Annotated in this window: 52 protein-coding genes and 2 tRNA genes (2 of these 54 cut by a window edge); 32 read left to right on the top strand and 22 right to left on the bottom strand. The window is 71.3% G+C overall.

Annotated features, from left to right (window positions below):
• Nucleotides 1-581: the 5' end (the start) of a GH1 family beta-glucosidase gene (locus tag HHX33_RS16810; RefSeq protein ID WP_182875412.1), read on the bottom strand. It extends 700 nt beyond the left edge of the window; 581 of the gene's 1,281 nt are visible here — the first part of the coding sequence; it begins with the start codon at nucleotides 579-581; its stop codon lies off the left edge, out of view.
• A gap of 70 nt (nucleotides 582-651) precedes the next feature.
• On the opposite strand from HHX33_RS16810, the gene HHX33_RS16815 reads away from it, so the two are divergent.
• Nucleotides 652-1,296, top strand: a complete 645-nt coding sequence (locus HHX33_RS16815) for a TetR family transcriptional regulator (protein ID WP_182875413.1) — start codon at nucleotides 652-654, stop codon at nucleotides 1,294-1,296.
• 1,223 nt (nucleotides 1,297-2,519) lie between these two features.
• Nucleotides 2,520-5,210, top strand: coding sequence for a ricin-type beta-trefoil lectin domain protein (locus HHX33_RS37235; protein ID WP_182875414.1), 2,691 nt, complete (start codon nucleotides 2,520-2,522; stop codon nucleotides 5,208-5,210).
• Nucleotides 5,211-5,297: 87 nt separating this feature from the next.
• Here HHX33_RS37235 and HHX33_RS16825 read toward each other — a convergent pair whose 3' ends face one another.
• From HHX33_RS16825 to HHX33_RS16840, 4 genes are all read right to left on the bottom strand, one after another.
• Complete coding sequence (locus tag HHX33_RS16825) at nucleotides 5,298-6,539, bottom strand: MFS transporter (protein WP_182875415.1); 1,242 nt, start codon at nucleotides 6,537-6,539, stop codon at nucleotides 5,298-5,300.
• Between the two features lie 98 nt (nucleotides 6,540-6,637).
• On the bottom strand, nucleotides 6,638-7,579 hold the full coding sequence (locus HHX33_RS16830) for an RNA polymerase subunit sigma-70 (protein WP_182875416.1): 942 nt from the start codon (nucleotides 7,577-7,579) through the stop codon (nucleotides 6,638-6,640).
• 106 nt (nucleotides 7,580-7,685) lie between these two features.
• Nucleotides 7,686-8,597, bottom strand: coding sequence for an aldo/keto reductase (locus HHX33_RS16835; protein WP_117408494.1), 912 nt, complete (start codon nucleotides 8,595-8,597; stop codon nucleotides 7,686-7,688).
• 45 nt (nucleotides 8,598-8,642) lie between these two features.
• Nucleotides 8,643-10,328, bottom strand: a complete 1,686-nt coding sequence (locus HHX33_RS16840; RefSeq protein ID WP_259402548.1) for a pentapeptide repeat-containing protein — start codon at nucleotides 10,326-10,328, stop codon at nucleotides 8,643-8,645.
• 166 nt (nucleotides 10,329-10,494) lie between these two features.
• On the opposite strand from HHX33_RS16840, the gene HHX33_RS16845 reads away from it, so the two are divergent.
• Nucleotides 10,495-10,893 (top strand): MerR family transcriptional regulator, encoded by a 399-nt coding sequence (locus HHX33_RS16845; RefSeq protein WP_117408441.1) that lies wholly within the window; start codon nucleotides 10,495-10,497, stop codon nucleotides 10,891-10,893.
• A gap of 105 nt (nucleotides 10,894-10,998) precedes the next feature.
• On the opposite strand, the gene HHX33_RS16850 is transcribed toward HHX33_RS16845, so the two are convergent.
• Nucleotides 10,999-12,900: an ABC transporter ATP-binding protein gene (locus HHX33_RS16850; protein WP_182875419.1), complete on the bottom strand. Its 1,902-nt coding sequence runs from the start codon at nucleotides 12,898-12,900 to the stop codon at nucleotides 10,999-11,001.
• 230 nt (nucleotides 12,901-13,130) lie between these two features.
• Between HHX33_RS16850 and HHX33_RS16855 the strand changes: the two genes are divergently transcribed.
• From HHX33_RS16855 to HHX33_RS16865, 3 genes are all read left to right on the top strand, one after another.
• On the top strand, nucleotides 13,131-14,417 hold the full coding sequence (locus HHX33_RS16855) for an ABC transporter substrate-binding protein (RefSeq protein ID WP_182875420.1): 1,287 nt from the start codon (nucleotides 13,131-13,133) through the stop codon (nucleotides 14,415-14,417).
• A gap of 139 nt (nucleotides 14,418-14,556) precedes the next feature.
• Entirely contained in the window at nucleotides 14,557-15,441 is an 885-nt protein-coding gene (locus tag HHX33_RS16860; protein WP_244302427.1) for a carbohydrate ABC transporter permease, read from the top strand.
• Nucleotides 15,438-16,331 carry a carbohydrate ABC transporter permease gene (locus HHX33_RS16865; RefSeq protein ID WP_182875421.1) on the top strand — a complete coding sequence of 298 codons (894 nt, stop codon included), beginning with the start codon at nucleotides 15,438-15,440 and terminating at the stop codon, nucleotides 16,329-16,331. The genes HHX33_RS16860 and HHX33_RS16865 overlap by 4 nt, the downstream gene beginning before the upstream one ends.
• A gap of 17 nt (nucleotides 16,332-16,348) precedes the next feature.
• Here the strand turns inward: HHX33_RS16865 and HHX33_RS16870 are convergent, their stop codons facing one another.
• Entirely contained in the window at nucleotides 16,349-17,353 is a 1,005-nt protein-coding gene (locus HHX33_RS16870) for an ArsR/SmtB family transcription factor (RefSeq protein ID WP_182875422.1), read from the bottom strand.
• A gap of 70 nt (nucleotides 17,354-17,423) precedes the next feature.
• On the opposite strand from HHX33_RS16870, the gene HHX33_RS16875 reads away from it, so the two are divergent.
• Nucleotides 17,424-18,701, top strand: coding sequence for an MFS transporter (locus HHX33_RS16875; RefSeq protein ID WP_182875423.1), 1,278 nt, complete (start codon nucleotides 17,424-17,426; stop codon nucleotides 18,699-18,701).
• Here the strand turns inward: HHX33_RS16875 and HHX33_RS16880 are convergent.
• The gene (locus tag HHX33_RS16880; RefSeq protein ID WP_310741413.1) at nucleotides 18,637-19,725 is read right to left on the bottom strand and encodes a LacI family DNA-binding transcriptional regulator; all 1,089 of its coding nucleotides are present in this window, start codon (nucleotides 19,723-19,725) and stop codon (nucleotides 18,637-18,639) included. The two genes, HHX33_RS16875 and HHX33_RS16880, sit on opposite strands and share 65 nt — an antisense overlap.
• Before the next feature lie 202 nt (nucleotides 19,726-19,927).
• Here HHX33_RS16880 and HHX33_RS16885 point away from each other — a divergent pair, with 202 nt between their 5' ends.
• The 3 genes from HHX33_RS16885 to HHX33_RS16895 all read left to right on the top strand — a co-directional run bounded on the left by HHX33_RS16885 (nucleotide 19,928) and on the right by HHX33_RS16895 (nucleotide 23,136).
• Nucleotides 19,928-21,223 (top strand): MFS transporter, encoded by a 1,296-nt coding sequence (locus tag HHX33_RS16885; RefSeq protein WP_259402549.1) that lies wholly within the window; start codon nucleotides 19,928-19,930, stop codon nucleotides 21,221-21,223.
• A 412-nt stretch (nucleotides 21,224-21,635) separates the two neighbouring features.
• Nucleotides 21,636-22,235 carry a hypothetical protein gene (locus HHX33_RS16890; protein ID WP_182875424.1) on the top strand — a complete coding sequence of 200 codons (600 nt, stop codon included), beginning with the start codon at nucleotides 21,636-21,638 and terminating at the stop codon, nucleotides 22,233-22,235.
• Between the two features lie 418 nt (nucleotides 22,236-22,653).
• Nucleotides 22,654-23,136, top strand: coding sequence for a hypothetical protein (locus tag HHX33_RS16895; protein WP_182875425.1), 483 nt, complete (start codon nucleotides 22,654-22,656; stop codon nucleotides 23,134-23,136).
• A gap of 237 nt (nucleotides 23,137-23,373) precedes the next feature.
• On the opposite strand, the gene HHX33_RS16900 is transcribed toward HHX33_RS16895, so the two are convergent.
• The gene (locus HHX33_RS16900) at nucleotides 23,374-23,745 is read right to left on the bottom strand and encodes a phage holin family protein (protein WP_117408496.1); all 372 of its coding nucleotides are present in this window, start codon (nucleotides 23,743-23,745) and stop codon (nucleotides 23,374-23,376) included.
• A gap of 196 nt (nucleotides 23,746-23,941) precedes the next feature.
• On the opposite strand from HHX33_RS16900, the gene HHX33_RS16905 reads away from it, so the two are divergent.
• The 7 genes from HHX33_RS16905 to nhaA all read left to right on the top strand — a co-directional run bounded on the left by HHX33_RS16905 (nucleotide 23,942) and on the right by nhaA (nucleotide 29,604).
• On the top strand, nucleotides 23,942-24,217 hold the full coding sequence (locus HHX33_RS16905; protein ID WP_117408449.1) for a hypothetical protein: 276 nt from the start codon (nucleotides 23,942-23,944) through the stop codon (nucleotides 24,215-24,217).
• 54 nt (nucleotides 24,218-24,271) lie between these two features.
• A complete protein-coding gene (locus HHX33_RS16910; protein WP_117408450.1) occupies nucleotides 24,272-24,985 on the top strand; it encodes a response regulator transcription factor in 714 nt (237 codons plus the stop codon).
• Nucleotides 24,982-26,046 carry a HAMP domain-containing sensor histidine kinase gene (locus tag HHX33_RS16915; protein ID WP_117408451.1) on the top strand — a complete coding sequence of 355 codons (1,065 nt, stop codon included), beginning with the start codon at nucleotides 24,982-24,984 and terminating at the stop codon, nucleotides 26,044-26,046. The genes HHX33_RS16910 and HHX33_RS16915 overlap by 4 nt, the downstream gene beginning before the upstream one ends.
• A 4-nt stretch (nucleotides 26,047-26,050) precedes the next feature.
• Nucleotides 26,051-26,437, top strand: coding sequence for an OsmC family protein (locus HHX33_RS16920; RefSeq protein ID WP_182875426.1), 387 nt, complete (start codon nucleotides 26,051-26,053; stop codon nucleotides 26,435-26,437).
• 933 nt (nucleotides 26,438-27,370) lie between these two features.
• On the top strand, nucleotides 27,371-27,943 hold the full coding sequence (locus HHX33_RS16925; protein ID WP_182875427.1) for a hypothetical protein: 573 nt from the start codon (nucleotides 27,371-27,373) through the stop codon (nucleotides 27,941-27,943).
• Nucleotides 27,944-28,016: 73 nt separating this feature from the next.
• A tRNA-Lys gene (locus tag HHX33_RS16930) sits at nucleotides 28,017-28,090 on the top strand.
• 161 nt (nucleotides 28,091-28,251) lie between these two features.
• The gene (gene nhaA, locus HHX33_RS16935) at nucleotides 28,252-29,604 is read left to right on the top strand and encodes a Na+/H+ antiporter NhaA (RefSeq protein ID WP_182875428.1); all 1,353 of its coding nucleotides are present in this window, start codon (nucleotides 28,252-28,254) and stop codon (nucleotides 29,602-29,604) included.
• Between the two features lie 49 nt (nucleotides 29,605-29,653).
• Here nhaA and HHX33_RS16940 read toward each other — a convergent pair whose 3' ends face one another.
• Complete coding sequence (locus HHX33_RS16940; protein ID WP_182875429.1) at nucleotides 29,654-30,829, bottom strand: cytochrome P450; 1,176 nt, start codon at nucleotides 30,827-30,829, stop codon at nucleotides 29,654-29,656.
• A 359-nt stretch (nucleotides 30,830-31,188) separates the two neighbouring features.
• Here HHX33_RS16940 and HHX33_RS16945 point away from each other — a divergent pair, with 359 nt between their 5' ends.
• The 3 genes from HHX33_RS16945 to HHX33_RS16955 all read left to right on the top strand — a co-directional run bounded on the left by HHX33_RS16945 (nucleotide 31,189) and on the right by HHX33_RS16955 (nucleotide 33,363).
• Nucleotides 31,189-31,428, top strand: coding sequence for a hypothetical protein (locus HHX33_RS16945; RefSeq protein WP_117408459.1), 240 nt, complete (start codon nucleotides 31,189-31,191; stop codon nucleotides 31,426-31,428).
• Nucleotides 31,429-31,541: 113 nt separating this feature from the next.
• Complete coding sequence (locus HHX33_RS16950) at nucleotides 31,542-32,561, top strand: aldose 1-epimerase family protein (protein WP_182875430.1); 1,020 nt, start codon at nucleotides 31,542-31,544, stop codon at nucleotides 32,559-32,561.
• Between the two features lie 334 nt (nucleotides 32,562-32,895).
• Nucleotides 32,896-33,363, top strand: coding sequence for an ATP-binding protein (locus HHX33_RS16955; RefSeq protein ID WP_182875431.1), 468 nt, complete (start codon nucleotides 32,896-32,898; stop codon nucleotides 33,361-33,363).
• 35 nt (nucleotides 33,364-33,398) lie between these two features.
• On the opposite strand, the gene HHX33_RS16960 is transcribed toward HHX33_RS16955, so the two are convergent.
• The gene (locus tag HHX33_RS16960) at nucleotides 33,399-33,938 is read right to left on the bottom strand and encodes a shikimate kinase (RefSeq protein ID WP_220501875.1); all 540 of its coding nucleotides are present in this window, start codon (nucleotides 33,936-33,938) and stop codon (nucleotides 33,399-33,401) included.
• On the opposite strand from HHX33_RS16960, the gene HHX33_RS16965 reads away from it, so the two are divergent.
• Together HHX33_RS16965 and HHX33_RS16970 are read left to right on the top strand one after the other, a co-directional pair.
• Nucleotides 33,937-34,281, top strand: a complete 345-nt coding sequence (locus HHX33_RS16965) for a DUF6458 family protein (RefSeq protein ID WP_259402550.1) — start codon at nucleotides 33,937-33,939, stop codon at nucleotides 34,279-34,281. The two genes, HHX33_RS16960 and HHX33_RS16965, sit on opposite strands and share 2 nt — an antisense overlap.
• Nucleotides 34,282-34,322: 41 nt before the next feature.
• Nucleotides 34,323-34,715 (top strand): ChaB family protein, encoded by a 393-nt coding sequence (locus HHX33_RS16970; RefSeq protein ID WP_117408498.1) that lies wholly within the window; start codon nucleotides 34,323-34,325, stop codon nucleotides 34,713-34,715.
• A gap of 101 nt (nucleotides 34,716-34,816) precedes the next feature.
• Here the strand turns inward: HHX33_RS16970 and HHX33_RS16975 are convergent, their stop codons facing one another.
• The 4 genes from HHX33_RS16975 to rfaE2 form a co-directional block, all read right to left on the bottom strand.
• Complete coding sequence (locus tag HHX33_RS16975) at nucleotides 34,817-36,643, bottom strand: transketolase (protein ID WP_182875432.1); 1,827 nt, start codon at nucleotides 36,641-36,643, stop codon at nucleotides 34,817-34,819.
• Nucleotides 36,644-36,735: 92 nt separating this feature from the next.
• Nucleotides 36,736-37,740, bottom strand: a complete 1,005-nt coding sequence (locus HHX33_RS16980) for an SDR family oxidoreductase (protein ID WP_182875483.1) — start codon at nucleotides 37,738-37,740, stop codon at nucleotides 36,736-36,738.
• 10 nt (nucleotides 37,741-37,750) lie between these two features.
• The gene (locus HHX33_RS16985) at nucleotides 37,751-37,999 is read right to left on the bottom strand and encodes a hypothetical protein (RefSeq protein WP_133306076.1); all 249 of its coding nucleotides are present in this window, start codon (nucleotides 37,997-37,999) and stop codon (nucleotides 37,751-37,753) included.
• Nucleotides 38,000-38,009: 10 nt separating this feature from the next.
• A complete protein-coding gene (gene rfaE2, locus HHX33_RS16990) occupies nucleotides 38,010-39,455 on the bottom strand; it encodes a D-glycero-beta-D-manno-heptose 1-phosphate adenylyltransferase (protein ID WP_182875433.1) in 1,446 nt (481 codons plus the stop codon).
• A 154-nt stretch (nucleotides 39,456-39,609) separates the two neighbouring features.
• Between rfaE2 and HHX33_RS16995 the strand changes: the two genes are divergently transcribed.
• The gene (locus HHX33_RS16995) at nucleotides 39,610-40,704 is read left to right on the top strand and encodes a glycosyltransferase family 9 protein (protein WP_310741414.1); all 1,095 of its coding nucleotides are present in this window, start codon (nucleotides 39,610-39,612) and stop codon (nucleotides 40,702-40,704) included.
• The gene (locus HHX33_RS17000) at nucleotides 40,701-41,876 is read left to right on the top strand and encodes a DNA topoisomerase IB (RefSeq protein ID WP_182875434.1); all 1,176 of its coding nucleotides are present in this window, start codon (nucleotides 40,701-40,703) and stop codon (nucleotides 41,874-41,876) included. The genes HHX33_RS16995 and HHX33_RS17000 overlap by 4 nt, the downstream gene beginning before the upstream one ends.
• Nucleotides 41,877-41,975: 99 nt before the next feature.
• On the opposite strand, the gene HHX33_RS17005 is transcribed toward HHX33_RS17000, so the two are convergent.
• Nucleotides 41,976-42,890: a glycosyltransferase family 9 protein gene (locus HHX33_RS17005; RefSeq protein WP_182875435.1), complete on the bottom strand. Its 915-nt coding sequence runs from the start codon at nucleotides 42,888-42,890 to the stop codon at nucleotides 41,976-41,978.
• A gap of 27 nt (nucleotides 42,891-42,917) precedes the next feature.
• On the bottom strand, nucleotides 42,918-44,141 hold the full coding sequence (locus tag HHX33_RS17010) for a glycosyltransferase (RefSeq protein ID WP_259402551.1): 1,224 nt from the start codon (nucleotides 44,139-44,141) through the stop codon (nucleotides 42,918-42,920).
• Between the two features lie 485 nt (nucleotides 44,142-44,626).
• On the opposite strand from HHX33_RS17010, the gene HHX33_RS17015 reads away from it, so the two are divergent.
• Nucleotides 44,627-44,872, top strand: coding sequence for a BON domain-containing protein (locus tag HHX33_RS17015; RefSeq protein WP_182875436.1), 246 nt, complete (start codon nucleotides 44,627-44,629; stop codon nucleotides 44,870-44,872).
• The gene (locus HHX33_RS17020) at nucleotides 44,869-45,597 is read left to right on the top strand and encodes a metallophosphoesterase family protein (RefSeq protein ID WP_208759273.1); all 729 of its coding nucleotides are present in this window, start codon (nucleotides 44,869-44,871) and stop codon (nucleotides 45,595-45,597) included. The genes HHX33_RS17015 and HHX33_RS17020 overlap by 4 nt, the downstream gene beginning before the upstream one ends.
• A 141-nt stretch (nucleotides 45,598-45,738) precedes the next feature.
• Here the strand turns inward: HHX33_RS17020 and HHX33_RS17025 are convergent, their stop codons facing one another.
• Entirely contained in the window at nucleotides 45,739-45,888 is a 150-nt protein-coding gene (locus HHX33_RS17025) for a GPGG-motif small membrane protein (protein ID WP_165900798.1), read from the bottom strand.
• A gap of 120 nt (nucleotides 45,889-46,008) precedes the next feature.
• Here HHX33_RS17025 and HHX33_RS17030 point away from each other — a divergent pair, with 120 nt between their 5' ends.
• Entirely contained in the window at nucleotides 46,009-46,971 is a 963-nt protein-coding gene (locus tag HHX33_RS17030; protein ID WP_182875437.1) for a TIGR03557 family F420-dependent LLM class oxidoreductase, read from the top strand.
• Nucleotides 46,972-47,026: 55 nt separating this feature from the next.
• Here the strand turns inward: HHX33_RS17030 and HHX33_RS17035 are convergent, their stop codons facing one another.
• Entirely contained in the window at nucleotides 47,027-47,518 is a 492-nt protein-coding gene (locus tag HHX33_RS17035) for a DUF6328 family protein (protein ID WP_182875438.1), read from the bottom strand.
• The gene (locus HHX33_RS17040) at nucleotides 47,515-48,015 is read right to left on the bottom strand and encodes a DUF1360 domain-containing protein (RefSeq protein ID WP_182875439.1); all 501 of its coding nucleotides are present in this window, start codon (nucleotides 48,013-48,015) and stop codon (nucleotides 47,515-47,517) included. Before HHX33_RS17040 ends, HHX33_RS17035 begins: the two co-directional genes overlap by 4 nt.
• Before the next feature lie 55 nt (nucleotides 48,016-48,070).
• Here HHX33_RS17040 and HHX33_RS17045 point away from each other — a divergent pair, with 55 nt between their 5' ends.
• Nucleotides 48,071-48,667: a nucleotidyltransferase gene (locus tag HHX33_RS17045; RefSeq protein WP_117408474.1), complete on the top strand. Its 597-nt coding sequence runs from the start codon at nucleotides 48,071-48,073 to the stop codon at nucleotides 48,665-48,667.
• 119 nt (nucleotides 48,668-48,786) lie between these two features.
• Here HHX33_RS17045 and HHX33_RS17050 read toward each other — a convergent pair whose 3' ends face one another.
• Complete coding sequence (locus HHX33_RS17050) at nucleotides 48,787-49,149, bottom strand: PRC-barrel domain-containing protein (protein ID WP_182875440.1); 363 nt, start codon at nucleotides 49,147-49,149, stop codon at nucleotides 48,787-48,789.
• 136 nt (nucleotides 49,150-49,285) lie between these two features.
• Here HHX33_RS17050 and HHX33_RS17055 point away from each other — a divergent pair.
• Nucleotides 49,286-49,362: transfer RNA gene (locus tag HHX33_RS17055), tRNA-Lys, on the top strand.
• A 119-nt stretch (nucleotides 49,363-49,481) separates the two neighbouring features.
• Here HHX33_RS17055 and HHX33_RS37240 read toward each other — a convergent pair.
• The gene (locus HHX33_RS37240) at nucleotides 49,482-51,803 is read right to left on the bottom strand and encodes a M48 family metalloprotease (protein ID WP_182875441.1); all 2,322 of its coding nucleotides are present in this window, start codon (nucleotides 51,801-51,803) and stop codon (nucleotides 49,482-49,484) included.
• A 217-nt stretch (nucleotides 51,804-52,020) separates the two neighbouring features.
• Between HHX33_RS37240 and HHX33_RS17065 the strand changes: the two genes are divergently transcribed.
• The 3 genes in view from HHX33_RS17065 to HHX33_RS17075 are tightly spaced (at most 28 nt apart) and all read left to right on the top strand, a layout consistent with a single transcriptional unit that may run on beyond the window.
• Nucleotides 52,021-52,713, top strand: a complete 693-nt coding sequence (locus HHX33_RS17065; RefSeq protein ID WP_182875442.1) for a Crp/Fnr family transcriptional regulator — start codon at nucleotides 52,021-52,023, stop codon at nucleotides 52,711-52,713.
• A 28-nt stretch (nucleotides 52,714-52,741) separates the two neighbouring features.
• Nucleotides 52,742-53,299: a hypothetical protein gene (locus HHX33_RS17070; RefSeq protein WP_182875443.1), complete on the top strand. Its 558-nt coding sequence runs from the start codon at nucleotides 52,742-52,744 to the stop codon at nucleotides 53,297-53,299.
• Nucleotides 53,296-56,111: the 5' portion of a CHAT domain-containing protein gene (locus tag HHX33_RS17075; RefSeq protein ID WP_182875444.1), read on the top strand. Its footprint extends 40 nt past the window's final position; only the first 2,816 of its 2,856 coding nucleotides appear in the window; it begins with the start codon at nucleotides 53,296-53,298; the stop codon falls past the right edge of the window. Before HHX33_RS17070 ends, HHX33_RS17075 begins: the two co-directional genes overlap by 4 nt.

Consider the following 56,111-nt stretch of genomic DNA (forward strand, 5'->3'; position numbering starts at 1 on the left):
CCGTGGCCGAGCAGCTGGTGGTGGGCCGCCGGCAGCGCGCCGAGCATGAGCGCCCTGCCGGGGGCGTGCATGCCGAGGGCGTATCCGTACACCATGTGGACGAACGGCTCGTTCAGTGTGATCCACATGGAGACCCGGTCGGCGAGCCGGTCGGCCACGACGGCGGCGTAGTCGGCGAAATACCGCGACGTGTCGCGGTCGAGCCAGCCGCCCTCGTCCTCCAGGGCCTGCGGCAGGTCCCAGTGGAAGAGCGTCGGGACCGGGGTGATCCCCTTCTCGTGGAGCGCGTCCACGAGGCGGTCGTAGAAGTCGAGCCCGGCCTGGTTGACCCGGCCCCGGCCGGTCGGCAGCACCCGCGGCCAGGCGATCGAGAACCGGTAGGCGTCCACCCCCAGACCGGCCATCAGGGCGACGTCCTCGGCGTACCGGTGATAGTGGTCGCAGGCGACGTCGCCGGTATGCCCGTCGCGGACCTTGTGGGGGGTGTGGGAGAAGGTGTCCCAGACGGAGGGCCCCCGGCCGTCCTCCGCGACGGCTCCTTCGATCTGGTAGGACGCGGTGGCCGTACCCCACAGGAACATGCCGTCTCCCGTTATCATGAGCGTTACTCGCGTTAACGTATCCGCCTGATGGGCGGGAGACAATGGCGGCATGACCACAGGGGGAACGTTGCGCCGGCGGCCCGCCCAGCGCCGCAGCCAGGAGCGCGTGGAGCGCATGCTCGACGAGTGCGCCGGGCTGCTCGACGAGGTGGGGTACGAGGCGCTGACGACCAAGGAGGTCGCCCGCCGGGCCGAGGTGCCGATCGGCACCTTCTACCAGTTCTTCACGGACAAGCAGAGCCTGGTCCGCGCGCTCGCGCTGCGGAACCTGGAGGCCTACCTGGACCGGATGGCGACCCTGCTGTCCGACGCGCGGCTGTCCGACTGGGCCGGCGCGGTCGACCTCGGCATCGACGAGTTCGTCCGGATGAAGCGCACCATGCCCGGCTTCGGGGTGGTGGACTTCGGCGAGGTGCTGGCCGCCCCCGGCGGCCCGGCCCTGCCCGGCACCCAGCGGATGCTCGACGAGGCCCTGGAGAACAACGTGGTCGTGGCCGACCGGCTGCGCTCGATGATGGTGGAGGTGCTCGGCGTCGTGCCGGGCGACGGCCTGTCCCGCGCCTTCGTGGTCGCCGTCGAGGCCGCCGACGCCGTGCTCAAACTGGCCTTCCGCGCCCACCCGGACGGCGACCCCGACCTCATCGCCGAATGCAAACGCCTCGTCCGCCGCTACCTCTCCGACCACCTTCACTAGGCGCCTGTCCAGCGTCGATCGGCCAAAGCGCAAAGAGGCGGCACGTGCCAGAGCCCTCACCTGGCTGGTGCAAGAACTGTCGCCTCAGGTTCGCTCCATCGTGCTTGCGGAGCGTGAGGCGAATCAGGACAGACACGACCGCCGGGTCCTGGGCGGTCTGGCAGGCCGGCCGCCACGTTTCGTATACGGGCATGCCGCGGTCGCGAAGGAGCCGCTCCTGTGGGTGGCGGACGTGGTGGTGAGCAGTACGGCGAGGGCGCTGGCGCGAGGCGAGGACCCCGGAACTTTCGGCTTGGGGGATGCGCTTTCGTACGTGGGCTGTGAGCCTGCATGACCTCTGAACACGCGAAAGCCGGGCCACCACCTGCGGAGGTTAACCCGGCTTCACTTCGTAACCCCGAGTGGGCTACGCATCACTAATAGTATTCAACTTTGACTCCCTGTCAAGTCCTTCGGGCCAGGGGCCGCCCGCCGTACAGGGCGCACGGCAGGTGAGGCGGGGTGGCGGTACCTCGGCGGTGTGGGTCGGCCGGCGCCTCCGCTCTGTGATCGGGGGAGGCTGAGCGGGCCGGCGAATGTGATCACATCGCCGCTGAAAGTTTCACCAGTGCACGTGATCCACCACTGGTGATGTGGGTGGTTCGCTGCCTCGGCCTGTCCCGGAATGCGGGCTGATCCGGCAGGGATCCGGGGTGCCGTTGGCACCGTATGGCGGAACGCGCCGGGCCGTCGGCAACCGGCGCGTCACCGGATACGCCTGCCCCTGACCTGGTAGATCGTGCCCACGAGCTGCCAGGACGCGCCGCTCGCATGACCGGCGGCGCCCAGCCGCGACGCGCGGGAAGTCCACCATGTCGCGAAAGGTCACTCGGCCTCGTGGCGCCGGGGTGGGCGAAGGCGCGCCTTCCCACGCTCCGTCGACTCTTGCGAGACACCCCTCAAAATGCCACATTACCCATCGACATCAGACGGCATACGTCATACGTTACGGCGTCACAGTCGGTAACGCTATGTCTGCCACGGATTCTTAGGGCGTGTTATGGCCGCGCATGTCGTGAGGACGGCCGGCTCCTCGGCCAGGAAAGACGCACGGCCCTCCGATCGAAGTCCTCGACCACAAGACAGGCGCCACACCCGCGCAGTGGCACACCCCCGATGAGTTCTCCTGTGGCGGGTCGATCGCGCGGCGAAAATATGCTCGGAACCAGCGAAGGGAACAGAGCGTGAAGTCAGCCCTGTCCACCACTGGGAAGGCGTTAGCAGCGCTTGCGGTGTTCGTCGCCGCCGTGTTGCTGCCGACCTTCGCAGGCCCGGCCTCGGCAGCGACCCAGGCAACCTACTACGTCGCTCCCGACGGAAACGACGCGAACCCCGGAACGATAGCGTCGCCGTTCAAAACCCTGCAGCGCGCGAGGGACGTCGTCCGCACGGTGAACGCCAGCATGTCAGGCGACATCTACGTGTATCTCCGCGGGGGCAACTATCCGGTCGGCAGCACAATCGACTTCACGCCGGCCGACTCCGGCACGAATGGTTACCGGGTCATCTACGCCGCGTACCAGAACGAGACGCCGATCCTCAGCGGAGGCGTTCAGGTAACCGGATGGACGCAGCACAGCGGCAACATCTGGAAAGCCCCGCTGAATCGCAGCAACAAGCTCCGTGCGCTCTATGTCAACGACAAGCGGGCGTACATGGCCTCGAAGACGATGAATTCGGCCGGATGCTACGGGACCTACAACATCACGGCGGGGCAGGCGTCCTGGGCGTGGGAATCGGGTTCGCAGTGCGCGGGGGCGAAGTACAGCCTCAGTGACTTCCCCGCTGTCGCCGCCAACCAGGACGACATCGAGATAGAGACGTCGACGACCTGGACCACTGCCATCGTGGGCGTCCGGCAGGTCACCACCGAGGGCTCGAACCGCATAGCTCTGTTCCAGCAGCCGGGAGCGGCCATCGCCCAGGGTGCCTTCAACGGCAACGCCCAGGTCGGCGGCAGCCACAAGGTGATGAACGCCTACGAGTTCCTGGACGCGCCGGGCGAGTTCTTCTTCGACAAGACGAGCCGGACCTTGTACTACTACAAGGCGAGCTCGGAGGACATGACGACCGCCGCGGTCTGGGCGCCGAACAACGTGTCCACCCTTATCAAGGTCGCCGGCACCTCCACGAGCAACCGCGCCAAGAACATCACGTTCTCCGGCCTCACGGTCCAGCACTCCGACTGGAACCTGTTCAACGTGGCCGGCTCGGTGTTCAAGCAGGCCCAGCAGGGCAATCTCGGCGCACAGGTGTACGCCAAGCAGAACTTCCACGCCTATTACTACCGCAACGTCGACCTGGCGCCCGGCATGATCCAGATCGAGAACGCCGACGGGCTCGTCCTGCAGAACAACCGGATTCAGCACACCGGCGTCGACGGAATCACCCTGGCCAACGACGTGGTGAACACCCAGTTGATCGGCAACTACACCAACGACATCGCCGGATCCGCCATCGACGTGGGCCACCCCCAGCATGTCTACATCGGGGACTACACCTCGTCGAACCGCGAGAAGTATCCCGTTCAGGTCGAGGGCGCCCCCAAGAACATCGAGATCAAGAACAACTACATCTACGACAGCGCCGTGTTGTTCAACGGGCACAGCCCCATCTCGGCGTACTTCGCCGACACCCTGTCCATCCAGCACAACCGCATCGAGAAGACCCCGTGGTCCGGTATCACGCTCGGCTGGGGGTGGTGGAACTTCGACGGATCGTCAGGCTCGATCGCGCCCAACCGGCCGACCACCACGGCGAGGAACAACACCATCAGCTACAACCACTTCATCGACACGGTGCAGCGGCTGAGCGACACGGCGCCCATCTACACGCTGGGCAACCAGCCGGGCACCACGATCACCAACAACTATCTGCAGGGCGTCCCCTCCGGTCACAAGTACGGACTCCACCCGGATGAGGGATCGGGAAACATCACCTTCCGCGACAACGTCCTGAGCGTGGACAAGAACGTCACGTGGCTCATCAACTCCGACGACTTCGGGCGTAAGCACGACCTGAGCATCACGCAGACCTACGGCCCCATCAACAAGGTCTCCAACAAGAACCTGCCGAACAGCACGGTCCAGGACATCCTCGTGTACTCCGACTATGTCTGGCCGTCGCAGGCCTACGGCATCGCCGTGAACTCCGGACTCGAGGACGCGTACCGGAACATCGTCCCGCAGAGCAATCTCTCCCTGCCGGACTACGTCCTGCCCGCCAGCACGTTCGTCGCCGCCGGTGTGACGTCGATTCCGATCCGGAGCGCCGGCGACGCGAGCAAGACGGTCTGGCTGGCTCCCTCGGGGACGACCAACTTCACCGCCGGAAACACGATGACCACGGCGAGCGGAACCGCGACCTCCATCGCCGTTCCGGCGTCGAACGGTGAGTATCGGCTCTACGTCGTCGACGCCCAGGGCAATCGATCGGCCGAGTCGAAGTCGCTCGTCAGGCAGGGGAACGGCGGTAGCAACCCGCAGCAGGGCGTCCAGATCGTGGGCGGCCAGTCCGGCCGGTGCGTCGATGTGCCGAACTCCAGCACCACCAACGGCACCCAGGTGCAGCTGTGGGACTGCGGGAGCGGCACCAACCAGCGGTGGACGTACACCTCGGGCAAGCAGCTGCAGGTGCTCGGCAACAAGTGCCTGGACGCCTACGGCCAGGGCACCTCGAACGGCACCCAGGCGATCATCTGGGACTGCAACGGACAGACCAACCAGCAGTGGAACGTCAACTCCAACGGCACGATCACCGGCGTGCAGTCCGGGCTGTGCCTGGACGCCAACGCGGCGGGCACCGCCAACGGCACGAAGCTCATCCTCTGGGCCTGCAACGGCGGAAACAACCAGAAGTGGACCCTGCGCAGCTGACGTGAGGTCCTGACCGGGCCGCGGGCGGTCGTACACGCACCGCCCGCGGCCCGCACAGCTCCACAGATCGAGGTCGTCCGGCAGGCGTCAGTCGGCAGACGCGGCGACGAGGGCGGGCGCGGCGTCGCGGGACGGGGTACGCCACGGGAGTATCGCGGCCGTCGCGACGAGCAGCACCACGCCGATCGCGATCGCGGCGCGGGCGCCGGCGAGGCCGGCCAGGACGCCCCACACGGCCGTGAGCGTGGCGGTCGTCGTCCGCGAGGTGATGGTCCAGGCGGTCAGGACCCGCGCCACCCTGCCGTCCTCCACCCGTTCGAGACGGTAGGTGGCGAAGACGGGGTTGAAGACGCCCATGCAGGTGATCAGGCCGAACTCGACCAGCATGATCAGCGCGAGGCCGGCCGGGCCCTGCCCCGTGAACGGGAGCCCGACGAGCCAGGGCACCCGCGCGACGCCGAACGTCAGCAGCATCGCCCGCTGCCCGAACCGGCGGACGAGCGGGCGGGAGATCCGCGAGCCCAGGATGCCCCCCAGGCAGGGAACGCCGAAGGCGAGCCCGTACTGCAGCGGCGTCAGGCCGAGATCGTGCAGCATCAGGAAGGTCAGCGGCGGAGCCGTCGCCATGATGAGCGCGGAGACGAGCACCGTGTTCGCGAACAGGACGCGCAGCCCGCGGTCCGCGACGATCGTCCGCCACCCCTCGGCGATCTCCGCCCGGCGCGAGGCGCCCGTACGGCGGACAGGTGGGTCCGGCTCGGGAGCCGTGATCGCGCGGATGCCCAGCGCGGACAGCAGATAGCTGGCCGCGTTCAGGGCGACCGTGACGACAGGGCCGAGCATCCCGATGAGCGCGCCTCCGGCCGGCGGGCCGACAGCGGTGGACGTCCACATGACCATCTCGAACCGGCCGTTCGCCTCCATCAGGTGGCTCTTGGGCACGAGGGCCTTGAGGTGGGCCCCGCCGGCCCCCACGAAGACGATGTCGGCCAGGGCGACGACCACGGCCACGACGAGCAGGTGCGCGTACGTCAACGCGCCTGCGGCGTACGCGACCGGCACGGTCAGCAGCGTCAGGAAGCGGACCAGGTCGGCCCGGATCATGAGCCGCCGCTTCCTCCGGAACTCCATCCACGGGCCGAGCGGCACGGCCAGCAGGGCGCCGGCGGCTCCGCCGGCCGCCGCGATCAGGGACACCTGTGCGGCGCCGGCGTGCAGGGCCAGGATGGCGATCAGCGGAAACGCGTCCAGCGCCAGCCATGTCCCCAGCGAGCTCACCGCGTAGGCCCCCCACAGCCACGCGAAGTCCCGTCCCAGCCCCCGCGCCATCGGCCGCCCCCGCCTCTCCCCAAGCGAACAGAGGTCGATCCAACACCCGTCCGGGACCGGGAGCCAACCGACGGCCGTCAGCCGGTCCGGCGCCGGGACTACTCCGTGCCGTCCGCCGGCAGGCGCTCCGGCAGCCCGAGCCGCGGGAACCGGTCGTCGTGGAACGTGACGATCTCGGTGATCGCCCCGCCGGTGACGCGCAGGACGTCGATCGTCAGCGGCAGGTACGCGCCCTCCCGCTTCCGCCACTGGTAGAAGGCGACGGCGGGCTGCCGGTTCACGGAGGTGGGGACGGCGCGCAGGTGCTTCATGCTCTCGAAGCCGCTCTCGACCCAGTCCTTCACCACCGCGTCGCGGCCGGCGCACAGGCCCGGCGTGGGCGGCATCGAGCAGCGGACGTCGTCCCGCAGCAGGGCGGCGAGCCCGTCGACGTCCGTGGCCACGCTGGCCTCGGTGTAGCGGCGCACCGGCTCGCGCGTCCCGGCGTCCTCCTCGCCGCCGGTCCAGTCCTGCCGTTCGGAGGGCAGATGCTCCCGCATGCCGGCGCGGGCCCGTTGCAGCGCGCTGTTCACGGAGTTGACCGAGGCGCCGAGGAGCTCCGCGACGTCCTTCGCCGGCCAGCCGAGCACGTCCCGCAGGATCAGCACGGCCCGCGGGCGCGGCGCGAGGTGCTGGACCGCGACCACGTACGCCAGCTCGATCGTCTCCCGCGCGACGGCGACGGCCTCCGGCTCGTCCGCGTCGCCCGCGGGCAGTTCGTCGAGCAGCCGGTCCGGGTACGGCTGCAGCCACAGCACCTCGCCGCCGGTCGCGGGCTCCGGGCGGCACCTGGCGAGGAGGTCCAGGCAGGCGTTGGTGGCGATCCGGTACAGCCAGGCCCGGAACGTCGACCGCCCCTCGAAGGTCTCCCGCCGCCGCCAGGCACGGAGGAACGTCTCCTGCACGGTGTCCTCGGCGTCCTCGAACGACCCGAGCATCCGGTAGCAGTGCACGTGCAGCTCCCGCCGGTGCCGCTCCGCCAGCCCCGAGAACGCCGGCACGGGTGCGGGCGCGACAACTCATCACCCGGGCCGGCATGGCCGGCCCGGTGCCGGATCGGGCTGAGCGGCCCCGGCGGGAGAGGTCCCGCGCCGGGGCCGGCGGGGGTCAGACGGGGGCGTCGAGGCGGGAGAGCAGGTCGTCGTCGAGCTTCACGTCGGCCATGACCTCCTCCAGCTGGGCGACCGAGCTGACCCCGACGATCGGGAGGATGTCCTGCGCCCGCAGCCAGGCGAGCACGACCTGGTTGCGCGTCGCGCCGATCTCGCCCGCGACCTCGTCGAGCACGGCCAGCCGCCTGGTGGTGCCCGGGTGGTCGTAGTGCTCGGGCAGCGGCTTGGCCGTGTACGCGCCCGCCAGCAGCGAGGAGTAGACCCACAGCTTCAGGTCGCCCTCGGAGCGCACGTAGTCGAGCAGCTCCTCGGTGACGAGGGTGTGGCCGCCCTCGGGCAGCCGTACGCCGGGGCGGGGACGGAGGTAGGAGTGACGGAGCTGCACGTGGCCGTACCGGGTGCCGCCGCGCGCGGCCGCCAGTGCGCGGGCCCGCTCCAGCCGCCAGGTGGCGTGGTTGCTCGCGCCGATCTCCCTGGCCTTGCCGGCGCGCACCACCTCGTCGAAGGCGGCGACGGTCTCCTCCAGCGGCGTCGTCCTGTCGTCGATGTGGGCCCAGTACACGTCCACGTGATCGGTGCCGAGGCGCCGCAGGCTGCCCTCGATCGCGGCCCGCACGACACCGGCGGACAGGCCCTCGGCGGCGTCGAGCGTACGGGCGCCGGGCACGGACGGGCGGGCGCCGCACTTGGTGCTGATCACCACCGCGTCCCGGTCGCGGCGGGAGGCGAGCCACCGGCCGATGGTGGCCTCGCTCTCGTCCCCGGTCGCGCCGTCCAGCCAGAAGGGGTAGTTGTTGGCCGTGTCGAGGATCGTTCCGCCGCCTTCGACGAAGCGGTCGAGTATGGCGAAAGAGGTCTCTTCGTCCACGGCTGTCCCGAAGGGGATCGTCCCCAGAGCGATTCTCATGCCGATCACCCTGCCGCCTGGAGCGCACTCCAGCGCAAGCCGCTTTCACCGGCGGTGGGTGAGGGCCTTCCGGCCGCGCGCCACGATCGTCTCGACGTCCTTCAGGTCGTCCATGTCGTGGGCGGTCGCCAGCGCTTCCTTCGCCGCGTCGTAGGCGTCCAGGGCAGCGTTCCAGTCGATGTCGCCGGTTCTGTCCGCCGCGCCGTCGATCTCCTCTCCCAGCCGCGTGACGTTCTCCTCCTGCACGCTCCGGGCGTCCGCGAACTGGACGGTCCTTTCCTCGGCCTGCTTTCTGGCGGCCTTCCTCCGCCGGGTTCCGCGTACGACCAGCCCGAGGACGATCCAGAAGACGACCAGGCCCACGATGCCGAAGAAGACGAACCAGCCGGCGCCGAGCCTGCTGGTCGACCCGGACAGGTCGGCGTCTTCCGCGTAGTCGACCTCCAGGCCGGTGACCTCGGCGTCCTGGAAGGTCGCGCCCCGCAGCTCGGCCGACTGCATGCCGGCGTCGGTCAGCGTCGCCTTCCGGAAGACCGCGTCCCGGAGCCTGCCGCTGCCCAGCTGCGCCCGGTCCATCCGCGCGGCGGTGAAGTCGGCCTGGTCCGCCGTGACGCTGGTCATCTGCGCCCCGCGAAGATCGGCGCCGGTCAGTGTGGCCCCGGTCAGGTTGGCGCTGCTGATCTCGGTCTCCGAGAGGTCCGCCCGGGTCAGGTTCGCCCCGGTGAGGTCCGCGCTGCCGAGCACGGCCCGTCGCAGGTGCGCGCCGGTCAGGTCCGCGCCCTTGAGGGAGCGGAAGGTCGTCCCGGCCGCCGAGACGTCCCGCAGGATGGCCCGGTTGAGCTTGACGCTGCTCAGGTTGAGGCCGTCCAGCTTGGCGCCGGTGAGGTCGGCGCAGCTCAGGTCGTCGGGGAAGTCGGTGACCGTGGTCAGGTCCCACCCCGCGTAGTGCTGGCCCTCGCCCGGCTCGCACGCCGCACCGGGAGCGGGCAGGTCCTTCGGCACGCCCGTGCTCCCGGTCAGCCGGGCGCCCCGTACGTCACGCAGGTCGGCCCCGCCGAGGTCGGCGTCCCGGAAGTCGGCGCCGTCCATCACCGACCCGTACAGCTGCGCGTCCCGGAGGTCGGCCCGCCGCAACACGGCCTTGATCAGGGTGGCGCCGTAGAGCCGGGCCTTCGGGGCCTTCACCCGGGTGAGGTCGGCCCGGCGCAGGTCGGCCCCGTAGACGTCGGCGTCGGTGAGGTCGGTGCCGACCAGCTTCGCGTCGTCGAACTGGGCGGAGTACGCCTTGGCCCGCGTCAGCGTGGCCCCGCTCAGGTCGGCTCCCTCCAGGTGCGCGCCGTACGGCGAGGAGTCGTCCATCGTCGCCCCGCGCAGGTCCGCGCCCCGCAGGTCCGCGTAGTAGAGCTCGGCCTCGGACAGGTCGGCCTTGCCCAGCCTGACCCCGGCCATCTGGGCGTTCCCGAGATGCGTCCCCTTGAGCGACGCTCCGCGCAGGTCGGCCCCGGCGAGCGGGACGCGTACGTACAGCCCGTCCAGCGTGGCGCCGCGCAGGTCGGCGCAGGACAGGTCGGCGGGCAGGGCGGCCCGGGTGAGATCCCGCCCGGCCAGTTTCGGGCCACTGCCGGGACGGCACGGGAGCGGCGCGGCGGAGGCCGGCGAGACGAGGACCACCGGCAGGACGACGGCGGCGGCGAGTGCCATGCCGGCGAGTAGGCGGGGAAGGCCGGGCATCTCTGTCTCACTGTCTCCTTCGGAAGCGCCGCCTTTCGCAGAGGGTCCCGGGAAAGGCGTTGAACAGCACCCGTTATATGGGGAACTGTTTGCGATCCGCTTGCGAACCGCCTACAGACACAACCGCTCGCGGCGGTACGGCATCCGCTGTGACAGGATCAATGGCGTGGCCGTGTACACACCTGGACAGGTCGTCGAGGAGACCGGTTTCAGCCTCGACACCCTTCGTTACTACGAACGGATCGGGCTGCTGGAGCCGATCGGCCGGAACGCGTCGGGCCAGCGGCGCTTCACCGAGGAGGATGTGAGCTGGCTCGGCATGGTCCGCTGCCTCCGGGACACCGGCATGCCGATCGCCGAGATGCTGCGCTTCGCCGCGCTCGTACGGCAGGGCGAGCACACCATCGCCGACCGCATCGCGCTGCTGGAGGAGCACGACCGGAAGGTCGAGGCCCAGATCGCCGACCTGCGTCAGAAGCAGGGCGGGGTGCAGCGGAAGATGCAGTACTACAAGGACGTGCTCACCATGCGCGCCATGCTCCCCGACTGCGAGCAGGCCTCCTGAGGGCCGGACCGGGCCGGTCCAGGTGCGTGACCGGCCATGCTGGACTGCGCCCGCTCGTGCCCGGCCCGCTCGTGGCGGGCCGGGCGGGCGGCTTGTAAGGCCGGCTCAGGAGGCCCGGTACGCCTCGGCCTGGAGGTTATAGAGTTCGGCGTAGAGCCCGTCGAGCGCTATCAGTTCGTCGTGCGTGCCGTGCTCGCGGACGAGGCCGTGGTCGAGCACGTAGATGCGGTCGGCGTAGCGGACGCTGGCGAGCCGGTGCGTGATGAGCAGCACCGTCCGCCCGTCGGCGTGCCGCCTGATCCGGTCGAACAACGCGTGCTCGGCCCGGGCGTCGAGGGCCGCCGTGGGCTCGTCGCAGATCAGCAGTGGCGCGTCGCGGTAGAAGCCGCGCGCCACCGCCACGCGCTGCCACTGGCCGCCCGACAGTTCGTGGCCGTTCTTGAACCGGCGGTCCAGCAGCGTGCGGTAGCCGTGCGGCAGTTCGGCGATGACCTGGTCGGCGCCCGCCACCTCGGCGGCGCGGACCACCTCGTCCTCGCCCCTCTCCGTGCCCATCGTGATGTTGTGGCGGGCGGTCAGCGGCCACCGGGTGTGGTCCTGCGCGATGACCGCGATCCTGCGGCGCAGGCTGTCGGGATCGACCCCGGTCACGTCGACGTCGTCCCACAGCACCCGGCCGCCGTCCGGCTCGTACAGCCCGGCCAGGATCTTGGCGAGGGTGGTCTTGCCCGAGCCGTTCTCCCCGACGAGGGCCACGACCTCCCCGCGCTCGACGCGGGCCGACACCCCGCGCAGGGCCGGGGCCGGCGTGGCGGGGTAGGTGAACGTGACGTCCTCGACCGTGATGCGCTCGAAGCGTTCCGGGGCCTGCCGCTCGCGGAGGGGCGGGACCCTGCCCTCGGCGTGCGCGGCGAAGTCCAGGAAGTCGGTGAAGTAGAGGCCCTCCTCGTAGAGCCGGTTCGTCGCGTACAGAAGGCTCGCCAGCGACCCCTGGCCGGTCCGGATGGCGAGCACCGCGGTGCCGGCCACCGCGAGCGGCACCGCGCCGATCACCAGCAGCACCCCGAGCGTGACGTAGACGACGCCCTGCCCGACCCCGCCGAGCGCCTCGCCCAGGATCCTCGCGAACGTCTGCCGCCGCGCGAGCGCGAGCATCACCCGCTGCTCGCCCATGGCGACCGTGTCGAACATGCGGAGCAGGAAACCGCGCATGGTGAACGTGCGCACCTCGGCCGCGGTGTCCTTGTCGGCGAGCAGTTCCTCGATGATCCACTTGCGGCGGCGGGCCGAGATCAGCTGCAGATTGGTCGTGTAGCGCATCCTGGCCGACCGGACCGTCGCCCAGGCGTCGGGCAGCACCGCCAGCAGGAGCAGCGGCAGCAGCACGGGGTGCAGCACGCCCAGCACGCCCGCCGCGGCCGCGAGCCCGACGAGGGCGGTCACGGTGTCGATGGCCGCGCTCACGATCGAGTCGGCCACCATGCCGCGCATGCGGGCCCGCTGCAGCGCGTCGTGGAACTCCGGATCGTCGTAGCAGACGAGCTCGACCTGGCTCGTCAGCGTGTAGAGCCGTCGCTCGGTGATGCGGCTGACCTGGGGTGACAGCCGTGACTCGGCCCAGCCCGCAGCGGCCTGCACCGCCGTGCGAACGGTGGCGGCGAGACCCACGAGCAGCAGGCTCGGCAGCGCGGCCCGGACCCGGTCGGGGGTCGGACCGGCCTGGAGCAGCGCGGTCAGGACGCCGGTGGTGGCCAGCAGGCCGAAGGCGGTGAAGACGCCGCCGAGCACGCTCAGCGCGATGGTGGCCAGGGTGTCGCGGGGGCTCGCCTCCCACGCGATGCGGAGGGCCTGGCGGGTCAGGCCGGGCAGCCGCCGCGCCACGGTCAGGAAACTGAGCCCCGCCATCGTGCCGTAGTGCCGGGCCCACTGAGGCGACTCGATCTCCTCCAGATCCGGTAGGTCGTCCTCGGACAGATGGTCATGTCCCCCCTGCTGTGTGACCGTCATGCCAGCAGTGTGTGCGCCCGTACCGACAATTTCGCGGGCTCCGGCCGCGGCGCTTCCTTTGACGCATGTCCCTAACAGTCCGCCAACCTCCGTATGCAGAGACGTTATCGGGACAAACTTGACGGCGTGCCCGTGGAAGTGGCTGGATGGGCTGTGCTGACAACGTTGTCAGCCATATGTGTCTTCGGGGAGCCCGAAATCCTCGCGAAAAGCCTGAAGGGAATGTTGCGATGAGACGACGGTGGATGGCGGCCGTCGCGGTCTCGGTGGCAGGCCTGCTGACCCTTTCCGCGTGCGGCGGCGGTGACAAGCAGGACACCGCGGGTGGTCCGGCCGCGCACAAGAAGGTCGAGGTCTTCTCGTGGTGGACGGGCCCGGGTGAGGCCGACGGCCTGAAGGCGATGCGTGAGATCTTCGCCAAGGAGAACTCGAACTTCGAGTTCTTCGACGCGGCCGTGGCCGGCGGCTCGGGCGACCAGGCCAGGGCGCTGCTGTCGAGCAAGCTGCAGGCCAACCAGCCTCCGGACACCTTCCAGGGGCACGCCGGGGCCGAGCTCCAGGGCTACATCAAGAGCGGCAAGCTGGAGTCGCTGAACTTCCTGTACGACGAGCTGAAGCTCAAGGACGTGCTGCCGCAGCAGCTGATCGACCAGATCACGGTGGAGGGCCAGGTCTACTCCGTGCCGGTGAACATCCACCGGTCGAACGTCCTGTGGTTCAACCCCTCGGTCCTCAAGGACGCCGGGATCTCCGGCGCGCCGAAGACGGTGGACGAGTTCATCGCCGACCTGGAGAAGGTCAAGAAGAGCGGCAAGATCCCCCTGTCGATCGGCTCGCAGTGGACGCTCGTCCACCTGCTGGAGTCCGTGCTGCTCGGCTCGCTCGGCACCGACGCCTACAACGCCCTGTGGACGGCCACCTCCGACTGGTCCAACGCGAACGTGACCAAGGCGCTCGAGAACTTCAAGACGATCCTGTCGTACGCCGGCACCCCGCAGGACGACTGGCAGCCGGCGGCCAAGCAGGTCGCCGACGGCGAGGCCGCCTTCAACATCATGGGCGACTGGGCCTACGGCTACTTCCACAACCCGCCGGAGGGCGGTCTCGGCAAGGAGTCGAAGAAGGACTTCGACTGGGCCGCGTCCCCGGGCACGGACGGCACGTTCATGTGGCTGTCGGACAGCTTCACCCTGCCGAAGGGCGCGCCCAACCGCGACGGCGCGATCGCGTGGCTGAAGGTGGCCGCCAGCAAGGAGGGCCAGGACGCGTTCAACCCGCTGAAGGGCTCGATCCCCGCCCGTAAGGACGCCGACCAGTCGCTCTACAAGGACTACCTGGGCTGGAGCCTGGAGCAGTGGTCCGCCGACAAGCTGGCCGGCTCCATCCAGCACGGCGTGGTCGCCAACGACACCTGGCGTACCGCGATCACCGACGCGGTCGGCCTGTTCCAGCAGGACAAGAACGTCGCCAAGTTCCAGCAGGCGCTGGTCGCGGCGGCCAAGAACAGCGGCCAGTGAAAAGTGGCCGGTGGCCACCGGCCAGTGAACAGCGGCAAGTGAGCTGATCTCCCCGTACGGCCCACGCCGTGACCGCCGCCGGGCTCCGGCCGGCGCGGCGTGGGCCGTGCTTGACTTCTGAGAGGCGCAAGTGACGCGGGTGCGCAGATGGCTGCCGGGGCTGCTCCTGGTCTCGCCGTCGATCATCCTCATCGCGGTCTTCGTGTACGGCCTGCTGGGCTGGAACTTCAAGCTCGCCATGACCGACAAGCACAACGAGATCGCGGAGATCCCCGGCAGGTTCGTGGGGCTGGAGAACTTCACCGGCATCTGGGGCGAGGAGCGCTGGGGCCTGTCGGTCCGGCACTCGATCGTCTTCACCCTGGTCTTCGTCGCCGGCGCGCTCGTCCTCGGCTGGCTCCTCGCGTTCCTGATGGAGAAGGGCATCCGGGCGGAGGGCGGCTTCCGCACCGTCTACCTGTTCCCGATGGCCGTCTCCTTCATCGCCACCGGAGTGGTGTGGCGGTGGCTGATGAACAGCGCGACGGGCGAGCATGCGGTGGGCCTCAACCGGCTCTTCCACTACATCGGGCTCGACTTCCTGCAGTGGCAGTGGTTCCGTGATCCCGACTGGGGCATGGCGGCCATGGCGATCCCGGCCGTCTGGCAGATGTCCGGATACATCATGGCGCTGTTCCTCGCCGGGTTCCGCGGCGTTCCCGACGAGCTGCGGGAGGCCGCCCGGGTGGACGGCTGCGGCGAGTGGGGGGTCTACCGGCACGTGGTGCTGCCGATGCTGCGCCCGGTGACGCTCTCCGCGCTGATCATCCTCGGCCACATCTCGCTGAAGGTCTTCGACCTCGTCGTCGCGGTGTCGGGCAAGCAGATCATCACCGACGTGCCCGCGACGTTCATGTGGACGGCGGTCTACGACTCGCACGACCCGGCCAAGGGCGCGACGATCGCGTCCTACATCGTGCTGTCCGTCGTGATCTTCGTCGTGCCCTACCTGATCTGGAACGCCCGTAAGGGGAACCGTTCATGACCGCCCACGTCGCCGGGAAGGCTCCGCGTACGGCGCCCGCCGCCCCGGCCCGCGAGAAGGGCAGGGCGGGCACGTGGGTGCGGCTCGTCCTGTTGCTGCTGTTCGTCCTGGTCTTCCTGATCCCGGTCTACGTGCTGCTGGTCACGAGCTTCAAGCCGCTCAGCGAGGCCGACCCCGCCCAGGCGTGGAACCTCCCCAAGGTCTGGACGACCGAGGCGTGGAGCGTCGCCTGGGAGAAGCTCGAACCGGGCATCGTCAACAGCTTCCTGCTCGCGATCCCCGGATCGCTGATCTCCGCCGCCCTCGGGTCGCTGAACGGGTACGTGCTGTCGAAGTGGCGCTTCCCCGGCGCCGACGTGCTGTTCACGCTGTTCCTCTTCGGGATGTTCATCCCGTACCAGGGCGTCATGATCCCGCTGGTGCAGCTGATGGTGGACCTGGGCGACGCGCTCGGCGTGCAGCTCTACGGCGGCATCCCGGGCCTGGTCCTCGCGCACGTCGTGTACGGCATCCCGATCTGCACGCTGATCTTCCGGAACTACTACGTGACGATCCCCGACGAGCTGGTCGAGGCCTCCCACGTCGACGGCGCGGGCATGCTGCGCACGCTCTGGTCGATCGTGCTGCCGGTCTCCGGCCCGGCCTTCGCCGTGGTGATCATCTGGCAGTTCACCTCGATGTGGAACGACTTCCTCTTCGCCGTCTTCCTCACCGGGCCCACATCGTGGCCGACCACGGTCATGCTCAACAACATCGCGGGCGCGGTGACGACGCCGTACAGCCAGCAGATGGCCGCGGCGATCCTGGCGTCCATCCCCACGATGGTCGTGTACGTCCTGCTCGGCCGGTTCTTCATGCGCGGCCTCATGGCCGGCGCGCTCAAGGGCTGACGCTCGGGGGCCGGTCGTCACAGAGCGGGGGCACCGGCCACCAGGGCGTCCCCGAGAGGGGTACGGCGGTAGAGCACCTGCCGCCCGACGCGGGTGCCGGCCACCAGCCCGGCGGCGCGCAGCGCGCCCACGTGGCCGCCGGCCGTGCCGAGCGCCAGCCCGAGGCGGGCGGCGAGTTGCGTCGTGGTCGCCGGAGTCTCCAGCTCGGCCAGGATCCGGGCTCGGGACCGGCCGACCAGCCCGGCGAGCGCCGCCGCGCCGCCCGCCCGCGGGCGCCCCGCCGCCACCCCGCGCGCCGGATACACCAGCGCGTACGGCCAGGCGTCGTCGAGATAGGCGATCACGTTCCGTACGAAGACGCTGGGCAGGAACAGCAGGCCCCGGCCGTCCAGCCGGTGCCGCTCGTCCCCCTTGCCGGGGGTCCCGACCTCGATCCGGCCGGGTTCCGGCCGCCAGCGGACCCGCGGGCCGAGGTCGCCGAGTGCGGCCGCCCACCCGTACGTCGCCAGCCGCCCGGCCCGCTGGATCACGTCGCGCTCCAGGACGGCGTGGAAACGCGGCCATTCCGGCGCCACCAGGTCGGTCCAGGTGCGCTCCAGCCCGTCGGCCAGCGACGCGACGACGTGCTCGTCGTCCAGCACCGTCATGATCTCGTCGGGCGGCGGCGGCCGTCCGTCCAGGGACAGCGCGATCTCGGTGCGCGCCCGGTCCAGCGGTGTGGCCCGCATCGCCGCGATCTCCTCGGCGAAGGAGACGTTCACGCCCGCCGGCGGCGGTGCGATGAAGTCGGCGTTGTAGGCCCCCTGCCGGAACAGCGCCACCAGCGCCCGCGCTCCCGCGCTCGCGGTGAGCAGCCGGGCGAACCGGGGACGCGCCACGGCGGCCCAGGCCGCGTGCGCGCCCGCCTGCTGCCGCCCGGACAGCATCCACATCGCGTGCATGGTCTCGTTCAGCGGGGAGATGGCGAACCGGCTGGCGGCGACGTCCTGGGGGCCGACCTCGATCAGGTACACGACGTCCATTCTTCGGCCATTCCCGAAGGATTGGCGCGGCCGGAGGCCCGGTGCCGAGCATGGTCGCCGGGAGGTGGCCATGACACCGGGCCAGGACAGATCCACATTCCGGGCGTGCTTCGCCGTCGCGGAGTTCCGGGTGCTGTTCGGGGGCCAGCTTCTGCTGGTCCTGGGCGACACCGTGAAGATGCTCGCGTTCTCCGTTCTGGTCTTCGCGCGGACGGGGTCGCCCGGCCTGGCGGCGCTCGCGTACACGATCGGGTTCCTGCCGCAGGTCGCGGGTGGCGTGTTTCTGCTGTCGCTCGCCGACCGGTGGCGCCCGCGTGCGCTCATGGTCGCGGGCGACCTCCTGCGCGTGGCCACGTGCCTGGTCCTCGGCCTCGGCGACCTGCCGATCGGGGTCATGCTCGCGCTGGTGTTCGCGGCGGGCGTGCCCACGCCGCTGTTCTCGGCCGCCCGCGCCGCCGTGCTGCCCGACGTGCTGGACGGCGACGCGTACGTGCTCGGCCGGGCGGTGTTCGGCACCACCGCGGCGGGCGCGCAGATCGCGGGCCTGGCGGCCGGTGGCGGCCTGCTCGCCGTGTCGGGTCCCGCCCGGGCCCTGCTGATCACCGCGGCGTTGTCACTGGTCAGCGCGGTGGTCGTACGGCTGGGGCTGCGCGACCGCCCGGCGCGGGCCACGAGGGGCGAGCGGGAGGCCGGGGCCGTACGGACGACGTTGCGGGTCAACCGGGCACTGCTGGCCGACCGGGCCGTCCGGGGGCTGCTGCTGGCCGGGTGGCTGCCGGCCATGCTCTCCGTCGGGGCGGAGGCCGTCTACCTGCCGTACCTGACGGACGAGGGATCGGCGCCGGGCGTGGGGATCGTCCTCGCCGCCGCGGCGGCGGGGATGGGCGCGGGGGAGTTCGTGGTCGGCAGGTTCGCCGCGCCCGCCGTGCGGGAGCGGCTGGCCTTCCCGCTGGCGTTCGTGCTCGGCGTGCCGCTGCTCGGGTTCGCCGTCCGGCCGGGCGTCGCGGGAGCGGCGGCGCTGGCGGCGCTCTCGGGGGCCGGGCTGGCCTACAACCTGGGGTTGCAGCGGCGGTTCCTCGACGCGGTGCCGCCGCACGCCCGGGGCCAGGCGTTCGGCCTGCAGACCTCCGGCGTGATGACGGCCCAGGCGCTGGGCGCCGCGGCGGCCGGGGCGCTCGCCGAGGTGGTGCCCGCCCATCTCGCCATCGCGCTGACGGGCTGCGCTTCGGTCGCCGCCGTGGTCGTGCTGCGCCGGCACCTGCGTGGCGGCGCGCGTCCCGGTGTCAGCCGCGGTCCCGGCGGGGCGGGGGAGGGCGCTCGCCCGAGCCGCGCGGGATCAGCCGGGTAGGCAGTTCGAACCGGGTGACCGGGCCGTCGTCCCCGGCCAGGCGCAGGAACAGCAGGTCGGCCGCCGTACGGCCGAGCCGGGCGGGGTCCTGCGCCACCACGGTCACGCCCAGCAGGTCGGCCAGTTCGAAGTCGTCGAACCCGACCAGGGCGAGGCCGCCGAGGCCGGGCGGCGCGCGGTCCGGGAAGGCGCCGGACGTCGCCGGGCCGGGCGCGGAGCCGGTGATCGAGGCCAGCGCGCGCAGCGTCTCGACGGTGGTCCGGCCGTTGCCGGTCAGCAACGCGGTCGGCGGGTCGGACGCCCCCAGCAGCCGGGTGAGGTCGGCCCGCAACCGCGCCGGTTCGGCCGGTCCCATGGCCACCAGGCCCTCGTCGTACGGCAGGCCCGCGGCGGCCAGCGCCTCCCGGTAGCCGCGCAGCCGCTCGGCGGCCGTGAAGATCCTGGGAAGGTCGCCGAGGAAGGCGACGCGGCGATGACCGTGGGCGATCAGATGTGCTGTGCCCGCCCGGGCTCCACCCACGTTGTCGGACAGGACGACGTCCGCCTCGCAGCCCGCGCCGGGCGGCCGGTCGGCGAACACCGCCCTGGTCCCCGCCTCGAACTCGGGCGCGAGATAGGTGTGGTCCGTCCCGGCGGGCACGATGATCAGCCCGTCCACCCGGCGGGCGCAGAAGGCGAGCACGAGGTCGCGCTCCCGGGCCGCGTCCTCCTGGGACGACCCGGTGAACAGCAGGCATCCGTGGTGCAGCGCGGTCTCCTCGACCGCCCGGCTGAGACTGGAGTAGAAGACGTCGGCGGCGTCCTCGATGACCAGGCCGATGCTCGCCGTACGGCCGCGGCGCAGCGTCCGCGCGCCGTCGTTGCGGCGGTAGCCGAGCCGGTCGATGGCGGCGTGCACCCGCAGCGCCGTCGCCGCGTTCACGCCGGGCTCGTTGTTGACGACGCGGGAGACGGTCTTCAGCGCCACGCCGGCCGCGGCGGCCACGTCGTTCATGGTCGGACGGCCGCGTCTGGTCTCTCCCACGCAGGGATCATCTCCCATTCCACGACGCCTGGACAACGTTGTCAGCACGCCGTCACGTTCACGACTCCAACGGCGTGTCCGGTCGCCGCTCGGTCGGGCGGGGCGCAGGTCCGGCACCCGGCGGTCGCCGAGGTCGGCTTTGAACCGTGACGGTAGGGTTTCGCGGGTGATGAGGGGGATTGTGGGCTATCGAGGCGATGTATTGCTGATAGTCGGGTTTGTCCTGGCGGCGCTGAACCTCCGGCCCGCGCTCGCGGGCGTGTCGCCGATCCTTCCCACGATCATGCGTGACCTCGGCCTCGGCCCCGCGGGCGGCGGCGCCATCACCACGGTCATGGTGGGGTGCCTCGGCCTGCTCGCCCCGGCCGCGCCCGTGCTGGCCACCCGGATCGGGCTCGACCGCACCCTGCTGGCCGGCCTGCTCGTCCTCGCGGCCGGCGTGGCCCTGCGCAGCGCGGACGGGGTGAGCGCCCTGTACGGCGGGGCCGCGCTGGCCGGCGCGGCGATCGCCGTCATGAACGTGGTCATGCCGGGGCTGGTCAAGCAGCACTTCCCCGGCCGGATCGGCCTCTTCACCGGCCTGTACGTCTCGGTCATGGTGGGCGGGGCCGCCCTGGCCTCGGCGGTCATGGTCCCGCTGACCGACGGCTTCGGCTGGCGGACGGCGGCCGGATCGGCGGCGCCGCTCGCGCTGCTGGCGGCGGCTCTGTGGGCGGTGGCCGCGGTCCGGCCGGGCGCCGTACGCCGGACGCCGCGCGTGGGGGCGGATCCGGCCCCGGTCTCACGGGCGGGATCGGCGGAGGTCCCGGCCGCGGAGAACCGGAGGGCCGGCGCCCGGGCGCCGGCTCCGGGGGCGCGGCGGGTCCCGGCGGCGGGGGCGCGGCGGGTCCCGGCGGCGGGGGGCGGGCGGGCCGGTGGGCGGCCCTACCTCGCCCTGCTCCGCGCACGCGCCACCTGGCTGGTCGCCGCCTTCATGGGCCTGCAGTCGCTGACCTTCTACGTCATGCTGGCCTGGCTGCCGACCATCTTCCAGGCGGCCGGTCTACCGGCCGGGCAGGCGGGATACCTGCTGGGCCTGACGAACCTCGTGCAGATCCCCGCGGCGCTGATCGTCCCCCTGCACGCGGGACGTGCGCGTTCCCAGGTGCCGCACGTCGTTGCCGCCATGCTGCTGGTCATCGCCGGATACGCCGGACTGCTGCTCGCGCCCACGACGGCGCCCTGGTTGTGGATGGTCGTCCTGGGCCTCGGGCAGGGAGCCGCGATCGCGCTCGCCCTGCTCGTGATCACCGTACGGGCGCCGGATCCGGCCTCGGTGACGGCGTTGTCGGCGGTCGCCCAGACGGGCGGCTACCTGCTCGCCGCGCTCGGGCCGCTCGCGATCGGCGTGCTCCACGAGGTCTCGGGCGGCTGGACCGTGCCCCTGCTCGCCGGGCTGGGCGCCTGCGTCGTCCAGCTGGCCGTCGGCGTGCTCGCCGCCCGCCCCGCACCCGTCTGATTCAGGCGTAGCAAGCCACGGCCCGCTCCACACTCCTCGACGACCGGTCGTACCTTCTTCGCGCGCGCGGCGGGCGCGGTCTCCAACGGCAACAATTTGGCGTCCGACTCTGGTCCGGATATGAGATGATTAGTGGTTTTTGTATATTTACTCAGCCGCCGGTCTGGAAACCCTTGATATCGAGACATCTGATTGCGATCACTCTCATTGGCTCCAGGCCCTCAAGGGCCCTCCGCGGGTATGGTGATAACATGAATTACCCTCCGGTTTCTACGTTTTCGCAGGTGGCCGGGGGTCTCGGAAATGATCTTTCCTCTTCTCTTTACTTCCGTTTTGTCTGGCGTCCACCTAAGTGATTAGGATTTCCCCGCTCACAGTCCTGATCGATGATGATTAGGGAGGCGTGGCCGCTATGGCTGGACAGGGCATGGTTGGTGCGGGGGCGGTCGTCCCGGAGGGTGAGGGATCGAAGGGGCCGTGGTGGTTGCGATTCGTGCGGTGGGCGGTGCCGCGGCTCTGGGGGTTCGTGAAGGCTGTCATCGTGAGTGTTGTCGTGCTGATGTGCGTGCAGTGGCTCACGTATTGGTGGCATGGCATCGAGATTGTGATCGACACGCCTGATCCTCGGGCGCGCCACCAGGTCCCCCTCGATCCATGTGTACTCGTTGCCGGGCATGGGCGGCCGAAGAGTGCAGATGTTGTGCCCGTCGTCTATGTCTACCGGATCGTGGATGGCAACCCAGTGGGCGATATGTCCTTCTATACACAGCTGGACTACGACGACGACCGATGGAGGGTCAAGGTGTTGTTGGCTGGTCCGGCGTATTCGTGGTTCCGTATCCGCGTAGTCCCTGTGGACGCCGAGCAAGTTGACTACTACACCGATCTTGAACGCAGAGGGGGGCAGCCGGCCTGGACGGCCCGCGAGGAGCCCCCGCACGTCCGTCCCACGAGTGATGAGTCCACGGTCGAGGTGCAGGTGGGGCCGGGCGGCCACTCCGCACGCTGCTGACTGATGCCTTCGGGCACTGGGAACAGGTGAGGTAGCAGCCAACCCGGCAGAGCGCATTGTGGCGTTGCCCCAGCGTGATTGATCAAACGTATGTTCATGAAAGACTCCTCCACGACTGTGGCTATCGGGCAGTGCAACCCGTGTGAGGGTCGCTTTACATGATCAAAGGGGAAGAGTACTTTCCCATGTGTGCGAAACGACGTGCGGCGGCTACGGAACGCGAAGGATGCATGCAAACTCGGCTGGGTGAGGGGCTTGAAGTGTCTCGTCAACCGATCGACGTAATGGCGTAATAGAGAAAGAGAGGTACGGCCCGTCGCTGCCGCTGACTCTCTGGATCGCTCGTTTGTTTGGACCGACTGCGGAGGGGATCTTTCATGCAGACGAGGAGTGAGAAAGAAAAGTTAGGGAGGCACAGGTGACAGAAGAGCATCGTCGGTCCTCCGATGCCATTGGATCGCCGACTCTCGAAGGCAAGAGCGAGCCTCACCGGAGCATTGTGCGGTTCGTCTTTGCGCTGGCTGCAGCCATCGGAGCGGCGATTGTGGCTCTCGTCGTCATCTACGCCACGACTAGGGAATGGGGGGCGATCTGGGGATGGGTCACGATCGGATCGATCTTGCTGGTGGGGGTAGCCTTCAAACTCTGGGGTCGTGAGAACCCAGAAACGCTGGCCGTGATAATCGATCCTGCCAACCAGGGGGAACGACGACGTCTCATCGCGATGCGTGCGGCGGCCTTTGCGTTCAGGGCGGTGATCGTGGTCGCCGTGGTGCTCTACGCGGTCTCTGTACTGCACAGTCGCGAAATGGGACAGGTGGCGGCCACCTTGGCGGGTGTTGTGCTGGTGGGCATCTCGGCTTACGGCGGAGCTTCCGCTTGGTACGCCCGGAGAGACTAGTAGCGGGTCCCGTTCCGGGCGGGTTCCGTCGACACTTCTTGGCAAAGGTCAGAAAGCAGATTTGTGCGGACGTGCGAGGCCTTGCACGGGAGCGGACGCTGGGCACGTGACCGGGAACGAGCCGCCGACCGCTATATAGCGGGGGTGGATGGAGGGCATGCCTGCTACTCACGCCTCCCTTCACGGCAAGACTCAGATTGCTGACCAGTCGAGAGCCGCAGCTTCAGGACGGCGAGGTCAGTCGTCGCCGAGGATCATGTTGAGGACCCAGCTGATCACGCCCACGACGATGGCGCCCCAGAAGGCGGCGACGAATCCGCTGACGTGGAAGGGAAGGTCGAGCTGCCCGGCGAGCCAACTCGTCAGCAGCAGGAGCGCGGCGTTCACCACGAGGGCGAACAGGCCCAGCGTGAGCACGTAGAACGCGCATCCGATGGTCTTGATGACCGGCTTGATGACGGCGTTCACCAGACCGAAGATCAGCGCGACCGCGAGGAGGGTGCCGATCTGTTTGGCGGTGGAGCCGGCGCTCACGGTGATGCCGTCCACCAGCTTGGTGGACGCCCACAGGGCCGCGGCCACCACGACGATCTTGAGTATGACCTTCACGTCCACGATCCTTCCACGGTGCGGCAAAGAGTGCGCGGTTTCCGTGTCCGGGGAACGACCGGAGCCGTACGCCCGGTTCCCCCCGGCTTGACCGGGCGCGGCGGCGCGGCGGGTGTGGGACCCGGCACGCCTTTCTCCCGGCGCCGGGTATAAGCGGCAAACATCGGGGAAACCCTCCTTGCGGAGGTGAGATCGAATGGACGTGGAAGAGCTGGAGTCGCTACCCGCGAAGGAGCTGCACGACCGGGCCGTGCGCTACGCCGTGCGACACGGTGACCTGGGTTTCCTGTGGGATCTGCTGAAGGTCATCCCGGCGGCCGAGGCGGCCAGCGGGAACACCGACGAGACCGCGAACGACCTCAGCAGGGTGTCGGCGCTGCTCAGCGATGCCATGGCGGCGGGCGAGGGTGAGCTCGGCGACGCGCTCCGGCCGGTCTACGTCGACTACCTGTCCAGACACCCCGACGCCTGAGCGCACTCCGCCCCTGCTCAGCAACCTCTCATCTCCCCACGTCACAATGACGGCGTGGTCAAGACACAGGTGCTGGTGGTCGACGACGAGCCCGAGGTCCGCGACGCGATCGCGCGGGCCCTGCGGGTCGAGGGGTACGGCGTGGCGACCGCGGGCGACGGCCTCGACGCCCTGGACGTCATCGGCGGCTCGGCACCCGACCTGATGGTGCTCGACGTCCTGATGCCGGGGATGGACGGCATCGAGGTCTGCCGGGCGCTGCGCGGCGACGGCAACCGGCTGCCGGTCCTCATGCTGACCGCGCTGGACGGGATCGGCGACAAGGTCGCCGGGCTGGACGCGGGCGCCGACGACTACCTCGTCAAGCCGTTCGCGCTGGAGGAGCTGTTCGCCCGGGTGCGGGCGCTGCTGCGCCGCGCCGCGCCGTCGCCCGAGGCGGGCTTCGCCGACCTCCACCTGCTGCCGGACAGCAGGCAGGCCCGTCGCGGCCGCCGGCTCATCGACCTGACCAGGACCGAGTACGCCCTGCTGGACCTGCTGATCCGCAACGGCGGTCAGGTGCTCACCCGGCAGGTCATCCACGAGCGCATCTGGGGCTACGGCTTCCGGCCCGGCTCCAACCCCCTGGAGGTCTACATCCGCTACCTCCGCAGGAAGACCGAGGCGGGGGGCGAGCCCCGGCTGATCCACACCGTGCACGGCCTGGGGTACGCGCTGAGAGAGCCGGTCGGGGAGCCGGTCGGTGAGCCGGCGGGGGAGGAGCGGTGAAGCTCCGCTGGCGGCTCGCGATGGCCTCGGCGCTGGCCGCCGCGGTCAGCGTGATCGTCGTCATCGTGGCCGCCTACTTCATCACCTGCCGCCGGGTCGAGTGGGCGAGGGACCACTACGGGACGTACGAGGGGTACGGCGACCCCCCGCCCCGCGGTGTGCTGGCCGCCCTCGCGGACGTCGACGACCTGGGCTGGCCCTTCGTCGCCGTGGCCGTCGGCGGGCTGGTGCTGTCGGGGGCGCTCGGCTGGCTGGCCGCCCGGGCGGCGCTGCGGCCGGTGAACGCGCTCAAGGACGCCGCGGGACGGGTCACCACGACCCGGGATCTCACCACCCGCATCCAGGTGTCCGGGGACGACGAGCTGAGCAGCCTCGCCCGGAGCTTCAACGCCATGCTCGACGCCCTCGAACGCTCCGCGAAGTCGCAGAAACGCCTGGTCGCCGATGCCTCCCACGAGCTGCGCACGCCGCTCACCGCCGTACGGACCAACGTGGAGCTGCTGATCAGGGGCAACCTGCCCCCGGAGGACCGCGACGAGGCGAGCAGGGCCGTGATGAGCGGGCTGGAGGAGCTCACCGCGCTGGTCGCGGACGTGGTCGAACTGGCCCGCGACGAGGAGCCCGCCGTACTCGTGGAACGCGTGCGCTTCGACGAGCTGGTCTCCCGGGAGGTCGCCCGCGCGGCCAGGCACTGGCCCGCGACCGAGTACGCGGTGTCGGTCGAGCCCGCGGTCGTCCGCGGCGTGCCCGACCGGCTCGCCAGGGCCGTCGCCAACCTGCTCGACAACGCGGCGAAGTACAGCCCCAGGGGCGGGCGGGTCGAGGTGTCCCTGCAGGACGGCGTGCTGACCGTCCGCGACCACGGCCCGGGCATCTCGACCGACGACCTGCCGCACGTCTTCGACCGCTTCTACCGGGCGCCCTCGGCGCGGGCGCTGCCCGGGTCGGGGCTGGGGCTGGCGATCGTGGGCCAGGTGGTGGACAGCCACGGCGGCAGCGTTTCCGCCGGTCCCGCTCCCGGCGGAGGCACGCTCGTCCGGCTGGCGCTGCCAGTAGGGTAGACGCATGGGCTCTGTACGCGTCGAGCGGACCGAGGACGGCTTCGTCGCCCGCAACGAGAGCGGCGCGGAGATCGTGATGGGCTCCGGCGACGGGCTGTTCAGCCCGGTGGAGCTGCTGCTGGCGGCCGTGGGCGGATGCAACGTCATGACCGTCGAGCCGCTCACCGCCAAGCGCGGCCACCGGCTCGCGCGGCTCGCCGTGGAGGTCTCGGCGGAGAAGGAGAGCCCGACCCTGTTGCGGTCCGTCACCGTGACGTACGACGTCGAACTGCCGCCGGGGGACACGGGAGAGGTCTTCGAGGCCGTCGCCGGACGGGTCCACGAACGGCACTGCACGGTGAGCCGGTCCCTGCAGCAGGGCACCGAGGTCAGGCTCGTGCTCGGCGAGTAACACGGGCGGGCGTAGCCCACCGGATGCAGGCCGAAAGTCAACCTGCGTATGACGACTTCATGACAAGCGGGCTTGTACTGTTGAAGCATGTCCTCGGGAGAGGACGAGAGACTTTTTCGATAAGGGCGCGGATGGGGGAACCGCGTCCGGAAAGCGGGGGACCCGCCGGTGCCTTTGGGGAGGGCATTCCTGGCGGAACCGCTTTGATCCGGAGCCGGGCAGTTGGGGGACTGCCCGGCTCCGGCATTTTCCGGCCCGGCCCGTCCGAAGGCCGATCCCTTCCCCGCGCGCCCCCGCTCAGCCCCTTCTCCGTGCACCCGTGCCCGGTCCCTCCCTCGCACGCCCCCGCTCGGTCCCTTCTCCGCACGCCGCCGGCCGTACCGGCAGGTCCGGCTCTCCACCTGTCGGTCCGGCCTGTCCGCCTCGGGTGCCGCCTTCCGCCGGCTGTGCCGGCTGCTCTCTCCTCCCCGTCCGGCCGGCCTCGTCCCGCCGGCCGCGCCTCGCCGCGCGGCGCTTTACTTTCATGAAGGAGCGCCTGCGGCGGATCGCCCCAGATGTGCGGCGTGGCCGACGTTGCCGCTGCACAAACAAGCCGACAGGTAGATCTTCCGCGTGTTATGTCCGGTTTACTTTGCTCCATCCTGACTCGTCCTGTAGTGTCCTATTCGTTGCCGCCGACCGGTGGCTGGATTGGACTTGGGGAGGAGATCACGGTGGGCGACCCCGCCCGGACCTCCGACCCAAGGCGCTTCGGATCCCACGTCTGACTCACGACGGCCTTCCGGCCGATCGCCATAGCTTCAGCGCACACGCCTCCGGGTGGTCGATCTGTCCCGCCCGGACACGTGGCCCGTCACCGCGACCCGCCGTACGGCGGGTCCCTTGATGACGCATGGCCATCCACTGTCGTCTCACGAAAGATCCCCAGCCTTGATGAAGACTCTGTCCGACCTGCGTGGCAAGCGACGGGTCACCGCCGTGGTCACGCTCGCCGGCGCCGCGGTGCTGGTCACGTCCCTCGTGGCCGCCGCCCCCGCGCCCGCGGAGCCGCCGGTCGGGGAAGCCGTCAACCTTTCCAGCATCGTCCCCATGCACGAGGAGGTCCTGTACGCGGGGGCCACCACGGGCTCGTACTTCTGGGACGACGCGTCGGGCCGCCAGGGAGACACCGGCATGCCGGCCATCGGCAAGCCGATGCAGAAGGGCCTCTTCGCCAGCCCGAGCTGGCCGCTCGGCACCGAGGGCTACATCATGTACAAGGGCCGGAAGGCCAAGTTCTTCATCGGCGACCGCGGCCCGGGCATCCCCTCCAACAGCGGCGTCATGCTGGACATCGACGGCAAGACCTTCGCCGAGCTCACCGGCACCACCTGGAACGAGAACACGCTGACCGTCAGCGGCGACGTCGGCCACATCCCGATCCAGTACGTCATCACGAGGTGGGGCGACGGGCCGGGCCTGCGCGGCGAGCCCGCTCCCTTCTCCAGCGGCGCGTGGCGGGGCTGACCGGCACGGGTGATCCCCGCATCCGGCGATGTGCGCGACCTGCGCGGGACTGCTATGGTTACGGACATCGCGGGCGCCGCTAGCTCAGTTGGTTAGAGCAGCTGACTCTTAATCAGCGGGTCCGGGGTTCGAGTCCCTGGCGGCGCACAACATGTGATCAGGCCCGGCATCCGGAACGGATGCCGGGCCTGATTCGTCCCGCGCTCCGGGTCGTTGTCCGCACGGGCCGCCCGGTTTGTCTAAGATGCGTATGGGGTGCCGGGAAGTCTGGTCGGCTGTCGCTGACCCGATCCCGGAAACGGAGCCTCATGAGCACGCCCCGCCGCACCCCTCTTTTCGGCCCCAGGTCCCGGACGGAGACCCGCCGGATCGCCGACATCCTGCGGCAGGAGACCATCGGCGGCGCGTTGCTGCTGGTCGCCGCGCTCGCGGCCCTCGTGTGGGCCAACTCGCCCTGGTCGGCCGGGTACGAGACGCTGCGGTCGGCCCGGGTGGGGCCCGAGGCGCTGCACCTCGACCTCAGCCTCGCGACCTGGGCCGCCGACGGGCTTCTGGCGATCTTCTTCTTCGTCGCCGGGCTGGAGTTGAAGCGCGAGTTCGTCGCGGGCGACCTGCGCGACCCCCGGCGGGCCGCGGTGCCGGTCGTGGCGGCGGCCGGCGGCGTGGTCGTGCCCGCGCTGCTCTACCTGCTGGTGAACACGCCGCTCAACCCGCTGACCGACCCCGGCGCGGACGGCGCGCTGCGGGGCTGGGCGGTGCCGACCGCCACCGACATCGCCTTCGCGCTGGCCGTGCTCGCCGTGGTGGGCAGGAACCTCCCGTCGGCCCTGCGCACGTTCCTCCTCACCCTCGCGGTCGTCGACGACCTGCTCGCCATCGCGATCATCGCGGTGTTCTACACCACGCACCTCGCGCCGCTTCCGCTGCTCGCGGCTCTGCTCCCGCTGGGCCTGTTCGCCGTGCTCGTACGGCGCGGGGTGCGCGCGTGGTGGCTGCTGGCGCCGCTCGCCGCGGTCACCTGGGCCCTGGTCCACGCCTCGGGCGTACACGCCACGGTGGCCGGCGTGCTGCTCGCCTTCACCGTCCCGGTCCTCCGGGCCCCTGGGAAGGGTCCGGCGGAGGGCTCCGGGGAAGGTACGGCGGAGGGCGCGGGCCCGGCCGAGCACTTCGAGCACCGGTTCCGGCCGCTCTCCGCCGGAGTGGCGGTGCCGCTGTTCGCCTTCCTCTCGGCCGGGGTGGCGTTCGGCGGGCCCGGGGGCCTGCCGGGACTGCTCACCGACGGCGTGCCTCTCGGCGTCGTCGCGGGGCTCGTCGCCGGCAAACCGCTGGGCATCACGGCGGCCACCTGGCTCGTCGCGCGGTTCACCCGGGCCGGCATCGACGAGGGCCTGGCCTGGGTGGACATCGTGGGGGTGGCGGTCCTGTCCGGCATCGGGTTCACGGTGTCGCTGCTCATCGGCGAGCTCGCGTTCGGCGCCGGATCCACCAGGGACGGCCAGGTCAAGGTCGCGGTGCTGACCGGGTCGCTGGTCGCGGCGCTGCTGGCCACGGTGATCCTGCGCCTGCGGGACCGCGTCTACCGCCGTCTCGCCGAAACCGAAGCCGACTCCCAAGCCGACGCCGAAGCCGAAGCGCGGGCCGCCGCCCCGCCCACCACGTGACGGCCCACCACGTGACGGCTCGCCGGGTGACGGCTCGCCGGGTGACGGCTCACCAGGTGACGGGTAGCGCGTCGAGCCCTCCGGTCAGCCTGCCGGTCCGCGCCTCCAGCTCCTCGTACGGCACGGCGAGCGCGAGCGAGGGGAAGCGCGCGAACAGGGCGCCGAAGACGGCGTTGAGCTCGATCCGCGCCAGGCCCGCTCCCAGGCAGTGGTGCGGGCCGTGGCCGAAGCCGATGTGCGGCCGCGGATCACGCCTGCGGATGTCGAATCTCTCGGGGTCGGGGTAGACGCGCTCGTCCCTGTTGGCCGCGTGGATCGCCAGCGCCACCAGCTCACCCCTCCGGATGCGCACCCCGCCGACCTCGACGTCGTCGTGCGCGTAACGGATCAGGCCGTGCTGGCTCGGCGCGCCGAACCGCATGATCTCCTCGACGGCGGCGTCGAGGAGGGAGGGATCGCGCAGCAGCGCGTCGCGCTCGGCGGGATTGCGCAGGAACAGCAGGGTGCCGTAGTCGATCTGGTTGACCGTGGTCTCGTGGCCGGCGAACAGCAGGCCGCCCGCGATCCTCGCGATGTCCTCCTCGGGCAGCGAGGCGTTCGCGAGGTCGGTGTAGACGTCCTCGCCGGGGTTCTCGCGCTTGGCCTTCACGATCTCGTAGGTGTAGGCGTTCAGCTCCATCTGCGCGTCCGCGGACCGGGCGAGATCGGTGAGGTCGGTCATCGCCTCGGCCACCGCCCGGAACCTGTCCCTGTCCTCGTACGGCACGCCGAGAAGCTCGCAGATCACCTGGATGGGGAGCGGAAGCGACAGCCCCGCGTGCAGGTCCGCCGGCGGGCCCTGCTCGGCGAGCCCGTCGAGGAGGTTCCCGACGAGCGCCCGCACGCCGTCCGACAGGGCGCGCATGCGCCGGGCCGAGAACGCGGGGGACAGCAGGCGCCGCATCTCCTTGTGGATGATCCGCTCGGTGGCGTAGTCGCCGGTCGGGCCGCCGAGCAGGACGTTGTTGGACAGCCGGGCCGCCGTCGCGGGAGCGGGGTGCGAGCGGCCGAACCGGTCGTCGCCGAAGACCTGCCGGATCTCGTCATAGCCCGTGACGAGCCATGCCTCGTCCCCGACAGGGGTTCTGACCCTGGTGATCGGCGCGCTGGCGCGCAGCTCCCCGAAATATGGAGAGATATCCAGTATGTCCGGCCGATCGAACGGCAGTCGTGGCAGTTCGGGCATGGGCGGTCTTCCCTTCGGCCTAGGCGTGAACCACTCGAATCTCCCCCCTGACCGCCTGGCTGACAAGGTAGTAAAACCATGTCCGGTGTGACAGGAGAGCGGACGTTTGCCTCCTGCCACCGTCCCGTTCCTCCGGGTTCCGGCGTGGATCGTCAGGGTCGCGCCCGGGCGAGGCATGGGACGGATGGGGTTGGAGGAACGGGGATCAGGTGGTGGTGAAGTCACCGCAGCCCCGGGGGAGATCTTCACCCGGGCCGCGGTGGCGGGCCCTCCGGATGGGGGAGATGGCCTCTCACTACCAATCGTGTCCGGACGAGCACATCGTTGTGTCCCGGCACCGAGCCTGGAGGTGGTGACGAGTGCGGTTCTCCGCCGAGGACGCTGCGTACAGACAACTGAGCAGCGAGTACGCCGGCCGCTGGTCGGTCTGGAGAAGCGACGCCGGCCGCTGGTACGCGACCCGCATGACGCGGTCGCTGTCCAGGATCGAGATGGACCGGGGGCTGATCATGACCGCCTGCGGGGAGAGCGCGGACGAGCTGCGCGCGCTTCTCATGGTCCAGGAAGGCCTGGCGGGCCAGCCGCTCCCCTCCTCCTGACAGCCGTGAGAGCCGTGACGGCCGGGCGGGGTGCGGGCCGGGCGTAGGGCAGGGTGCGGGCGGGCGTGGGTCCGGTGGGATTAGTGGGAAAACGGGGGGGGAAGATCGGTTTCATGACAGAACCGGTGGTCCGCCGACCCGTCCCCCCGACCGGTACGCAGCACGTCATCGCCGCGCACGGCTACCGGGCGGTCGTCACCGAGGTGGGCGCGGGCCTGCGTGCCCTCACGTTCCAGGACCGGCCCCTCGTCATGTCGTACCCGGAGGGTAAGTCCCCCGTGGGCGGCGCCGGCCAACTGCTGCTCCCGTGGCCGAACCGGGTCAGGAACGGCCGGTACGAGGTCGACGGCGAGACGCGGCAGCTCGCGATCACCGAGCCGCGGACCGGCAACGCCGCGCACGGCTTCACCCGCCTGCTGCCCTGGACGGTCCTCGACGCCGGCGAGACCTCGGTCCGCCTCGGGCTGCGGCTGTTCCCCCAGCCCGGTTATCCGCACGTGCTCGACCTCACGGCGTCGTACGCGCTGGGTGGGGCGGGCCTGGAGGTCGAGGTGTCGGCGGTCAACGTGGGGGAGGGCGTCGCGCCGTACGGCATGGGCGCGCATCCCTACCTGACGCTCGGCGAGGAGGCCGTGGAAACCGGGCATGACGCAGGGCATGACTCCGGGCACGGCACGGGCCATGACTCCGTGCACGGCACGGTGGACGACGCGGTGCTGGAACTGCCCGCGGCCGAGTGGGCGCCCGTGGACGAGCAGCAGATCCCGGTCGGCCGCCGGACGGTCGAGGGCACCGAGTACGACTTCCGGGCGGGACGCCGCGTCGGCGGCACCGTGCTCGACACGCCCTTCACGAACCTGGAGCGCGACGCCGGCGGCCTGGTGCGGGCACGGCTGAGGACCGCGGACGGCTCCCGGGGCGTGGAGCTGTGGGGCGGGCCGGGCATCGAGTGGCTCCAGGTCTTCACGGGCGACACGCTCGCCGCGCCGTACCGGCGCTCGGGGGTCGCGGTCGAGCCGATGAGCTGCCCGCCGAACGCCTTCGCGAGCGGGGAGTGCCTGGTGCGCCTGGCCCCGGGCGAGCGGGCCACCCACCGGTGGGGGATCACCGCCCTGTCCTTGGCCGGAGCCTGACCGGCCGGCCGGAGCGGGCACGACACGGCGCGGCGGGATTCCGGTCCGCGCCAAACGGAAGAGACGGAAGTGGCTGATTTCAGCTACTTTCATGACCACTCCCGAGGCCGGCGCGGACACCGGCGCGGCGGCCGGTCGCCCCGCGCTCCCGTGATCGGCACCCCTAGCTGCGGCGACGGCGCCGGAAGGCCGGTCACGCCGCCGTCGCGATCTCCGCACGCATCACAGATCGGGCATTGACCGGAAACAATCTTGTTTCTTTGAATTCACACGACCACGTTGTGTCCCGTATCTTGAGTCGTGGGAGCGCTCCCATAGCCTTAAGGAGGCGCGCGTGTCTCTCCCCTTCGGTGCGGCGCCGGTTGACCCGGCCCCCGTCTGGACCGCCGAGTGCCTCCTGCCCGCCGTCGGCGCGAGTGTCGCGACCGCGCGCTCCCTCGTCCGTCGTGAGCTCGGCCGATGGGGCCTGGACACCCTTGTCGACGACTGCTGTCTGATCGTGAGCGAGCTCGCCTCCAACGTCGTGCGGCACGGCGGCAACGTCTTCACTCTCCGGCTCGGCAGCAACGGCTGCTGGGTGTACGGCGAGGTGTTCGACCAGGGCGACGGAGTGCCGTGCCAGCGTGACGCCGACCCGGAGTCGGTGAGCGGCCGGGGGCTGCTCATCGTGGACGAGCTCGCCGACGACTGGGGCGTGGCCGCCGCGGGCCGGGGCGGTAAGACCGTCTGGTTCCTGGCCGGGACGGGCAGCCGGTCGCTGCTGCCCGTCGTTCCGCACCAGTCACGCATCGCCGTCTGCTGACCCCGGACGCCCAGCCGTCCGCCTCGCCGTCCCTCTCACCGTTTCTCGGACGCTCCGGAGATCCGCGCCCCGTCCAGATGGGCCAGCACGGCGTTCGCGATCTCCTCGGGCGTGTGCGCGGCGGGGTCCAGGGTCAGGTCCGCCACCTCCTGGAAGCCCGGCAGCCGCAGGTCGCGCTGCTCGGTCAGCATGCGCACCAGGTCGGGCTTGAAATGCGGCCGGTGGGGGCTCGACTTCATCCGCTCGGCGAGGACCTCGGGCGGGCCGTCGAGGAACACCACGAAGGCGGGGGCCAGAGCGTTGCGCGTCTCGGGGTCCTCGACCGTGCTGGCCGCGGCGGCGATCACCGGGGACCGGTCGTCCGTCAGCGCGTCCCGCAGCACCAGCGCCTCGCGCGCGTGCAGCTCGTCGGGGCCCAGATCCGCCGCGATCATCGCGGCGGTCGTGCCGTACCTGGCTTCGAGATCGGCGTCGCTGTCGCGCATGGGGCGGTCGAGGGCGGCGGCGAGCAGCCGTGCGACGGTGCTTTTGCCCGCGCCCATGAGTCCCATGACCACGACGGGGGTATCGGTCATGTTCGCCATGCTGCCCCATACGCCCACCGGCATGCGACGTTTGGAATCCGTGGAGGGGATAGAGCACAAGGCGAAGGAGGAAGCCATGACCATCGCCGGAAGCATCATCCTCATCATGTTGGGGGCCATCCTCACCTGGGCGGTCGACTTCACGATCGCGGGTCTCGACATCCAGGTCATCGGAGTGATCCTGATGGTGGGCGGCCTGGCCGGGCTGCTCTTCGGGATCTGGCGCATGACGACGCTGCGCCGCCGGACCACCGTCACCGCCGCCGCCCCCCTCGACGCCACCACCACCCGCCGTCAGGTGTACGAGGAGCGGCGCTACGACGACCCCATCTGATCCCCCCGCCCGACTTCTGAGGTCTGAAGGGAGGCATGGACATGCCGGGACGTAAGGAACTGCCCTCGACCCTGGAGCGCTCGCCCAAGGAGGCCCAGGAGACCTGGATCAAGGCGCACGACTCCGCCGTCGAGACGTACGGCGAGGGCGAGCGCGCCCACCGCACGGCGTTCTCCGCGCTCAAGCACTCCTTCGAGAAGGTGGGCGACCACTGGGAGAAGAAGAAGAGGCGCGGGCCGTCGGACGAGCAGGCGAGGAAGAGCACGCCGAAGCAGGGCGAGACCGCCGAGGGCGTCGACGCCAACGCGTCCAAGCAGCACCTGTACGACGTCGCCAGCCGACTCGGCATCCCGGGCCGCTCCAAGATGACCAAGGACGAGCTGGTCGACGCCATCAAGAAGGCCAACCGCAGGGCGACCGCCAAGGCCCGCTGACAGCGCCGCGGACCAGCCCGTTCAACGATGAACACGGAAACCGCGCCGCCGGACCGCCCTCAGGGGCCACGGTCCGGCGGCGCTTCCACGTGTGACGGGCGTCAGGGGAGCATGGCGAGGACGGCCTCGCGGATGGCGGTCCTGTCGATGCCGGCGTCCCGGAGCTGTTCCGCGGAGCCCGCGCTTCCGGGCATCCGCGCCACGGCCAGCTTGCGCACCGGCACCGGGTTCTCCGCGAGCGCCGAGAGCACGGCGTCGCCCAGCCCGCCCTCCGGCCAGTGGTCCTCCACCGTGACGACCCTGCCCGTGGCGGAGGCCATCGCGACCAGTTCGGGCGAGTCGAGCGGCTTGACGGAGTAGGCGTCGATGACGGTGACGGAGACGCCGTCCCCGGCGAGCAGGTCGGCGGCGGCCAGGGCCTCGTGCACGGTGACGCCCGCGGCCACGATCGTCGCCTGGCCGCCGGTCCGCAGGACCTTGCACCCGCCCACCGGGAACTCCTCGTCCGGCCCGTAGATCACCGGGGTCTCGCCCCTGGTGGTGCGGAGATAGCGGATGCCCTCCAGGCCGGCCATGTCCGCGACCAGCCGGGCCGTCTGGTTCGCGTCGCACGGATACAGCACGGTGCTGCCGTGCACCGCGCGGAAGGCCGCGAGGTCCTCCAGGCCCATCTGGGAGGGGCCGTCCTCGCCGATGGACACGCCGCCGTGCGAGCCGACGAGGCAGAGCCCGGCCCGGCTCACCGCGGCCATCCGGACGAAGTCGTACGCCCTGGTCAGGAAGGCGGCGAACGTCGCGACGTACGGGGTCCAGCCGCGCGCCTGCATGCCCGTCGCGGCGGCCACCATCTGCTGCTCGGCGATGTAGAACTCGAAGAAGCGCTCCGGATGCGCTTCGGCGAACGTCTCCAGCTTCGTCGAGTCGGCCACCTCGCCGTCGAGCGCGACCACGTCGCCCCGGGCCGTGCCGAGCGCGGCCAGGGCCTCGCCGAAGGCGGTCCGCGTGGCCACCTCCTCGCCCAGCTCGTACTTGGGCAGGACGAGCGGTCCGTCGGCGTACCGGTACGGCACGCCCTGGGAGGCGGGCGGGGTCATCGGCACGGTCAGCGAGCGGGGGCCGCCGAGCTCGCCGAGCGCCTGCTCGGCGTCGGCCAGCGGCTTGCCGTGCTTGCCCTCGCGGTCCTCGACCGCCGACACCCCGCGGCCCTTGCAGGTCCTGGCGATGATCGCGGTCGGGCGGCGCCGGGTGGCCCGGGCGTCCGCGAGGGCGAAGTCGATCTGGCCGGGGTCGTGGCCGTCGATCTCGATGGTGTGCCAGCCGAAGGCGCCGAGCCTGGCGGCGTACGCGGCGAGGTCCCAGCCGTGCCGGGTGGGGCCGCGCTGGCCGAGCCGGTTCACGTCGACGATCACCGTGAGGTTGTTCAGTCCCTCGTGCCCGGCGTGCTCGAAGGCCTCCCACATCGATCCCTCGGCGAGCTCGCTGTCGCCGCACAGCACCCACACGTGGTTCGGCAGCCGGTCCAGCCGCCGCGCCGCCAGCGCGAGCCCCACGCCGACGGGCAGGCCGAATCCCAGCGAACCGGTGGCCACGTCGACGAACGGCACATCCGGCGTCGGATGCCCCTCCAGACGGCTGCCGCGCCTGCGGAAGGTCAGCAGTTCCTCGTCGGACACGACGCCCATGGCCTTGAGCATGGCGTAGAGGAGAGGGGAGGCGTGCCCCTTGGAGAAGACCAGGTGGTCGTTGGCCGGGTCGGCCGGGTTCTCGACGTCCACGCGGAGCTGCCGCGCGAGCAGTACGGCCATCAGCTCGGCCGCCGACATCGAGGACGTCGGGTGCCCCGAGCCGGCGGCAGCGGCGGCCCGCACCGAGTCCACCCGGAGCTGGGCCGCGAGTTCGCACAGGAACCGGTAGTCAAGCTCGTCCATCGTCCTCGACTACCCGGGTACGCCCCTTCGTATCGCCAGAAATGGGGCGTACCCGATAAATCAGTGTTTTCTTGTCAGTTACGGCTCTGCGGTCAGCGGCGGCGCAGCCCGATACCGGCGACGGCGACGGCGGCGGCGGCGGCCCCGAGGGCGGCGGCGACGACCAGGCCGCGGTGCTGCGACATCCACAGCTGCGCGCTCCGGCCGTGCGAACGCCGGTCGAAACCGCCGTGCGCGCCGTAGTCCTTGTCCTCGTCGGCCGGCTCCCACAGGTTGGAGACGCCGGTCGGCGCCTTCTCGGTGGTGAGCTGCGACTTGACGCCGGTCCTGGCGAGGTAGCGGTCGAGCAGGGCGGGCACCGCCCGCTGCCCCATGATCGTGGCCGCGGTCATCCCGCCGACCCAGTACTCCTTCCGCTCCGGGTGCTCGGCGGCGTGGACGATCGCCCGCGCCGCCACCTCCGGCTGGTAGATCGGCGGCACCGGCTGGGCGTGGCGCCGCATCCGGTTCAGCCCCCAGTCGAACTGCGGGGTGTTCAGGGCCGGCAGCTGCACCATCGTGATCTTCACGCCGGAGTCCTCGGCGAGCAGCTCCGTCCGCACCGACTCGGTGAAGCCGCTGATGGCGTGCTTGGCCCCGCAGTACGCCGACTGCAGCGGGATCGACCGGTAGGCCAGGGCCGAGCCCGCCTGCACGATCGCGCCCTTGTCCCGTGGTTTCATCAGCTCCAGGGCCACGCGGGTGCCCCACACGTAGCCGAGATAGGTCACCTTGGTCTCACGTTCGTACTCCTCCGGGGTGATCTGGAGGAACGGCGCGAAGACCGTCGTGAACGCGATGTTGATCCAGACGTCGATCGGCCCGAGCTCGGCCTCGGCCTGCTGGGCGGCCGTGCGGACCTGGTCGTAGTCGGAGACGTCCGCGGCGAAGACCTTGGCGGTCCCGCCCTCGGCTCCGACGTCGACGGCGGCGCCCGCCAGGCCCGCCTCCCCGCGTGCCACGAGGGCGACCTTCGCGCCCTCGGCTCCGAGCTGCCTGACCACGGCGCGGCCCACCCCGCCGCTCGCCCCGGTCACCACCACGACCTTGCCCCGCAGGCTCACCTCGTCATCCTCTCGATTGCGGCCCGCCGCCGAGTCTCTTCTGCCTGCGCACGGCGAGGAGCATGGCGGTCCCGACGACCGCCATGATCGCCAGGACGACCCCCGTCAGCCACCACAGGCGGCCGACGAAGGAGAGCACCAGTACGGCGAAGCAGAAGACCAGAGCGAACGACCCGATGCGGACGTAGATAACGTCCATCGGGGTCGCCTCGACCATGGGCTTTCCGGTCGGCGAACGTTGTTCTTCGGTCATGAACGGCCCCCTACCCTCGAATCCGGTTCACTATCGCGGTCGTCGACCTGTCCGGGACGTACCCGAGCACCCGCACCTCGCCGCCGAGCTCCCTGACCAGGTCGGCCTCGGGCAGCAGGTCAGGGTGGTAGTCGCCGCCCTTGACGTACACGTCCGGCCGGACCATCCGCAGCAGCTCGACCGGGCTGTCCTCGTCGAAGACGGTGATGTAGTCGACGCAGCCCATCGCGGCGAGCACCGCGACCCGGTCCTCGCAGCGGTTGATCGGCCGTCCCGGCCCCTTCAGCCGGGCCACCCCGGCGTCGCCGTTGACCGCCACGACCAGCACGTCGCCGAGCCGGGCGGCCTCCTCCAGGCAGGCCACGTGGCCGCGGTGCAGGACGTCGAAGCAGCCGTTGGTGAACACGACGCGCCTGCCCTCGGCGCGGTCGCGCTCCAGGCAGGCGGCCAGCCGCCCGGGCGGTAGCGCGACGTCGGGGCGCAGCGCCTGCACCAGGTCCTCGCGGGTGCACACGGCGGTGCCCGGGCGGCGCACCACCACGCTCGCCGCGGCCTGCGCGATGTCGGCGGCCCGCTCCGGCCCGGCGCCGGCCGCGAGGCTCAGGGAGAACGCGGCGGTGAACGTGTCGCCCGCGCCGATGCTCATCGTGTCGGGCGCGGGGCTCGCGAAGGTGCGATGCGGCTCCCGGCCGCGCCGGTGCAGGAGCGTGCCCTGGCCGTCCAGGGTGGTGACCACCAGTTCCGCGCCGGTGGCCTCGACGATCTCCTCCGACCGCGCGGACAGGAAGGCGACCCGGTCGTGGTCACCGCCCTCGCCGAGCAGCCGCACGATCTCGGCGTAGTTGGGCAGCACGGCCTTCGGGTGGCACTCCCGCCAGGCCGCCACATCGTGGGCGTCCACCACGAGGACCGGTGCCCCCCGGGAGCCCGCGTTCCGGTCGGCGCTGAGCTCGCACAGCAGCCGGCGTACGGCCGGGGTGCAGACGCCGCCGCCGTAGTCGCAGGCGACGATGACGTCCGCGTGCGCCGCCAGCCGGGTGATCTCGTCGATGAGCTCGCGTTCCGCCGCCTCGGGCAGCGGCGCGTCGTCCTCCTCGTCGTACCGGGCCACGATCTGGCCGTCCGTCAGCACCCGGCGCTTGACGGGCGTCCGCAGGCTCCGCACGATGACCAGACCCTCGATGTCGAGCCGTCCCAGGGTCGCGTTGAGCGTCGCCCCCGCGGGGTCGGCGCCGGTGACGCCGACCATATGCACCCGCGCGCCGAGCGCGGCGAGGTTCACGGCCGTGTTGGCGGCGCCGCCCGGCTGGTCCTCGATCCGTTCGATGGTCACGACCGGGACCGGAGCCTCCTGGGCCATTCGCTTGGTGCGCCCCCGCAGCCACGAGTCGAGCATCACGTCCCCGACGACGACGGCTGTGACTTCACCGAAGCGGTTGAGCGTCTCTTCCGTCATACCAGGGCGGCTACCCCGGCGGACGCAGGGAAAACAACAGTCACGCCAGGCGCGCCCGCCCGGTTTGGCGGGCCGGCACGGGGGTAACCGGGAGCAGACCGCTCCACACGAGCGCCCCGCCGGTGGTCAGCCGGCGGGCCGGACGGAATGGGGGGTGTCCGATGGACGAGAGGACGCGGGCAACCAGAGGTTCGTGCCCATGAGCGCGTTGCTCGTCGAAGGCGTCGAGCGGATCGCCGTCCTGCGGGCCAACGCGCTCGGCGACCTGCTGCTGGCCCTGCCCGCGATCGGGGCGCTGCGCCGGGCCTACCCGGCTGCGAAGATCACCCTGCTGGGCCGTGAGTGGCACGCGAAGTTCCTGCGGGGCCGCCCCGGCCCGGTGGACGAGGTCGTGCCCCTGCCGCCCATCTCCGGCGTCTCCTCCCCGGCGGACGGGTCCGCCGCCCCCGAGGAGCTGTACGAGCACCTGCGCGAGCGCAGGTTCGACCTGGCCGTCCAGATGCACGGCGGCGGGCGCAACTCCAACCCGTTCATCCGCCGCCTCGGCGCGCGGTTGACCGCCGGGCTGCGCACCCCCGACGCCGAACCGCTCGACCGCTGGGTGCCGTACGTCCACTACCAGCACGAGACGCTGCGCTACCTGGAGGTCGCGGGCCTGCTCGGCGCGGCGACCAGCGAGATCGAACCGAGGGTCGAGGTCGTCAGGGAGGACTGGGCCGAGCTCAACCGCGTGCTGGGCAAGGTGCCGCGCGGCCTGGTGGCGATCCATCCCGGCGCGCGCGACCGGCGCAGGCGCTGGCCCCCGGAGCGGTTCGCGGAGGTCGCCGACCGGCTCGGCCGGCCGGTGGTGGTGACGGGCGTCGAGGAGGAGCGCGACCTCGTCGAGAAGGTCGTCGCCCAGATGCAGGCCCCGGCGAGAGCCGTGATCGGGGAGCTGTCACTCGGCGGCCTCACCGCGTTGTACGCCGCCTGCGACCTGCTCGTCTCCAACGACACCGGGCCACGGCACCTGGCCGCGGCGACCGGCACGCCCACGGTCGGCGTCTACTGGTGCGGCAACATGATCAACTGGGGGCCGCTGAGCAGGGGCCACAACCGGCCGCTCATCTCCTGGACGTCGCGCTGCCCCGTCTGCGGCGCGGGCGCGACCAAGGACGGCATGCGGGAGTGCGGCCACCGGGACGTCTCCTGGGTCGCCGACGTCGGCGTCGACGACGTGCTCGAACAGGCCTGGGACCTGCTGCGATGAGCACGGCCGCGGCCGAGGTGTTCCAGGCGAAGCCCGTCGAGCTGCGGCCGAGCGATCCGGCCGAGCCGGGCATCAGGCGCCGCCGCCGGGGGCGCGGGTTCAGCTACACCTGGGCCTCCGGCCGGCCCGTGCGCGACCGCGCCGCGCTGCTCCGGATCAGGGCCCTCGCGATACCGCCGGCCTGGACCGACGTCTGGATCTGCGCCCATCCGAACGGCCACCTGCAGGCGGTGGGGACCGACTCCGCCGGCCGGCGCCAGTACCGCTACCACGACGAGTGGCGAAGGCGGCAGGACGAGGCCAAGTTCGACCACGTGCTGGAGATCGCCGAACGCCTCCCCGCGTTCCGGGAACGGGTCGCGCGGGACCTGCGCGGCGAGGGGCTGGGCCGCGAACGGGTGCTGGCCACGGCCGCCCGGATGCTCGACATCGGCTTCTTCCGGGTCGGCGGCGAGGAGTACACCGACTCCTACGGCCTGGCCACGCTCAGGACCTCGCACGTGAAGTGCGGCGACGGCAGGGTCGTGTGCCGCTATCTCGCCAAGGGCCGCAAGGAGCGGGAGCAGGTGCTCGCCGACGCCGAGGTCTGCGAGGTGCTGACCGCGCTGTCGAAGGGACACCGCGGCGAACTGCTGCGGTACCGCGCCGACGAGGGGGCCGACGAGGGGGCCGACGAGGGGGCCGACGAGGGGGCCGACGAGAGCACCGGCGAGGGGGCCGGCGAGACGGGGGAGGGGGCGTGGGTGGACGTGCGCAGCTCCGACATCAACACCTATCTCAGGGACGCCTTCGGGTCCGACGTCTCGGCCAAGGACTTCCGCACCTGGCACGCCACCGTGCTCGCGGCCGTCGGGCTCGCCGTCTCCCGGCCGGTGCGCAGCGGCGCCGGCCGCAAGCGCGCGGTGTCCCGGGTGATGAAGGAGGTGTCGGAGTATCTCGGCAACACCCCGTCGGTGTGCCGCGCCTCCTACGTGGACCCGCGTCTCGTCGCGCTGTACGAGAAGGGCCGGACCATCCCCCTCGAACGGCTGGCCGAGGACGCCGAAGGCGGGCTCGCCACGCACGGACCGGTCGAGCAGGCCGTCATCGCCCTCCTGCGGCAGGCGCCGTCCCGGCGGTCGGCACAGCGGTCGGCACGGCGCCGGCACCACAAGGACCGCCGGGCCGCCTGACCCCCTGTCACTCCAAGAGGCCGCCTCGAACGGCCACCTCCACCGTGCTCTCCAGAGCCGCCTCGCACGCGCGAGGCGGCACGTCGAGAGGGGAGGCGGTCAGCGCACCCCCGCCCCGAGGGCCTGCACCGCGGCGTCGATCACCTGGGTCGCCGAGATCGCCCCGGCGTCGCCGACCTCGTGCAGCAGCGGGTGCCGGCGGCCGTCCGGAGGCGACACCAGCACCGAGGGCGTCCGGTAGGCCGCCGCGAGCCGCGTCAGCGCGACGTCGCCGCTGATCACCAGGCGGGCCCCGGCGACCAGCGCGCACAACTGCCGCAGCGACGTGCGGCCGGCCAGCACGATCTGCGGCGGCAGCACCGCCCGGGTCGCCACGAGCAGCGCCATCGGCCGCTCGCGCAGGCTCCCGGTGATCACGACGGGCAGGCCGTCGTCCGCCAGCGTCCGCGCCACCTTGGCGAAGCGCTCCGCGGGCCAGCGCAGCGACGTGCCGCCTGCTCCCGGGTGGATCACGACCGCCCCCGGCGCCGGGCTGGCCGTCAGGGGCGTGGGCAGCGTCGTGTCCTCCGGGTCGGCCGGCACGCCGTACCACCGCAGCAGGCGGCACCAGCGCAGCACCTCGTGCTCGCCCGGTTGCCACCACGGCCCCCTGACCCAGGGCACGTCCCGGTTGGCGTACGCCCACAGGCGGTCGACGCCCCTGCCCTCGTGCCGCAGGTTCAGCAGGACGTGGTGGCTGCGCGGCCCCCGGCCGTGCAGGTTCACGGCGAGGTCCGGCAGGAGCGGGGGATGCCCGGCGTCCTCCTCGCCGGGGCCGGGCCACGACAGCGGCGCGAGCCCGCGGGCGGGCAGGATGCGGTCCACCGCGCCGGTGAGCGCCGCCAGTTCGCTCAGCTCCGGCGGGCACGCGAGGACGACGCGCAGCCCGTGCCGGCGCAGGGCGCGCAGCGCCGGTACGACGGTGAGCAAGCCGCCGATGCCGTCGGAGCGCAGCACGAGAGCCGTGGACGTCACCGGCTCACCTCCGGGGGGCGACGCCGCTCACGACGCGCTCCGGTCGAGGTGGCGGGCGGGCAGCACCTGGTCGTAGGCGGCCAGGGTCTCGCCGGCGATCCGGCCCCAGTTGTACCTGACCCGGGCCCGGTCCGCCCCGGCGATGCCGTACGCCGTGCGCCGCACCGGGTCGTCGATCAGCCGGCGCAGCGCCCTGGCCAGCACGGCGGGGCGGCGGGGCGGGACGAGGACGCCGGTCACGTTGTTGACGACGGTCTCCCGCTGCCCGCCGACGGCCGAGGCGACGACCGGGACGCCGCAGGCCATCGCCTCCAGCGCCACCATGCCGAACGGCTCGTACCACGGGACGGAGACGACCGCGGTGGCCGAGCGCATCAGCGCGGGGAGCCTGTCGCGCTCGACGCGGCCGAGGAAGCGCACCCGGTCGGACACCCCCGCCTGGGCCGCGAGCCAGCGCAGCCGGGTCACCTCGGGGTCGCGGTGCAGTTCGGCCGCCGGGGGGCCGCCCGCGACGACCAGTTCGGCGTCCCTCAGGTACTGCAGGGCGAGGATCGTGGTCTCCACGCCCTTGCGCGGCACCAGCCGGCCCACCGACAGCAGGCGCGGGCGGCCCGGCCGCTCCAGCGGCCGTACGTGGGGATTGAAGGCGGTCACGTCCACCCCGCAGGGAACCACCCGCGCGGTCCGGCGCGGCACCCGCAGGCGGATCAGCTCGTCCACCTCGTCGCCGCAGGTCGCGATGACGGCGTCCACGCGCCGCCCGATCTCGGCCTCGGCCTCCACGCGGTCGCGCGGGCTGGTGTCGGCCGGGCCCTGGTGGCGCCGCTTGACGCTGCCGAGAGCGTGGTAGGTGTGCACGACGGGAATCCGCAGCTTCTCCGCCGCCGCGAGCGCGGCCAGGCCGCTCATCCAGAAGTGGCTGTGCACGACGTCGGGCCGGTCGAACAGCCACCGGTCGTGCAGCCACTTCCCGAAGTGGGGGATCCAGGGAAGGATCTCGTCCTTGGGGATCTCGGAGGCGGGGCCCGCGGGGACGTGGACGACGTCCACACCGGGGGCGAAGGCGACGGTTTCCGCGAGGTCCTCACGGTCCTTGCGCGTGTAGACGGTGACCTCGTGGCCGGCTCGGGCGAGTTCGCGGGCGAGCGCGGCGACGTGCACGTTCTGGCCGCCCGCGTCGACGCCGCCGAGCGTGGCGAGTGGGCTGGCATGCTCCGAGACCATGGCGATCTTCACTGGGGGTTCCTCCATGAGCGGCAGTGGCGGGTACCCGGCTCGGGAGTCAGGGAGTCCAGGTGAACGGGCCCGGCGACCGGGGGCGCCTCAGGAGCCGGTCGTGTACGGCGGGCCGTTGCGGGCGAGGGGCGGAGGGCGGGCCCGGGGCCCGTGAGCGGCAGGGCGCGCGCCGCGGGGGCGTCGCCGGGGGCGGCCGTCAGGGGGGAGGCCGCGGCGTGGGAGCCGTCGGAGAGGAGGGGGAGACAGGTGCCGACGCCGATGTGTTCCGTGCCCGCGGCGGTTCTTTCAGGGCGGGGGGAAGACCGGTCGCACGTTCCCAAGACGCTCCTCCAACATGGCATGCTCACGCCAAGGAGGTACCTGCGTCTTAGGCACCAGGAATATCACTAACCATAACCCCCTAGGAGCCCGCCAAACCAGGGTTTTCGCCGGGAAAGGCCAGTGGTTTCGCCAGGGAAGCTCCGGGCAGCGCTCATCTAAAAGGCCTAGGGGGTTCAGAGATGGAGACGCCGCACTATGTCGCGGCCCGCGTGCAGCGGGCTCTCGCGGAAGACGATCGGACCACCGAGCTGGGCATCCGGGTCGACGTGCGGGGAGAACAGGTCTACCTGCGCGGGCAGGTGTCCTGTGACGAGCGGCGGCACCAGATCGAGAACGTCGCCCGCGAAGCGGCTCCGGGCCTGCACGTACACAACGAGATCACTCTGGTGGAAGTGCGGGAGCCGGGAGAGGAGGAACACCTGTGACGGAGTTGCGCATCGCCGCCGTAGCGGACATCCACCTGGGCGAGGACCTGCGCGGCCACTATCGCAAGAAGATCGAGGGCATCGAGCGCCGCGCCGACGTGCTGCTCGTGGGGGGCGACCTCACCAGGCACGGCACGATCGCCGAAGGCCGGGTGGTCGCCGAGGAACTGAGCGGCCTGCCCATTCCGGTCGTCGCCGTGCTCGGCAACCACGACTACCACTCCGACCACAACCAGGAGATCATCGATCTCCTGCGGGACGCGGGCATCACCGTGCTGGACGACGAGGGCACCGTGGTCCCCGTCGACGGCGTACGGCTGGGAGTGGCCGGCGGCAAGGGCTTCGGCGGCGGCTTCGCCGGGAAGTGCGCCAGCGAGTTCGGGGAGCCGGAGACGAAGGCGTTCGTCCGGCACACCAAGGACATCGCCGAAAGGTGGCGGCGGGCGCTGAAGGAACTGGACGCCGACCACAAGATCGTGCTCAGCCACTACTCCCCGGTCAAGGACACGCTGATGGGCGAGCCTCCGGAGATCTATCCGTTCCTCGGCAGCTACATGCTGGCCGAGGCGGCGGACGCGGAGGGCGCCGACCTGTTCATCCACGGGCACGCGCACGCGGGCACGGAGAAGGGCGTCACCCCCGGCGGCATTCGGGTGCGCAACGTGGCCCTGCCGGTCATCAAGCACGCCTACACCGTCTACTGCCTCAACGGCGACGACTGCTGAGCGGCCGCTGCCGCGTGACCGCCGGGCGAGCGGACGACGCGCCCCGGCGGGCGTCCGCCGGATACGGAACGGCGACCGGTTGTCAGAACCGGTCGCCGTTCCGTGCCAGATCAGAGTGGTGCCAGACCAGGGTGTACGCGGCTAGGGATTGAAGATGCTGACACCCCCGGGGCCGATGAGGAACCCGAGGACGATGAGGACGATCCCCCAGAGGATGTCCCGACGGGCCAGGATGACGTAGATCCCGGCGATGACCAGTACCACGGCGATGATCCAAAGCAGAGTAGCCATGGCCCTCCACTGCCCTCGCGAGGGGGCACGTAACATCATCCAGTCCTGGGCCCGAATGAATTTGCGGCCAAAGCACACATTGTTACGTTTGCTTGACCTGATTCGGGCATGTGGGGATACATGACTACTTTCGGATATTTTCTGTCGAGCGAGGAACACGATCCCAAGGAGCTCGTACGGCAGGCGAAATTAGCCGAGGAGGCCGGGTTCGAGGCCCTCTGGATCTCCGACCACTATCACCCCTGGCTCGACGAGCAGGGGGAGAGCTCCTTCGTGTGGTCCGTCATCGGAGCCGTCTCGCAGGCCACCTCGCTGCCGGTGACGACCGCGGTCACCTGCCCGATCATCCGCATCCACCCGGCGATCATCGCCCAGGCGGCGGCCACCGCCCAGATCCTGCTCGACGGGAGGTTCCGCCTGGGGGTCGGCACCGGAGAGGCGCTCAACGAGCACATCCTCGGCGACCAGTGGCCCCCCGCCGAGGAGCGGCAGCGGATGCTGGAGGAGGCCGTCGACGTCATCCGCGAGCTGTGGACGGGTGAGCTGGTGACGTACCACGGGGAATTCTACGAGGTCGACACGGCGCGGCTGTACTCGCTTCCCGACCAGCCTCCGCCGATCTACATCTCGGGCTTCGGGCCCAAGTCGGTGGAGCTGGCCGGCCGGCTGGGCGACGGATACATCCACACCGCTCCGGCGGGTGACATGGTGGAGGCGTTCCACAAGGCGGGCGGCGAGGGCAAGCCGTCGGCCGCCGGGCTCAAGGTCTGCTGGGCGGACGACGAGGCCGAGGCGCGCAAGACCGTCCACCGGCTCTGGCCCAATCAGGGCATTCCAGGTGAGGCCGCCCAGCTCCTGCCGCTGCCGCGGCACTTCGAGCAGCTCTCGGAGCTCGTCACGGAGGAGGCCGCCACCGCCTCGACGCCCTGCGGGTCCTCACCCGAAACGCACCTGGACGCCATCCGCCAGTACGTGGACGCGGGCTTCGACGAGGTCTACATCGCCCAGATCGGCCCGGAGCAGGAGGGGTTCTTCTCCTTCTACTCCGCGGAGATCCTGCCGAGACTGAAGGACGGACGGTAGGCCGCCCGTACGAAGCGGAGCGCGACCGCGGCGAACCACGGTCGCGCTCCCCGTCTCAGGCGTCGTCCCTGACCAGGCGCAGCGACAGCAGCGGCTGGACGAACCACAGCCAGGCGCAGAGCAGCGCCACTCCCGTCCCCACCGCCGCGGCGGGCCAGGCGCTGGTCAGCGCGTCCAGGACCAGAGCGGTGGAGCAGGCCATGGCGACGGCCAGGGACATCGCCCCGGCCACGCCCAGCCGGTTGGCCCGGCGCAGCAGCAGTTCCTTGAGTCCCGACCGGAACAGGATGCGGTGCTGGGTCGCCGGAGCGATCGTGCAGATCGACGCGAACGCCGCGCTGACGACGGCGATGTAGAACAGCCAGTTCCCGGTCGTGTCGATCTTCCCGAAACCGGAGGAGAACGGGAGCGTCAGCAGGAACGCGAACAGCACCTGCACGCCCGTCGCGGCCACCCGCAGACCCTGCAGCAGCTCGCCGAGTTCGCGGTCGACCCGCTCCTTCGGGTTCTCGTCGGTGTTCTCCAGAGGTTCGAGCACTTCGCTCATTCGGAGGCCTTCATCAGCCGGACGTAGGCGAACTGGAGCCAGTCGGAGATCGCCACGGCCGCCATGGTGGCGCCCGCGAGCCGGGTCAGCCGGGGAAAGAACACCGTGCCCGCGGCGTATCCGGTCGCCACCCACTGGGACAGGCAGAACGGGCAGGTCAGCAGCTCGCCCACGGCGTGCTGCAACCCGTGACCACGGACCTTCTCGTTCAGCTCGGCCGGGCCGGAGACGCCCTCATAACGGGTGAAGGGGGCGCGTATCGGGCTGGTCACCGGGTCCTTGGCCAGCGTCCGTGAGAGCCGGTGCGTGAACAGGCCCATGAGCATGAGGTCCATCGGGCCGATCTTCTCGGGCGGCTTCCGGCCGGTCAGCTTCGCCGTGGCCAGCAACGCGGAAACGGCCCCGCCGTACACCGCGAGAACCCGTGTGTACGAGGAGAGCGGACGGTTCTCCTCGCCCTCGTAGGCGCGCTTGATCTCCTGCAGGGTCTCGGTCATGAGCGCGCCCTACCCCCGATTGTTTGCGGCGAACATTGCTGGGCAAGCGACGTGAGTGGGTAGTCACAGTCACGAAGTCACCGACGCGATTCTCGAAACGCTCAAACGCGCCGGCTCCGGGCTCAAGGAGGCCGGGGTGCGCTTCGCCCTGGCCGGAGGCTGCGCCGGATATGCGAGGGGCGCCGCGCCATCGCTGCACGACGTCGACTTCGCTCTGCTGGAGGAAGACGTCCCGCTCGCGCTGAAGACCCTGGAGAGCCTGGGTTTCCGGACCGCGAGACCACCGGAGGACTGGCTGGTCAAGGCGTTCGACGAGGAAGGCGTGCTCGTCGACCTGATCTTCTCGCTCGCCGAACGGCCCGTCACCGAGGCCATGCTGGCCCGGGCCGAGCCGATCAACGTCGCCGCGCTGAGCCTGCCCGTCCTCGAAGCCACCGACCTGGTGATCTCCTGGATCATGCCGCTGTCCGAGCACGCCTGCGACTACGGCTCGCTGCTGCCGATGGTCCGGGCGATGCGCGAACAGGTGGACTGGGACCGGGTCGCCTCTGTCGTGGCCCCGTCGCCGTACGCCTCGACGTTCGTCACGCTGCTGGAAAAACTGCGCATCGTCGCTCCTACGAATCCGACATCCGACGCCACCTGGCCATGAAGGTTTTTCGTCCCGGCTGACGTGCGGGCCCGCCCGGCCGGGCGGACCCGCACGTGGTGAGGGGCCACGCCGTCGCGGCGCGGCCCCTCACTTCGTCGTGCCGTCAGCCGGTCATGCCGTCACAGGGCCTCGCTGCGGGGGAAGCGCCCGTAGTAGTCGGCCAGGCGGTCCCGGTACTCGGGCTGCATCACCGCCGCCTCGTCGTACTCCGGTGCGTTCTTGATCTCCTGCTTGGTCCTGGTGACGAAGACCTTGTGATCCTCGCGGTCGATGCTCTTCACCACGCTCGCGGGGAGCATGACCTTCCTGCCGAAGATCCAGGGGCCTGTGTCGACGACGATGTAGCTCTGGCCGGCCTCGTAGGTGGCCTCGTCCACAGATCCGATCTTCCCGTCCACGGCCTGGACGTCGTATCCGACGATGTCCATCTGCCCTCCGGCGCCGTACACGGTGTCGGGATACGACCAGAGATCCGGTGTCATGGGTGACTCTCCCTTCGTCGTCACTGACCTATCCCGGAGCACGGAATGGGAATACCCCGGCGACGTAAGAGCAGGACAGGGCGCGGCCGCGCCCTGGCGCGGGAGACCTCCGGATGCCGCTACTCTTGTGGTGCGGGCGCCGCTAGCTCAGTTGGTTAGAGCAGCTGACTCTTAATCAGCGGGTCCGGGGTTCGAGTCCCTGGCGGCGCACCATCACCGCGGTTCACCACCGCGGTTCGTGACACCGCTTCCGCGAAGCAGCTCAGCGCGTCCCGGCTCCGGCCGTGGCGCGCTGATCTTTTTCGCGCCCGCTCTCCCGGACGACTCCCGCGTCAGGGCGCGGTGGAGACGTCGAGGGCGGCGGTGAGCTCCAGGGCGGTAAAGGAGCCCAGGTCCGCCGGGGAACCGTCGAGTTTGCGCGTCCACAACGCGTCCATGACCGCCTCGCCACCGGTCAGGTCGACGGTCCCGTTGATCTCCATGAGCATCGTCTCGCCTGCCGCGTCCCGCTCGACGGGCAGCCAGAAGGTCACCGTGTCGCCGATCCGCAGCCAGCCGCCCTCCATCGGCCGCAGGCCGGGCCGCTTCGCCAGGTCGGAGAAGGCGAGCCGCCCGTCCCGCTCGGCGCGCCAGACGCCCGCGCCGAGCCACCCCGCCGCGACACTCCGCCACTCCTGGTCGTCGCCGTGCTGCTCGAGTTTCCGGTACGCCTGGACGCGCAGGTCGACGGGAAGCTCCTGGCCGGCCCAGGGCCGGTCGTCGACCAGGCCGGTCCGTTCCGCCGACGCCCGCGGTGTAGTGGCGCTCGCGATCGGGGTGGTGGCGGTGGGAACCGGACCGGCCGGTCCGGAGCCGATCTCCTTCGGCGGGCCGGCCCCGAGACCTCCCGCGGCGAGCAGACCGGGGACGAGGGCCGAGACCAGGTAGGGCGCGAAGCGCTGCCGGGACGCGTGGACCGGCGTCCAGACGCGCAGCCAGAGCGGGGCGATCAGGGGCCAGGCGACGAGGAGCGCGGCGATCTCGGTGAGCTGGGTCCGGGCCGACGACAACCGCTCGGGCAGCCCCCCGATCACCGTCTGCACCGACTCGCCGACGGAGAATCCGGTGAGGTTCAGGGCGACCAGCTGGAAGACCACGATCGCGGCGATGCGGACCACGACCGCCAGGGGCCAGAGGGCGGCCAGGGCCGCCGTACCGCCGGGCCACAGACGCACGGCCCACAGCCGGAGCCGCAGCGGAGGATGACTCAGCAGCGCGAGAGCGCGCCGGACGGCGTGCGCCCGAGGGCGGGCGGGACCGAGAGCGCGGGCCAGCGCGGCGGGCCCCACGGCGTTCATCGCGTAACGGTCCGCGCTGAGCTCGGCGACCCACAGGCCCGCCACGGGCAGGACCAGGGTGATCGGGAGCGCGGCGACGACCTTCAGGATGGCCGTGAGCAGCGGCGACCCCCCGACGCCGCCCGCGAGGAGATACAGCGCCGACACCGGCGCGAGCACGGCGAGGGCCGCGCCCCACATCCTGACGAGCCAGGCGAACGGGCCGGCGAGGCCGACGATCAGGTGGTCTCCCTGGCGCAGGTGGGCGACCTCGTGGAGCAGTACGGCCCGGGCCGCCTCCCGGTCCCGGCTCCACAGGCTCACCAGCGGGGGGTAGACCGCGACGCGGGCCTCCCGCCAACCGACCGGATAGACCCGGGCCAGCCGGTCGTGCCGTTCGCCGAGCCGGACGCCGGCGGCGGGGGCGTGGCTCCGGACGAAGGCCGTCATCGCCTCGATCACCGGGTCGTCGCTCGGCAGCAGCCGGTGCCGGCGTTCCGCCCAACGCCCGCGCGCCCCGGGAAACAGCACTCCGGCGATCCCGGCCAGCAGGAGCAGCGCGGGGAAGAACTCCAGGGCGCCGGTCGCGGTCAGGAGCGCCGCCGCGCCGCGCTCGACGTTGGTCAGCAGGGAGCCGACGAGCACCGTCATGCCGTCGGCGTCCTGCCGGAGGCCGTCCAGCGCCCCGGGCACACCAGGGGCGAGGACTCCGAGGAAGTAGAACCAGAGCCATGGCGGCAGCAGCCAGTCGGAGGTGCCGCCGCCTCTTCCGGCGAGCGCCTGCGTGGTCGCGGGCCCGGCCGGAGGACCCGCGGGAGGGCTGCCGGAGAGCGCCCGGAGGAACGCCTCGATCTCGGCGGGGTCGCGGTCCTGCTGGAAGACCAGCTTGAGGGTGTCGTAGGTGAGCGACTCGGCGCGGTCGCCGGCGACGCCCTGGGCCCGCAGCCGGTTCCGGAGCCCGGCGACGGCCTGGTCGAGCACGGGAGCGGGGCCGTGTGGGGAAGCGGGGCCGGGCGCGGGAGTTCGCGGAGGAACGCCGAAGCCGCCGGCTGGCCGCCCCGAACGGAGAGCCAGGAGCATGAGCAGATCGACCAGCGGATGGGAGGTCAGCAGGCCGAGCAGGTCGCCGGAGACGACGCGGAGCGCGTCGAGGATGATCGGCAGTTCCCCGGCGTTGCCACCGCCGAAGCCTCCGGGTTCGGCGGCGGAAGCGCGCAGGAGGTCGCGGCGCCGCCGGCCACCGGCCACGTACGCCTCGCCGACGCGCCCGGCCGAGGCCGCCTCGGCGGGAACGAGATGCTCGGCGAGACGCCTGGACCAGAATGCGACCGTGTCCACTGGTCCTCCACGGGATCGAGGCGACGGGCACAGATCGTGACATTGGTTCTTGGGAACGATCCAGTCTTTTCGCGGAATTTGCGCTATAAATCAAAAAACTCTGATCCCGTGGTGAATCCAGGGAGCGTGAATGGCCGCACCGACGCCAGAACCTCCAAACGGCCCCCGGCGGGTGGGGTCATGGCCTCCCAACACATTTCTCGGTTCACTGGACCCCGTGACGCGGGACGAGCTCCTTTCGGTCGGCGACCCGCTGCAGGTGGCCGGCGGAGAGACCATCCTCATGGAGGGCGACCGGAGGACCAGGCACGTGTTCCTCATCACCCAGGGATACGTGAAGGTCGTCGGCAACAGCGTGGACGGCAAGGTGGCCCTGCTCGCGATCCGCGCGGGGGGAGACCTCGTCGGGGAGCTCGCGGCGCTGGACGGCAGCCCTCGGGTGGCGTCCGTGGTGACGGTCGGCGCCTGTCTCGTGCGCAGGATCGGTCAGCGCGATTTCCTCGATTTCCTGGCCCGGCATCCCGGCGCGGCGCTCGCGGTCAACGCCACCGTGGCGGGAAAACTGCGCCACGCCACCTGGCAGCGCATCGAGTTCGGCACCTCCCCCGTGCCCGTCCGCGCGGTGCGGATGCTGCTCTACCTGGCCACGCGGTACGGCGAGGCGACGCGCGAGGGCGTGCTGATCGGATCCCTGACGCAGCAGGAGCTGGCCGCCATGATCGGCTCCCGGGAGAACAGCGTGCACAAGATCCTGCGGGAGCTCAAGGCCGGCAAGGTGATCGAGACGAGGTACGGAAGGATCCTGATCAGAGACAGGCGGGCGCTGTGCGACGCGGCGGGAATCAGCGAGATCCCGTCTGAATACGGAATCTGGCCGCCGTCGAGACCGCACAGTGAGGAGGAGGACTGACGAGGACGGTTGCGTGGTCGGAGGGCGAATGGACGATTCGGACCCGGTACGGCGGTTGTGCGCGGTAGTGGAGGCCGAAGGCCCGGTAGACCCTCCGTACTCCCCGATCGCCGACGTCGTCGAGAGCGCGAGCACGGCGGCCGGGCTCGACCAGATCACTCTTCAGGTCCTGTCGTCGGGTCTTCTCCTCGTGCTGAACGCGGGGGTGGACGAGGCGCGCGTGGTCTCCGACCTGAGCCGGGAGTTGCGTAACGCGTTGTGGCGGCGCAACCGGCGGGCGACCGGCGAGCACCGCCTGCGCTGCCGGATCTCCTTCCACCAGGGGCTGGTCCGGCTGACCGACCAGGGATTCGAGGGACAGGCGGTGCGGGTCGCCCGCGACCTGTGCGGCAGCGGCGACCTGCGGGCGGCCCTGCCGGTGGACGCGGGGCACGACCTGGCGTTGATCCTCAGCGCCCGGCTCCTCGACGAACTGGCCTATCCCGAGTCGGCCGGCCTGCACCGGGAGCAGTTCCGCAGGGTCACCGCGACCACGCAGGGCAGGCACGTCCCGGCCTACGTCTACGCGTACGGCGAGGCGACATGAGCGGGGACGGGGCGATGCTCGCCGGCCGGCCCGCCACGGTCCTGCTCGCCGAACCCGTGTACCGGACGGACGGGCGGCTCGCCGAGTGGCGTGAGGTGCCGCCGCGACCGCGGGACTCCTTCCTGCACCGGCTGTTCGCCCATGGAGAGCTGTGGCTGCGTCCCGGCGGCGCCGCCGGGGCACGCCTGGCGACGGGCGAGCCGCCGACCGGCTCCTGGCGGGCCTGCGGGTCCTTCCTGCTGGTGTCGGCCTCGTGGCCGGACGGATCGGGGACCCTGGACGGATACCTTTCCGAGGACGCCGACGGCTGGTGGTTCGACGCCGTCTACACGGGCCCCGGCCGGGTGGGAAGCGCCGTCGTCGCCCGCGTGAGACAGCGCTTCACGCCCCGGGGCCACCGCGGCGTGCCGCGGCCCGGCGCCGTGACGGTTCCCGACGTCGCGTCGGCGCCGGCCCGCGAGCCCCACCCCGGCCCGGTGGAACCGGTCACGCACCCGCGGCCCACCTCCGTGGAGGACCTCCAGACGCTGCTCGACGCCGCGTCGCTCCGGGGCCGGTGGCGGGTCGTCGCCGGTCCGGCGTACGGCACGACCGTGGCGCTCTCCTCCGCGAGCGCGTTCGCGGAGCACGGGGGAGGGTTCCTCCGGCTGGCGCGCGGCCCGGACGTCGCCGTCGGCCTGGCTCCGGCCGGTGGGGGCGGTGGATGGGAACTCGTGGTCCTCGCGAGACGGGACGCGCCCCTCCTGACCGTCTTCGAGGCAGGCGACGGGGCGGCGTTGCGCCGTCTCGGCATCGAGTTGCTGGCCGCCGGGAGGTCCGGTCAGGCCGCGCCGATCCTCGACCGCGCGGCCGAGCTGTACGCGGGCAGCGAGGCGTCCACGAGCACCGGTCGAGTGATCGACCTGCTCGGGCTGTGCGACGCGCGGATCCGCTGCGCGTTCGCCGAGTCCCGCTTCGCCCGCCTGCCCGGGTTGCTGGTCGCGGCCGCGGACGTGCGGCGTGAGATCACGCTCGGGCCCGGGGCCTTCACGCCCTGGCTCGACGCGCTCCGTTTCCTCCGGGAGACGGTCGAACCGCTGCGTGAGTCGCTGCGCCGGATCGCGGATCTGGCGGGTGCCGGTCCGTCACCCTCCGGCCTCGCCGCCGCCGCGGACGCATGCGCGGCGGCGGCCGAGACCGTGTGCGGCGTGCTCGATTCGACGGGATCGCCGCCGGACGACCCGGAGTCGATCGAGTCGTCGGCGGAGCGCGTGGACCGCGCCCTGGCCGCCGGTAGGGACGCGTTGCGGGAGACGGCGGACAGGCTGGCCGCCCACGGGGAACCCGAGCCCGGGTCGGCGGGCGAACTGGTGCTGCTGTCCGCACGCGGCGGCGCCGACGTGCTCGCCCTCATGCGTGACCACCTCTCCCGGTCAGCCCCCGCGGCCGCGGCGCGGTTCGTCCGGGACCAGGCCCGCGAGGCGGCCGGTACCGCCGCCGGCTACGTCGAGATATGGCGTGCCCTGCTCGACTCCCACTGGGACAAGATCATCTCAACTGATCAGGCCCTGCCGTTCTACGAGCGGATGGTGACGCTGCTGCTCGACCTCGACGCGTCCGAGGACGCCCTGGTGGCCTCCGAGATGGCCCGGGCCCGCGCCTTCGCCGACACGCTGCGCGCGCACCGGGCCGGGCCGGGCCGGCCGGCACGGGGGCTGGGCGTCTCCCCGCCGGTGAGCCGGGAAGGGCTGCGGGACGTCCTCACCCGCCACGACGCCGTCGTCGTCGAGTACTTCCTCGCCGCTGACCTGCTCACCGTCTGGGTCTGGCCGCGCGGCGGCCCGCTCACGCGGGTCACCCGGCGCGTCGACCGGGCCGGACTGAAGGAGACGGTGGAGGAGTTCGGCCGGCTCGCGCGGAGGTCGCGGCACGACGCGGCGTCGCGCGCGGCGATGGCCGCCGCACTGCGCCGGCTCGGCGAGGTGCTGTGGGACGTCGTCCCGGCCGGTCTACTGCCCGACGATCCGGACGAACCGGTCACGGTCATCCCGCACCTGGAGTTGTTCCATGTGCCGTTCGCCGCGCTCCGCGACGCGTCCGGGACGTACCTCGTCCAGCGCCACGCGATCCGGGTGCTGCCCGCGCTGGCCATGATCCCCGATCTGTCCGCGCCGCGTCCGGGACGGCCGCCGAACGCCCCTCCCGAGCTGGTGGCGCTGGTCAATCCCCGCCCGCTGCCCGAAGGGCCGCGGCTGGACTGGACGCAGGAGAGTTTCGGTGAGATCACCGGCCTGTACGGCCGGTCGGCCCGGCTGTACACGGGGGAGAAGGCCACCGCCGCGACCCTGCGCGAGGTCGCGGGCACCGGGACGGTCCTGTACTTCGGCACCCACGGCCGCGCGGTCACCAAGATCGACGACGACCCGATGATGTCGTACCTCGTGCTCGCGCCCTCTGCCGATCACGACGGGTACCTGCGAGCCCTGGAGGTGCCCGGGCTCGGCCTCGCGGCCGACCTGGTGATCCTCGCGGCGTGCGAGACCGGTGGGGGAGCGGTGACGGCGGACGGCGTCGTCGGGCTGAGCCGCGCGTTCCTCACCTCCGGGCCCACCGGGCTGATCACGACCCTCTACCCGGTCGGCGAGCAGGCCGGTCTCTATCTGATGGCCGACTTCCACGAGTCATGGCTGCTCGACGGGCTGGAGCCGGTGAGTGCTCTCCGGCACGCGCAGGCCCGTGCCGCCTCGGCTCAGCGGGTCACCGCGCAGGAACCCCACCTGTGGGCGGCGTTCACGTTCTTCGGTCTGGGCTCCGCCGCGCGCAGCGTGGTCGA

This window comes from Microbispora sp. H10670, from assembly GCF_014161385.1.
Taxonomy (GTDB): domain Bacteria; phylum Actinomycetota; class Actinomycetes; order Streptosporangiales; family Streptosporangiaceae; genus Microbispora; species Microbispora triticiradicis.

Coding starts and splice junctions, on each gene's coding strand:
- HHX33_RS16825 (WP_182875415.1), bottom strand. CDS start 6,539: ATGGCGCGGGGGCTGGGACGGGACTTCGCGTGGCTGTGGGGGGCCTAC.
- HHX33_RS16965 (WP_259402550.1), top strand. CDS start 33,937: ATGTTCGCCATGCTGCCCCATACGCCCACCGGCATGCGACGTTTGGAA.
- HHX33_RS16905 (WP_117408449.1), top strand. CDS start 23,942: ATGGACGTGGAAGAGCTGGAGTCGCTACCCGCGAAGGAGCTGCACGAC.
- HHX33_RS16975 (WP_182875432.1), bottom strand. CDS start 36,643: ATGGACGAGCTTGACTACCGGTTCCTGTGCGAACTCGCGGCCCAGCTC.
- HHX33_RS16850 (WP_182875419.1), bottom strand. CDS start 12,900: ATGACGGTCACACAGCAGGGGGGACATGACCATCTGTCCGAGGACGAC.
- HHX33_RS16925 (WP_182875427.1), top strand. CDS start 27,371: ATGAAGACTCTGTCCGACCTGCGTGGCAAGCGACGGGTCACCGCCGTG.
- rfaE2 (WP_182875433.1), bottom strand. CDS start 39,455: ATGACGGAAGAGACGCTCAACCGCTTCGGTGAAGTCACAGCCGTCGTC.
- HHX33_RS16865 (WP_182875421.1), top strand. CDS start 15,438: ATGACCGCCCACGTCGCCGGGAAGGCTCCGCGTACGGCGCCCGCCGCC.
- HHX33_RS16985 (WP_133306076.1), bottom strand. CDS start 37,999: ATGACCGAAGAACAACGTTCGCCGACCGGAAAGCCCATGGTCGAGGCG.
- HHX33_RS16835 (WP_117408494.1), bottom strand. CDS start 8,597: ATGAGAATCGCTCTGGGGACGATCCCCTTCGGGACAGCCGTGGACGAA.
- HHX33_RS17010 (WP_259402551.1), bottom strand. CDS start 44,141: ATGGAGGAACCCCCAGTGAAGATCGCCATGGTCTCGGAGCATGCCAGC.
- HHX33_RS17030 (WP_182875437.1), top strand. CDS start 46,009: ATGACTACTTTCGGATATTTTCTGTCGAGCGAGGAACACGATCCCAAG.
- HHX33_RS16815 (WP_182875413.1), top strand. CDS start 652: ATGACCACAGGGGGAACGTTGCGCCGGCGGCCCGCCCAGCGCCGCAGC.
- HHX33_RS16940 (WP_182875429.1), bottom strand. CDS start 30,829: ATGCCCGAACTGCCACGACTGCCGTTCGATCGGCCGGACATACTGGAT.
- HHX33_RS17035 (WP_182875438.1), bottom strand. CDS start 47,518: ATGAGCGAAGTGCTCGAACCTCTGGAGAACACCGACGAGAACCCGAAG.
- HHX33_RS16890 (WP_182875424.1), top strand. CDS start 21,636: ATGGCTGGACAGGGCATGGTTGGTGCGGGGGCGGTCGTCCCGGAGGGT.
- HHX33_RS16950 (WP_182875430.1), top strand. CDS start 31,542: ATGACAGAACCGGTGGTCCGCCGACCCGTCCCCCCGACCGGTACGCAG.
- HHX33_RS16870 (WP_182875422.1), bottom strand. CDS start 17,353: ATGGACGTCGTGTACCTGATCGAGGTCGGCCCCCAGGACGTCGCCGCC.
- HHX33_RS16840 (WP_259402548.1), bottom strand. CDS start 10,328: ATGCCCGGCCTTCCCCGCCTACTCGCCGGCATGGCACTCGCCGCCGCC.
- HHX33_RS17070 (WP_182875443.1), top strand. CDS start 52,742: ATGGACGATTCGGACCCGGTACGGCGGTTGTGCGCGGTAGTGGAGGCC.
- HHX33_RS16920 (WP_182875426.1), top strand. CDS start 26,051: ATGGGCTCTGTACGCGTCGAGCGGACCGAGGACGGCTTCGTCGCCCGC.
- HHX33_RS17025 (WP_165900798.1), bottom strand. CDS start 45,888: ATGGCTACTCTGCTTTGGATCATCGCCGTGGTACTGGTCATCGCCGGG.
- HHX33_RS17015 (WP_182875436.1), top strand. CDS start 44,627: ATGGAGACGCCGCACTATGTCGCGGCCCGCGTGCAGCGGGCTCTCGCG.
- HHX33_RS17040 (WP_182875439.1), bottom strand. CDS start 48,015: ATGACCGAGACCCTGCAGGAGATCAAGCGCGCCTACGAGGGCGAGGAG.
- HHX33_RS16970 (WP_117408498.1), top strand. CDS start 34,323: ATGCCGGGACGTAAGGAACTGCCCTCGACCCTGGAGCGCTCGCCCAAG.
- nhaA (WP_182875428.1), top strand. CDS start 28,252: ATGAGCACGCCCCGCCGCACCCCTCTTTTCGGCCCCAGGTCCCGGACG.
- HHX33_RS17050 (WP_182875440.1), bottom strand. CDS start 49,149: ATGACACCGGATCTCTGGTCGTATCCCGACACCGTGTACGGCGCCGGA.
- HHX33_RS16855 (WP_182875420.1), top strand. CDS start 13,131: ATGAGACGACGGTGGATGGCGGCCGTCGCGGTCTCGGTGGCAGGCCTG.
- HHX33_RS16875 (WP_182875423.1), top strand. CDS start 17,424: ATGACACCGGGCCAGGACAGATCCACATTCCGGGCGTGCTTCGCCGTC.
- HHX33_RS17000 (WP_182875434.1), top strand. CDS start 40,701: ATGAGCACGGCCGCGGCCGAGGTGTTCCAGGCGAAGCCCGTCGAGCTG.
- HHX33_RS16960 (WP_220501875.1), bottom strand. CDS start 33,938: ATGACCGATACCCCCGTCGTGGTCATGGGACTCATGGGCGCGGGCAAA.